This is a genomic window from Pseudanabaena sp. lw0831, from assembly GCF_016584665.1.
Taxonomy (GTDB): Bacteria; Cyanobacteriota; Cyanobacteriia; order Pseudanabaenales; family Pseudanabaenaceae; genus Pseudanabaena.
Genome location: NZ_BBJB01000114.1, coordinates 1 through 57,671, shown reverse-complemented (window position 1 = coordinate 57,671; position 57,671 = coordinate 1). Strand labels below are relative to the sequence as shown.

Here is a 57,671-nt window from a genome sequence, read left to right as displayed (position 1 = left end):
GGATTTACTTTTTTAGCCCCAAGGGGATTGGTATCTGTAAATGGCCCCGCGCTATTGAGTAAGACAATGCCAGCAACTGATTGCGGATAATCGGCGGCTACACATAACGAAGAATAACCACCAAGGGAGTTACCAGCAATTACGGTAGGACGTTGAATTTTTTCGGTAATAAAGTCATGGAGCTGATCGCGCCAAAGACTTCCACTATATTGCCATGCAGGTTTTTGCGATCGCCCAAAGCCTAACAAGTCGATCGCATATACTTCAAAATCTTGGCTAAGTTCAGAAATATTTTTGCGCCAATGATCGGTTGATGCACCAAACCCATGAATTAATAGCAACGGTGGAAGCTGAGTATTATTTCCCGCTTTGACAAAATAAATTTTTTGTTCGCGCCACAGCCAATATTGCCCAGCGATCGATTCAGTACTTGTTAAAACCATGAAAATTTAGAAGCTACAAAAATAAGTAAAGGGAGCGTTTTACGCTCCCTTTACTTATTTTAATCTTGATTTTTAGCTTTAGCCAAATCTACCGCTAATGTATTCCTCAGTGGCAACTTGCTTAGGGCTGCTGAAGATAACTGATGTGCGATCAATTTCAACTAGTTTCCCCATGCGCTTACCGCTATCACTAAGTTCGGTATTAAAAAATGCGGTCATGTCAGCCGATCTTGATGCTTGTTGCATGTTGTGCGTAACGATGACCAACGTAAACTTTTGCTTGAGTTCTTGCATTAGCTCCTCGATCCGCAGAGTTGAAATGGGATCAAGTGCAGAGCATGGCTCATCCATCAAGATTACCTGTGGCTCCACTGCGATCGCTCTAGCAATACATAGGCGCTGTTGTTGACCGCCAGAAAGTGCTAAACCGCTTTCTTTAAGTTTATCTTTGACTTCATCCCAAATTGCTGCCGATCTTAATGACTTCTCAACTAAGTCATCCATGTCATTCTTAGATCCCTTAAATCCATTAATCCTAGGACCAAATGCGATATTTTCGTAAATTGATTTTGGAAATGGATTAGGACGCTGAAACACCATCCCAATGTGACGACGAACTGCCACAGGATCGATTTTAGGATCGTAAAGATTATGTCCGTTAAAGGTGATTGATCCTTTAACTCTTGCACCCTCAATCAAATCATTGAGACGATTAAAACATCTCAAAATCGTACTTTTACCGCAGCCAGAAGGCCCAATAAATGCGGTAATTTGATTTTTAAAGATTTCTAAGTTGACACCAGCTACTGCGGGTGAATTGGAACTATAGAAAACGTTAACGTCTTCTACTTTTAAAATTGCCTGATTCTCTGAAGAATTGCTGCTTAAATTCATTGTAAAACCCCAAATTTGTTGAATTTAGTCTGCGAATAGTTTGAACTACTTAGCCCGACTGCGTAAAAAGATAGCAACTAAGTTCATGCCTAAAACTAAGACTAAAAGCACGACGATGCCTGCGGAAGCTAGTGTCTGAAATTCTGGCTTCGGATCTCCAACCCACTCATAAATTTGGTATGGGAGAACGGAAAAGAAGTTATCATTTGACCATAATGTATCGGTAAATACACCACCTATGTTACCACTGAACAAAGCTCCAAAGTTGATAGGCGAAGCTTTGGGGTCAAATAAAACCGTCCCAGCTCCGAGAACAACGATTGGTGCAGTCTCTCCTATACCTCTAGAGGTAGAGATAATTACCGCAGTCAAAATCCCTGGTAAAGCGCTAGGTAAAACGTGATGGCGAATTGTTTGCCACTTGGTTGCGCCAACTCCATAGGAGGCTTGACGGACTGATTGCGGAACGGCACGGATTGCTTCTCTAGAAATAACAATAACTGGCGGCAAAATTAGTAAGGTAATCGTCAGGATTCCTGTAACCAATACAGCGCGACCGCCATAAATGCCACGAACAAAAAGCCCTAAGCCCAATAAACCGTAAATAATCGAGGGAATACCAGCCAAGTTATAAATATTTAGCTCAATTAACTCAGATAACCAGTTTTTCTTGGCATATTCTTCCAAATAAATTGCCGAGCAAACTCCAAGGGGAATCACCAAAAGCAATACATAGGTTAGCATTGCGATCGATCCAAGAATGGCAGCTTTGTATCCAGACTCTAAGGGACGGCGTGATGGATACAGCTGTAATAAATCCCAGTTTAGGCGACTAGAACCGTCGCTAACTACCTGAAAGATCAAGAATGCGAGAACAATCAGCCCAAGAGATGTTGCAAAAATACAAAATGCGGAAAATATTTTGCCCCAAAACTGTCTAGATTCGAGCTTTGGCTCAAATTTTGATTCGCTAGGTTGTCCGTCAATATTTTCTAATATATCGATTCCGTTACTCATAGGTTTCTTGGAAACGTTTGCTAATTTGCTTACTGATAATGTTAAGAAGAAGAGTGATCAGAAATAGCGTCATCCCAACCGCAAAGAGGGCTTGGTACTCTACACTGCCAACTCGTGAATCACCCTTGGCAACTTGAGCAATATAGGCTGTCATTGTGCCAACTGTTTCTCTTGGATCGAGAGTCAAAACAGGTCTTTGACCAGCAGCGATCGCGACAATCATCGTCTCACCCACAGCGCGGGATATGCCCAAAATTATGGCAGCACAAATACCAGATAAAGCCGCTGGAAAAACAATACCAGTGGCAACTTCTTTTTTGGTTGAGCCAAGCCCATAGGCAGCTTCTCTCAGGGAGCTTGGTACAGCGATCATCGCATCAGTACTGATTGATGCGATCGTTGGGATAACCATCACGCCCATGATCAATCCTGCGCTTAGAGCATTAAATCCTTGAAGTCCAGGAATAAGCTTGCTTAAAATTGGGGTAACAACCGTTAGTGCAAAGTATCCATACACAACAGTAGGTACGCCAGCTAATAACTCAATAACTGGACGTAAAAATTTACTTAATTTTGGTGATGCGTATTCTGACAGATAAACAGCAGTTGCTAGTCCTAGAGGAGTTGCTACCAACATAGCAATTAGCGCCACCATGATTGTGCCGTTAACTGTTGGCCAAACACAAAAGCCCTTTTCAGCAAACTGTGGTGTCCAGCTACAGCTGTAGCTACCATTTTCTAAAGTCTTACCAAATAGAAATTCGCCAATGCTTGCCTTGCCGAAAAAGCTAACTGTTTCTGAGGCAAGGACATAAACGATCGCAACTGTAGTCAGTACAGAAACGAAAGCACAAAAAAGCAACGCGTAACCGATCGCACTTTCACGGATATTGCGATCGCGGCGTTGATAAAGGTCAAGATCTTCGGGAGTTACGGGACTTGTCATAAAGTTTTCTCATCAAGTACATCAAAAGTCAAAGCCCCCCATAGATGATAGGAGGGCTTAGCTCAAAACTAACTTGAAATTATTTCAAGTCTTTTGCAAGCAATTCAGCTACGGAAACGCCAGCAGGGGCATCCATGAAGGTTGAGCCTGTCTTACCAGCACTCAAACGCTCAAGGATCTTAGGCACAGCGTCGCTAGGCAGCGGAACATAACCAACTTCTTTGACGACTTTAAGATCTTTAAAGTAGTAATCAGCAAAAGCCTTGACTTCAGGACGTGCTAGAGCTTTCTTGCTCACATAGATAAACAGAGGACGAGACAAGGGAGAATATTTGCCAGAGTTAATATTCTCAGCAGTAGGCGCAACGCAACCCTTTCCACCATCAACTTCGATAGCAGTCAACTTCTTAGCATTTTCTTCATAGTAAGAAACTCCGAAGAAGCCCATTGCACCCTTGCCACCTTGAACACCCTTAACAGTGATGTTGTCGTCTTCACTGGGTTGATAATCCTTACGGATCACCTTAGATTTTTTATTGACGGCTTCGGTAAAGTAGTCAAATGTACCAGAGTCAGCACCTGCACCAAAGAGGGCAATTGTTTCTTTGGGGAAATCAGGGCGAACTTGATCCCAAGTTGTGATTTTGCCTTCTGAATCAGGACTCCACATGGTGTTGAGTTCAGCAACAGTAAGGCACTTTGCCCAAGTGTTTTCTTTGTTAACAACTACAGTCAGACCATCAACAGCAACAGGTAGTTCAACAAACTCTACGTTGTTCTTCTTGCAATCTTCAGCTTCTGCCTTTTTGATAGGACGAGAGGCATTAGCAATATCAATATCACCAGAACAGAATTTCTTAAATCCACCGCCAGTACCACTTGTACCTACAGGAACTTTTACACCAGGGTTTGATTTTGCAAAGTCTTCAGCAATAGCTTTGCTGATTGGGGCAACGGTACTAGAACCATCAATGGTGATGTTACCAGACAAGTTAGAAGGTGCTTTTTCTGGTTCCTTAACGGGATCTTTCATCGCCGTTGTTGGTGTCGCTGCTGGGCTAGTTGCACCAGGTGTGGGGGTGGTGCTACCGCTACAGGATGCTAGCGCTGTGGCAAGTGTAACACCAGCTACAAACTTGACTACACTGCGATTGATACTCTTTTTAGACATCATAGAAATCTTACTGCGATTATATCTGTTACGGTTTACTAGGCATTTAAACTAGACAAGATCGATACTAAACTGCATCCGTCAACCAAAGGTTAAGGGATGTTAAAGATGCAGTTAAGTTTAGTTTGGCAAAAAGTTTTTACGTCAAGATTAATTAACAAAACAGACAAGAGAGGTGGGCTAAGCCCACCTCTCTTGTCTGTTTTGTTGTCAAGCTATAACCAAATATAGCAATGCAAGTTTTGCTTAGGACATAAAACCCAAATACAAATAAATGCGACGCAAAGCTCCGCCTTACCAGTGAATAATTAGTGTTGCGAAGCCACGCAACACTAATTATTCACTGGAAACGCGATGTGCAACTAAGAGTCTGAAAGCCTTGATTCATCGTAATGCACTAATAAGGAGTTTGAATTTTCTGTATCTCAAACAACCTCATGGCAATGGCTCAAAAATAGTTGCACATCACGTTGGTAAGGGAGTAAATAAGTTCTCATGGGTGATGCATTATTCTTTAAAACTGTGGCTAAATGTTAAGTGACGGTTTTCCGTCTAGCGTCAAAGATCAACACGATAAAAAATTTTTTGTAGAATGTTAAGTATTATTGGTCGCGGAAATAGCTATGAGAGACTCAAATAAAAAATCTCGTTACAAGCAACCTTTGATTTATGCTTCGATGTTGTTGTTAGGTGTCATCTTGGGAGCTTGGGCAGTTGTGTCTGGAGTACGATCGCCAAATACAACATTAATTACACCTGTGACTCAAGTTGCATCGATCTCACCAGCGATCGCACAGGATAGCGACAGAGTTAAATCGATCTCAGTCCCTCGTAATTACGTTGTGGAGGCAGTTAACCGCACAGGTCCAGCCGTTGTGAGAATCAATGCCTCGCGTACTGTCGCGGCGGGTAATCAACAAATTCCTCAAGAATTTTTAGACGATCCCATGTTTCGCCAATTTTTTGGCGATCAATTACGTCGTATGCCCAAAGAACGGGTTGAACGCGGCACTGGTTCAGGCTTTATCATCAACAAAGAAGGCGATATTATCACTAATGCCCACGTCGTTAGTGGCGCAGACAAAGTGACTGTGATTCTCAAAGATGGTCGCCAAATCGAAGGCAAGGTCTTGGGTAGCGATGAACTTACAGATATTGCTGTTGTACAAGTTAAGCCTGATAATTTGCCTACCGTAAGCATCGGCAGCTCTCAAAATTTACAACCAGGTGACTGGGCGATCGCGATCGGTAATCCTCTTGGCTTAGACAATACCGTTACCGCAGGAATCATCAGTGCGATCGGGCGTAATAGTGGTCAAATTGGAGTCGATAAGCGGGTTAGTTTCATTCAAACTGATGCCGCGATTAATCCTGGTAACTCAGGTGGCCCCTTGCTTAATCAAAATGGTGAAGTCATTGGTGTAAACACTGCAATCATTCAAGGCGCACAGGGTTTAGGGTTTGCAATTCCGATCGAGACGGCTCAGCGCATTGCTAAACAGATAATTGCGAATGGAAAAGTCAGCCGTGCCTATCTTGGCATTCAGATGGTGACAGTTGATGCAAATGTCAAGAAACAAGTCAATCAAGACACTGAGTTTGGCATTAAAATCTCTGAAGATAAAGGTGTACTAATTACCAGAGTTGTGGATGATTCCCCTGCGGCAAAGGCAGGTGCTAAGCGCGGTGATGTCATCACCAAGTTTAACGACAAAGAAATCTTGACTGCCGATCAAGTCACGCAACTAGTGGAAGATCGGGCTGTTGGTGACAAGATCAATATGGAAGTTAAACGCAATGGACAGACGGTAGCGTTAAGTGTGGAAACTGCTCAGTTCCCACAAAAATTCCCTAATTAGGATGCTCCAATTTCTATAAACCCAAAATAAGATAGGCGGCGCTAAGCGCCGCCTATCTTATTTTGACTTGATGCAGCTATATATTCAGGTAACCCCAATGGGCAATTTTATTGGTTGGCTTGGAGCTTTGCTACTGATCTTTTTGGCAGGATTTGGACTAACGCAATGGTTGGATTTACCCTTTGGCAATTTTATTGATTGGGTAATTGGAGCCAGCATTTTTGTGTGGCTGATCATTATCGTCACTGTGCCTTGGAACGTTTACTTTCAGTCCAAGGCTGTACTCAATCAAGCGGAAATTTCTAAGGATAAAGGCATCGCTGTCGATGAGAACCAATTACCCTATGTGCGATCGCTTGCCCAAAAATCCCTAGGATTAGCGATCGCATTACATGTAATTTCGGCGATCGCCCTATATGTTTTAGCATCGAGCGGCGTTGGCACGATCGGTTATGTGGGTGCGATCGCGGCGCTGATGTTGACCATATTACGTCCTGCAATTAGTGCCTATGAATATATAGCTCAACGATTAAGGTTAATCTCACAACAAATTGATTATCCTCGCGAAGACGTAATGGAGTTACGGCAACGCTTTATTAATTTGGAAGAGTCAGTTCGACAAATTAACGAGCAACTAAGTACTGAAAATCCTTATTCGTGGGTGACAAAATATGAGCAGTTTGCCGATGAGACGCGCAAAGATCTATCCCGACTAGGTGCAAATGTTGAAGATTTACGAGCTACCAATGATCGCGATCACGATCGCTTAGCGCGTGAATCTCGACAAGCGATCGCGCAATTGAGTGCAGACAGCCAATTTTTAGAACAAGTTCGAGAAATTATTCGTTTTTTTAAGAGCGCATAAATTAGGCAAATCAAACCCAAAACAGTTGCGGCGGGGAAAGCCAGCCGCAACTGTTTTGGGTTTGATTGTGAAGCAATCAGATGTGACGCTTTGCTTCATATCTGATTGCTTCAGCCAAATATCTTATATTGCTTCTTGCAAGTTTGATGTGGGTAGGTTAGTTTTAATCAATGTCAAAAGTTTCAAGTATTTGAATATTCTGACCAAGTACCTCTGCATAATTAAAAAACTAGAACCAAAACCTGTACCGCCCGCTGCGCGGGCGGTACAGGTTTTGGGATTTTATGTTTAATTGTGCCTAGCTACTTATTGCGCTCTTCGTAATTAGCAATCGCCCCTCTTAACTATGAATCCAAGATCCATTACTCCACAAGATGCGACCGTAGTTGAAGGCAGTCAATTCGAGCATTATCTGATTTTGAAAGATCCTGAAGGACAGCAACGGATCTTGCTATCTAGTAAGAGCTATGTACTTGGGCGATCTCCAGAAAACGAGATCGTTTTGCGATCGCAGTCAGTGTCACGTGAACACGCAACTTTAATAGGAATTTCTGTACCTGCTCCTCTACTACAATTATTTCGTCTTAGTGATGGCACTCCTGAAAAAGGGAAAAGCACAAATGGGTTGTTGATTAACGGAGAAATGCGCGATTCATGGATTTTAATGCATGGAGATGAAATTGTTTTTAGTAGCAATACTCTTGCTATTTATCGAATTGAACCTGAGCCACCCTATGCTCAAGGCAAAGTTTCTATTTTTCTTGAATGTTTACAAGAGATAGCCCAAAAAGATCGCAAGTCTGGTAAATATACTGAAGCTGAAAGCTCTCTTGAGCAAATTTTAATTGTAAATCAAAATTTATATGGAGAATCACATCCTCTTGTTGCTAATTGCTTAATAGATTTAGCAGCTATCAGTTATTTGCAAAACCAATTTGATAAAACCGAAAAACTATTTCTACAAGCGATCGCCATTCGTAAGCAGACTCTGGGGGAAGATCATCCTGATGCCGTCTCAGCAATGCTCGACTTATCAGCAATTTATAATTCTCAGGCTTTATATACAAAAGCAGAATCATTGTTTTCACAAGCTTTAGAAATCAAAAGAAAGGTGTTAGGTGTAGAGCATCCAGAAATTGCGGCTAGTTTAGTAGATTTAGCTGCCATGTACTATTCTCAAAAGCGCTATCAAGAGGTCAAAAATCTTTATGAACAGGCGATCAAAATTTATAAGCGATCGCTCGAAGATAAGCATCCCCATATTTTGGCAGTTCAGAAAAAGCTAGCAAGTATCAAGAAGAAATTACGCCCAAAATGGCTATCTTTAAACGTGCTAATTCCTGCTTCTTTGATATTACTTTCAGGCGTTATAGCCTATACTTTCTTTGCTCCAAAGACAGATATTGCCTGCGTTAAGGTTTTACCCGATGGCAGTACTAAATCAATATCTGGTGATGAATGTCGCCAAATTAGTAAATAGTAAAAAGGGATGCTCAGCATCCCTTTTTACTATTTATTGGCTATGACTATGACGAGGCTAAGCCAAATTAAAAAACAAATGCGCGTTAGTTTGAGAGCTTGTGAAATTTTAGGTGCTGCGATCGCTTCAATCGCATCTCCCAATAAAGGTTTCTGTTTGATAAGACCACGATAGCGATTTTCGCCGCCTACCTGTACTTGCAAAATTGCCGCATAGACACATTCACTCCATCCTGAATTGGGGCTAGGGTCTTGCTTGGCATCGCGATCGCAAATCTGCCAAACATAAATGGGTTTCCCCGACATTAAAGCTAGAGTTATCACCGTTAAGCGACAGGGCAACCAAGTCAGCACATCATCGGTCTTGGCGCTAAACCAGCCAAGATCGGTATAGGGTGATTCGCGATAGCCGACCATTGAGTCGAGGGTGCTAGCTGCTTTGTAGGCGATCGCTAGGGCAACACCTCCATAATCAAACAATAGTGAACCAATCAAGGCATAAAACAATGGCGAGGTAACAGCATCGATCGCATTTTCGGTCACGGTTTCCAAAACAGCCCGTAAAATTTCTAATTCTGTCAAATTTTCCGTGTCCCTCCCCACATAGCGACTTAGTTCTTGGCGAGCATTTTCGATATTGCCAGTTTGTAACACAGTTAGCACGGATTCAGCAGCATTGCGGAGACTTCGTCCCGCAAAACAGGCGGCTAATAAAATACTGGAAACAGCGATCGCGAAAATAGGATGGACTTTTGCTGAAGCGATCGCGATTAACCAAGCGCCGATTCCACTTCCTAAAATCATGCTAGTTCCTAAAATCAGCCCTAACATTTTCATGATTAGTGGTGAAAAGCGAGGAATACGAGGGCTAGAAACAGGATCTTTGATCAGTACCAAATTAGTAAACTGTGAGATCATCCATCCCATGACCTGCACTGGATGCAGCCAATTGACAGGATCGCCAATTAGGCGATCGAGACCTGCTGCGAAGATTAAAATCAGAAAGTTAGGAGATAGCTCTAGCACAAGAATTCGATGATAAGTTAGGATAGGTTGCCCGAAGTGTCGCCTATCCTAACTTATTGTATTGACATCATGAAAGCCATATCTGTTTTAGGAACTTCATCCAATGCTGGCAAAAGCTGGATGGTTACTGCATTAGGGGCTTGGCTGAGACGCAATGGAGTAAAAGTTGCTCCATTTAAAGCGCAAAATATGTCGAATAATTCCTATGTGACCTTTGAAGGCGGAGAAATAGGTCGAGCGCAAGCAGTACAAGCAATCGCCTGTGGGATGCGTCCCATAGTAGAGATGAATCCAATTCTTTTAAAGCCATCAGGAAATGGAACTTCGCAATTGGTCTTATTAGGAGAAGCCCGTCAACATATCGCGGCAATTGATTATTATCGACATATTGAGACTCTCTGGGAGACTGTGCGTGACTCTCTCGAATATTGGCGCGATCGCTGTGATGTTTTGCTGTTAGAAGGTGCTGGCAGCCCTGTAGAACTAAATCTCATGCATCGCGATCTCGTAAATTTACGCCCGATCGTCCACCTGCAAGGACGTTGGATTCTGGTTGGGGATATTGAGAAGGGAGGGGTGTTTGCTCAGATAATAGGTACGCATCAGCTTCTACCTGAAACTGCAAGGGATTTGGGATTAGGCTTTATTGTCAACAAATTTCGTGGTGATTTACGATTGTTTAGTGATGCGGAAAAACACTTTCGCGAGCATATGCCACATCTTCCTTATTTAGGAGTTCTTCCCTATGCCGCAGATCTACAACCTGAGAGTGAAGACAGTTTATGTAGCGAAGCAGAAGCGAAAGGTCAGGGCGCAAAGATCGCATGGATTAGATTTCCATATTTATCTAATTCTCAAGATAGTCAGCCTTGGCAATTAGATTTAGGCATAGAGACCGTTTGGGCGAAAACCATTGCGGATTTAGACAATGCAAAGATCATTATTCTCCCTGGCAGCAAAAATACTCTCAGTGATCTGCAATGGTTAAGAACTTCAGGATTAGGAAATGCAATTCTGGCTGCACATCATCGCGGCGTTCCGATCGTTGGTATCTGTGGTGGCTACCAGATGTTGGGAAAATATCTATGCGATCGCGAAGGTGTTGCTGGTTCCTCAGGGGAAGTGGCAGGCTTGGGACTATTACCAATTAGCACCGAATTTATGGCAACCAAACAGGTGCGTCAGGTACATGCGATCTGGCAAAGTTCGCAATCTATCGATAAATGGATGACCTATGAAATTCATATGGGAGTTACCAAATTAACTGAGGCAAGTGCATCTTCGCAAATCCAACCTTTACTGCAAGTGCAATGCGATCGCGAGTTTCGTGATGAAGGAATGCAATACGATCGGGTATGGGGCAGTTATTTACACGGTCTATTTGAATCGGCTGCTGTGCGCCAAGCTTTAACCAGATTGGCAAATATTCCTGAACATCAGTCAGCCACTATCTCTTGGCAAGATCATCAACAAAAGCTTTATAACGATATGGCAGACTTGCTAGAAACACATCTAGACCTTACTGCAATTCATCGTTATCTCGATATCTAGAATGTATAGCTTTTACCAATTTAGTGGAAACAGAGAGAGGCGGTACTTTGCGCCGTAACTCTCTGTTATTTTTTTGACTCAGCAGATCAGAAGATTTTTGTTAAAAGTCTTGCTTTACAACACTTTTAACAAAAATCTTGGTTGCCCTGTCAGCGCAAAGCACTGTAAGTGTCTTGAAGCATGATATTTTAGCTTGAGATGCTTAGATACTCAGTCCTTAAAAAACATGCTGCTTGAAGTCGAAAACTTGACTGTTCGTTATGGCGATGCAGAGCCTGCGGTCGATCGCGTTACTTTCCATTTACAAGCAGGTGAAGCGCTAGGTTTAATCGGCGAAAGCGGCTGTGGCAAATCAACGATTGGGCGATCGCTAATTAAGCTACTACCCAAATATGCGAATATTGAAGGGACAATCTGTGTCGATGGCGAAGCGATCGCAGAGAAAAAAGATGGCTCATGGCGCGGCGAAAAGGTTGGATTAATATTTCAAGATCCGATGACAAGGCTCGATCCATTGATGAGCATCGAGGCACATGGTTTAGAAGTATTAGCATCTCATTATCTTAAGCTCTCAGCCCAATCCGCTCAACAACGGCTAAAAGATGCGCTTAAAGCCGTTCGTATCGATCCATCACGAGCTAAGCAATATCCCCATGAATTTAGTGGTGGGATGCGTCAGAGGGTAGCGATCGCGCTTTCGCTACTACTTAATCCTGTTTTATTGATTGCGGATGAGCCAACTACTAGTCTGGATGTCACTGTTGCCACCGATATTCTCAAGGAACTAACCGAACTTCGCAAAACCCGTTCTATGGGCTTACTGCTAGTCACCCACGATCTTGGTATGGTTGCCGAATATTGCGATCGCATTGCCGTCATGTATAACGGTGCGATCGTGGAGACTGGAGCCGTCGAACAAATTTTCCGTTCCCCGCAACATCCCTATACCCAAAGCTTACTGGCTTCTGTTCTCCATTTTCATCCTGAGGTATTATCTTCTAGACAAGATATTTCTGAAGTTCAAGATCGGGAAGTTCTAGGGGATATCCCCGAACATGTCTCAGAGAATCCTGTAGAAGAGAACCTAGATCGGGAAGAAGTTAAGGTAATTGAGAAAACTCTGGTTCCTCCAAAATCAGCACCCAGAGTAATTCTCTATGTTAATCATCTCAAAAAACATTATGTCACTGGCGGAAATCTGCTGACGCGATTGGTTGATCCTTCGATTGGGTTAGTCAGGGCAGTTGATGGCGTTGACTTAGAAATCATCTCAGGAGAAACTTTTGGTATTATTGGCGAAAGTGGTTCTGGCAAAAGCACAACGGGACGTGCAATTCTGCAATTGATTAAACCCGATCGCGGTTCAGTGCGGTTTAATAGCGTAGAACTAACTAGACTCAAAGGTGAACAACTTCGCCAAATGCGATCGCAGATGCAGATGATTTTCCAAGATCCCCGTGCTTGCTTTAGTCCCTATATGACCGTATTTCGCAGCGTCGCCGATCCTTTACTGATTCACAAACTCGCCCCCGATCTGGAATCAGCCCGCGAAAAAGTATATGCAATTCTCGAAAAAGTGGGACTAAATTCGCAATTAGCCGAACGTTATCCTTCGGATTTGTCGGGTGGTCAATTGCAACGAGTGGCGATCGCCCGTGCTTTGATTACTAACCCTAAATTAGTTATCTGTGATGAGCCAGTCAGTATGCTTGATGCATCGATTCAGAGCCAAGTTTTGCAGTTAATGCGCGATCTCAAACAAGAATTTAAGCTAACTTATATCTTCATTACCCACGATCTCGCTGTTGCCCAGTTTTTCTGCGATCGCATTGCTGTGATGCGTAGCGGTAAAATTGTAGAGCAGGACAGTACCGCAGAAGTGTTGACCAATCCTCGACATGAATATACTAAGGCTTTAATTGCTTCAATTCCACGCATTCCTTACATCAATAGCTAAAAATTAGAATTCCCAAAAACTGTGTCGCACGCTGCGCGTGAGCCACAGTTTTTGAATTTCTGATTTTTATTGGATATTATTTATTAAAAAAGCGACAATGCCCGATTCTTCAAGAAAATTCTCCCTTGATTCACACTTTCTTAATCCCGATCGCTCTAATCTCGAAGACATCCGTAAGTTGGGATATGCCTTCGTCGATCTGATCGTGGATTCAGTTTTGGACACTCAAAATCAGCCATTTGTAAAAGATGAATCTGCTTTTGATATTCTTATTCCCGATCAAGGGCAAGAGCTTTCAGAATTGTTGTCAGAAGTGCAATCGCAGATTTTGCCACGTACTGTTAACTTCCAGAATCCTCGCTATATGGGTCATATGGACAGCGTTCCTACTGCGATTACAATCTGGGCAGATGCTCTAGTTTCAGCAATTAACAACAACATGCTGAGTTATGAACTTGCTCCCGTGTTTACGGAAATGGAAGCACAATTGATGCAATGGTTTGGCAATCTTTTTGGAATGGGAACTGATTGTTTTGGCACACTTACTGCTGGTGGTAGCCTTGCCAATATTTCGGGACTATTATTAGCGCGAAACTGGAAACTACCACAGAGCAAATCTTTGGGTAATTCTAATAACTTAGTGGCTTTTGTCTCTGATGCCGCGCATACTTCCTTTGAGAAGGCAATGAATGTGATCGGCATTGGCAAAGAGAACTTAGTGCGAGTGCCAACTAACTATCGCGGCGAAATTATTTTAGAAGAATTAGAAGCTGCTATTCAAAAATCTATTCAAGAAGGAAAACAACCTTTTTTTGTGGCAGCGATCGCAGGCACAACGGTAACAGGGGCAATTGATCCGATTCAGTCAGTGGGAGAAATTGCTAAACGTTATGATTGTTGGTTTCATATTGATGCAGCCTATGGTGGAGCAGGTATTTTCACCCCAAAACTGCAACCCCTATTTCAAGGTTGCGAACTCGCTGACTCCATGACGTTTAATCCGCAAAAGTGGCTATGGGTGGCGCGAACCTGTGCGATGTTGATTGTTAAAAATAAGCAACATCTGGTTGATGGCTTTGATGGAGAGCTTCCTTATATGGATGATCGAACGCTGAACTTTGGGAATCTCAATTTGCAGGGCACAAGACGGACTGATAGTCTCAAATTATGGATGGCACTGAAAGCATTGGGAATTTCGGGTTGTCGTTATCTAGTTGAGCGATCGCTCGATCTATCCGATCATCTGCGTCAATGGGTTGATGATTCGACCGAATTAGAACTGGTATGCGAACCAACTTTAAATATTATTTGCCTCAAATCTAACGATCCGAACCTTAGTAGTGCTGCCCTGCGCCAACAATGGATTAATGAAGGTAAATTATGGCTCTCCTTACCACTTTGGAAAGGCGATCGCATTCTCAAAGCCGTAGTTTTACATCCATATGCAGGGGAATGAAAGAAGTCGGAAGAGGGGGGATTTAAAGTCGGAAGATCGAAGAAGGAATTGAAAGAAGGCGGAAGAATGAAGATCGAAGAATGAAAATTAAGAGTTTAATTGTATATGATTGCAGAAACATAAAATTTCTTTATTTTTTCGCCTTTCCTTCCCTCTTCGATCTTCATTCTTCGACCTTTCTCTCCCGTTTCCGTCCCCTTGCGGGGTGTTAGGCGTGAAAGCTGAGAAAAAACCAACTAATCGAATCAAAGATAATAAAGGTTTCCGTCCCCTTGCGGGGTGTTAGGCGTGAAAGCGGCTTCGGCTTCGGCTGCTTGCAGCTGCGGACTGTTTTCGTCCCCTTGCGGGGTGTTAGGCGTGAAAGGCTTCACATTTTTGAGCCTTGCCAAGTGAAGCTTTCAATAGGGTCGATCTCCATAGGTCTTTTACATAGTCAATAAGCTTGCTAAATTCGTAATAAGACTACAACTATAAAAGCCGAAACCCTTATGGAGAGAGCGACCTCCAGAGGTCAACGTAATAATGCGGTTTTCAAGGTTCTTGCCACCTATGGAGGTGACTTGTAAAACTACAACTGCCAAACCAGATTTTTGCATAGCCCAAGAATATTAAATTATGTAAAAACTGGGCAGAGGCAACTTTTAAAAGTGTGACGATACTTTTGAAAATTGGTATTAAACTACAACTACCTTGATTTCAAGATAAAATTTATGGCTCTGCAGATCCTCACTGACAATTCTAATCCTGACACCTTGTGCTTAAGTTTGGACGGACAGCTTGATACATTGACTGCTTCTGATTTGGAGAAATCTCTTCAGTCCAACCTGAATCAAGATATCCAGACGATCATTTTCGATCTCCAGAACTTGAGCTTTGTCTCCAGTGCAGGATTAAGAGTCTTTGCCAAGGCAAGAAAAACGATGAAATCAAAGGAAGGCAAGGTGTTTTTTACTAATCTTACGCCTCAAGTGAAAAAAGTATTTGATATTGTTAAAGCCGTGCCGCTTTCTGAAGTATTTGTGAATACCGAGGAGTTAGATGCTTACTTGACTGTCATGCAAGCTAATGTAGAAAGCGACTAATGGTTTTAAAACTGATGTTGCGTGGTGCAGAGACTTGGGCTTGGAGACCAAACCCTCTTTAAATATCCTATTGAAAGATCGGAATGATCCTTGTTCAACTGATACATGCGTTAAAACACAAAACGGCTACGCAGTTTTGTGTTTTAGGATTATGCCAAATGCTGAAGCAATGCTTGGCGCATGATCTCAATCGGAACGGGTTGATCTAACCAAAACTCCAGCCCGATCGCGCCCTGATTAATTAACATCTCCAAACCATCGATCGCTTTCAGCCCTCTGGCTGCGGCGATTTGCAAAAACTTAGTGGGGCGTGGCGTATAAATCAGGTCATAGGCGATCGCATGATCGGGCAATAAATTCATTTCCGCTTCAGAAATAGGTGTATTTGGATCGCTTGCCATCCCGATCGGCGTAGCATTAATTACAATTCCTGCAACTTCAAGCAAATGTGGTATTGATGTCCAAGGATGTACCCGCAGATTGTAATCATGCAGTTGGATAGTCATTGCCCCGTGAAATTTTTTCATCTTTTTGGGATCTCGTCCCACAACATGAATTACAGAACAGCCCAACTCTAAGCAAGCTGCAACTACTGCCTTTGCCGCACCACCACTGCCAAGGATCAAGGCGGGCATATTTTCCCAATCACAGTTAAGTTGCTTGAGTGGATTTAAAAAGCCTGCCACATCGGTATTTGTTCCAACCCAGCGATCTCCAACCCGCTTAACAGTATTGACAGCACCAACAGCTTTAGCGATCGGCAAGACTTCATCAAGCAAAGGCATCACATCAACTTTATGGGGGATAGTTAGGTTAAAGCCTTGGACTGATTGAATTGCTTTTAAACCTGCGATCGCTGTAGGTAACTGCTCCACAGGGATCGGCAATGATACATACACATAGTCCATTCCCATTGCTGCGATCGCGGCGTTATGCATCACAGGTGAAAGACTATGACTAACAGGAAAACCCATCACCCCTATAATTTTAGTTGTCCCTAAGATGCGACCGCTCATAGTTGCTTACCTCACGTAATTAAAAAACTATGACATAAATGTTTCTCTTAAAAGCTAAGCATTATTGCAATCTTTGAAAAAACAACCCAAAACATGAGAGGCGGCTCAAAGCACCGCCTCTTTATGTTTGATTTTAATCTACTGGCTTACCAACAGAGTAATTGAGCGCATAACTCCAACTTAATAAGCGTAGCCACAAACGAGGATTCTTCGGTTCTAGCCAAGTCTGACAACTTCGCATGAGCTGAGGCAGCCATCCACCTAATAAAGCATTGGCTAGGGAACTGCGGGTAAAGGCTCCATAACTAGACAGCCATTTCAATAAATCTTTCGTACCAGCCATTTGCAAAATCCAGAGAATCAGTTTCGGATTTTTAAACGCGGCAATGAGCGCGAGACGGTTAAACATCAACCAATTGAGGCGATCTTTAATAAAGCGATCGCTAACTGGTTGTGGCTCATCAGCTAGTAACCCAAAGAAAGTATTCAGCATCGAGTTAACCCGCTCAGGCGGCAAATGCATTCCCGTCGGAACCATCATCCCCTTAGAGAATAACCATGTGACGGCAATATTACTCTGATAGGCATTGATTTGATTGAGATCGTCCGCATTGAGTAAATCATGCTTTAGCGCAGTATCTAATAAAGTTGCCAAACGAGGCAAGTTGCGGACAAGAGAACCAAAACCAGTAAATACAAGTGGCGATTGCAATGAGGCCGCATCACCGATCGCTAAAATCCGATCGAAGGCACATTTTTTAGAATCCTCATTGAGGCTGTAATGTCCTGTGATATAACCGAAAGTTGCCTTCTTCCACACCAATTTTTCCATATCACAACGTCGATATTCAGGCAGAATTGTGAAGAAATCCTCATACATCTCTAGCAATGATCCTGCATTCTCAGGATGCACTTGATGATAATGGAATAGATAAATCGTGAGTTCATCCTTTTCCGCAGGAAAGAGTTCCCAAATTAACTGTCGTCCCCGTGAGATATCGCCATGACTAAAGAGAACATCGCCATATTGGGAATCCCATACATGCTTATCAATACCTTCGAGAACTGCACCCACAGTGGGACAGACGCTATCAAAGGCTTGTCCAGCATTAAGCTGTTGAGCGATCGCTGAAGCCGATCCCATCGCGTCAATTACTAACCGAGAATTAAGAATTACTTCTGCACTCGTTTCTAGATTTTTCGCAAAAATAGTTGCGCCACTATCGCTGATAACTACTTTTTGGAACTCAGTGCGATCGCAAATCACTGCTCCATACTGATGTAATTTCTTGCTACAGATCTCTAATAAACTATTAGTATCGATCGCAATATTCAGCACTGTTGGCGTATGTAAAACTTTAGCTTTGAGATGCGGTGGATTGTTACTATCAAAAAATTTATTAAATCCATCGACATACTCAGCCGTGATCATGCTTTCAAATTCTTCTTTAGTGAATAGCCCAAAGTTAATCAGATTTTGAAATTCGGTACGGGAAATATTCCATTCACGATTCATGCGTCCAAAGGGAATCCGTTCCACTAGACAAACTCGATATCCCAATTTCGCCAGCATTGCGGCATGGATTGCCCCCAATGCCCCTCCCAAATAAACAATATCGTATTGCAAATCTTGCTTTGGAGAATTTGCTTCTGTAAAGATCACGTTCTTCGGGGTTTCAGGTGATTTCACACTTTCACGCCAGCGTTTCTCCCACCAATAGACGCGATTGAGGTCATATTCTCCATTGGGAATACGCTGAAAGAATTTGACCGTCAGCGGATATTCTGCGGCTAATGCTTCAAAAATCGATTGATTAGCTGCGATCGCTGGCGGCTGTTTAAATTCGTAAGGAAATGCTTGCCGAGCAGCCTTAGTCAAATGATCGAGAAAATCTTTTTCGCCATCCATCACCTCATCCGACCAGCGAAACACTTTTAAGTAAGTGGTACGTTGCAATGTCCAGAGAAATACTGATAATTGCGCGATCGCACCTGAGCGATTTTGGCGATCGAGAATAAAGCCATGCTTAGCAACAGATTTTTTACCGAAAGGCGGCTGGTACTCAGACTGGAGCCATGTTTTGACGGCTTCAACTTGAGGTGTAGGGATTTCGATGTAAAGTAACTGCTGCATGGCTAAATCAATATCTTTAGGTGTTCTAATTTTGGCATATTGGCGATCGCTTTACTAAATAAGACTAGCGCTCCTACATTGCAAGGGTTCTAACCGTTCTGTAACTAATCATTGAGGCTTTGCAAGATACTCTCAACCAATTTGTAAACACGAGTACCTAATTGTGAAGTCCAGTATTCATTTAGTTTTAAGTCAAGACTTCGCGATCTCTCAATCGCATCTTTGACATTGGGTTTGTATGCAAAGACATCCAAATTACTCTTATTGTAACTTCCTAAAATATTTCTAAGTCTTATTTCAAAATGTCTGCAAGTCCTATCTTCAGGGAATAAATCTCCAAAGTGTAAGCATAGCCAAATTTCAAAGCATGGATTACTAATAGCTAATTGATATCCTTTTTGCCTAGCTTGAGGGCAGACGGAAATTAATTGATCCTTTTTTACCCAGCGATCTACATCAAGCACCAGCCATAACTCATCATCTTCACTAAAGCCATATAAATCCTTGAATTTATCCAGACGCTCTAGGACATATTCGGGGGCAGATTTATCATCATCTCCAGTAGCTAATATTTCCACCTTCACCTTGCGATTACCGAACATTTCAAAATATTGTTTTTCAGTATCTTTACCTTCAGTCGCTATGACAAATAGTTTTGCACTTCTGCGATCATGTTTACGATCTAAAAGCTTAGTGCGGTTTATCTTTCTCATTTCTCTTATTGATTTGCCTTGCTAGATAGAGAATCTTCACATTCAAACCACCCCAAGTCTTTTGGGTTTCCAAAAAAAGGAATAGCTCCAAAACGAGCATTCAAGTAACCTTTTTCAATCTTAAGATCGGGCCTAATCTTAAATTCGGCTAACGAGTAGCAATCAGATATACCATTTTTATTTTTTTCAACAAACCATATCTCATCACGTCTCAATAGGTCTAAATCCAACAAATTGGTATCATGCGTTGTAAAAATAAGTTGATTTCCCTTAGATCTACAATTTATTGCAGATTCTACAAAGCGTCTTGACAAAAGAGGGTGCAATCGTCTATCCAATTCATCAATAAATACAACTTTTTCTGCATCCTTTCCTAAAATATAAAGAGATGGAATCAAATTAATTAGGCGTTGTGTACCTTCTGATTCTTCATCCATAGAAAAATCAATCAAATCGCCATTTTCATGACGATGACTAGTTTTCAGTTGAGTTAAATTAACTTGACCGTTCTTGTCTTTAAACAACAGAAAACGCCCACCTTGAGAATTCCCAACTGTTGTGACTGAATTTTCTTCTAGCTCTTCAAGAATACTATCCCTAAAGCCTTTGGGCATGGTGGGAAAATGATTATCGAAATCTAATTCAACCATATCCGTTGATATTGCTTCAATACCTGTTCCTGCAAAAGTAAGAAACTTGCTCAGAAAATCTGTAAAGGAATCATCTACCGCCACTCCAACCTCTAAATTTCTAAAATTTGATTCAGCAGATACAACCATGAGTACGTTTTTAAACCAGTTAAAAACTGGCATCAAAATCTCAATCCTGCGATCAATCGCTTCTGTTAAAAAAAGTTGATTTGGTCTTGTCCCTGTGGCGATAAATTTTAAATTAAGATGTCGGTTTGAATCTTTACCTTTAGTTGGACTTCTTCCCTTAAGTATTGTACCGAACTCAACGATTGTTTCTTTTTTTGAAGAAGTAGACGTAACTCTTTCAAAATACATTACCTCTTTTTTTTTGCCTTTGGGAATACCGTGAAGCCATTCTTCAATAATTTGTTCTTTATTTAATCTAAATCCATAGGAGTATTGAGAACCTTGATGAGTAAAGATAAACTCGAATTTACTAGCTTCTTTATCATAATTACCCAACTTAAATGTAGATAAGGAAATAGATTGATTTGTTCGAGTGCCTTTGACAACTAAAGTTTTCACAAAACTCATAGCTTTAATGAGATTTGACTTACCTGCGGCATTAGCTCCATAAATAGCTGCAACTGGCAATACAGAACGACCTTCTCCTGCTTCATTTGGAGCAAGGTGATCACTATGCTGATTATCGTTATTAACTGCCACCATACTAAAAGTCACTTCATCTCTGAAGGACAAAAAGTTTTGTATGGTGAATTGAATTAGCATTTTTTAATCAGTCAATTTAAAATTTGAGTTGAGTATAATTTATATTCTCACTCAGAATAACAATTCCAGAGAAAAAATCTCCTAAATTGTTATTTTGAGTGGCATTTCAATAAAGCGACTACTATTTAGGGTTTGACAATCAAAATTCCGTAAGCATCAGGATTGAGGTACTTGCGAACAGCGGCTTGGATGTCCTCTTTGGTGATGGATTTCATGAGATCGGGATAGTTTAAAGCTGGCTCTAGCGAACCAACAATGCGATCGTAATAGCCATAAATTCCTGCGCGTTCTTTCGGTGATTCATTGCCAAAGATAAAACGATTGCTGACTTGAGTACGAATTTTGGCTAGTTCCTCATCAGTGACAGGCGTTTCATGCAATTTGAGGATATGTTCACGAATTGCTTGCTCGACGATCGCCACATCTTCTACGTTCAACTTGGCAAATACTTGGAATGTACCTTGCCAACGCATCGCCGAATTACTCACTGAAATGCGATCGACAATGCGTCGATTTTCTCGCAAATCCTGCACCATCCGCGAAGTACGCCCACTGCCGAGAACATTCGCCAAAATACTCAAGGGATAGGTTTCCGATAAGTCCCGCAAACTGGAGACGCGCCAACTCATGCTCAGTCGCGCTTGCTTAAGACTAGGATCGGTCACTTCCCGCCGCACAATAGACTCAAAAGGCTTTTCTGGTGTAAAGGATTTTGGTGTAGGCTTATCGGCGATCGCCTTCTCTTCATTTTGCGGCTCAAAATAATCCGCAATCACACCGATCATCTCGCTGACAGGTAAATTGCCAACCACAGCGATCGTCATATTTTGTGGCGCATACCATTGGCGATGAAACGATCGCATTTGCTCAGAAGTGACGTTTTCAATCACATCTACGGGACCAAGAACCGCACGACGATAGGGTAACCGATCATAGACCAACTCGGAAATATGCCGATAAATACGGCGATCGGGATTATCTTCACTGCGACGAATTTCTTCTAACACCACATGCCGTTCACGCTGAAACTCTTCATCGGGAATACTTGCCTTCAGCACGATATCTAATTGCAAAGGCGCAAGCTTGGCAAAGTCCTTGGGAGCAACATTGATATAAAAATGTGTATAGTCCTGACTAGTTGCCGCATTGGTATTACCACCATGAGACTCGATCGCCTGTTCAAATTCTCCTAAACCAAGGCGCTCGCTACCTTTAAAAACCATGTGTTCTAGGAAATGCGCCATACCGTTAATGTCATCGCTCTCAACAGCAGAGCCAACATCAACCCAAATACTAAGGTTGACCGCATCAACGGGAACCTGTTCGGCAATAATCTTGATCCCATTGGGGAGAATATGTTGAGTGGGCGCAGTGGATACAGACGCTTTTGTAGCTAGATCATTGAGAGCATGATCGGTCACAGCTACATCTAACCGACGCGGAACGACGATCGCTGGCATGGCAAATTTAAAGTTTTTACTAAATTTTAAAATAAAAAGCGCTTTTATATTCAATCCGAGGTGATGCAATGCACCACCTCGCAAAACTTACAATCTTTCTAGTGTCTGCAATTTGTAATAAGCTTCTCGCAGTTGCAAGCTAGAAGTATCTTCTAGCATAGCAGCAAAATCATAGGACTCTTGGTAAGCAGCGCGTGATTTTGGCAGATTTCCAAAAGATAAGTACAAATCACCCAAATATCGTTGCACGATCGCGGCTGTTTCGCGATCGCCCATTACCAAAGCCAAGCTAGATCGATTTTGCAATAATTCCTCGATCCGATAAAAGTTAGGGACTTCGAGATAAGCGGCAATCAGGCGATCACTTGCTACTGCCATCAGTGGATAATTGCGATATTGGCGAGCGATCGTCAGAGCCATGCCATAGTCTGTGATCGCCGCTTTGTAATTATCCAACGCCATTAAGCTGTCACCGCTATTAACGTAGACATAGCCTTCACCGATCGCTTCACGGATGGGATATTGTTTGATCGATGCGTAATAAAGCTTGATTGCCGCCATATGATCGCCATAGCGCCCTGCAATTAGCCCTTTGTTATTCAAGGCGATCGCCGTATTCAGTCCTTGATCATTTTGAATAGCCAGATCAAGGGTTTCTTTGTTGAGTTGCGCGGCTGATTCCAGTTTGTTTTGGGCAATCTCAAAACTTACTAAGTTATTTGAGCTTTCTAACTTAGCGCCATTATCCTTCAGGGTATTAGCATAACGGATTCTTTGACGAGTCGTGTCTTGAGCCGCATTAGCCGCCCCCATCATTTCATAGGCATCACTCACCCGCGCCAAAGTGTAGGAAATCGCAGATTGATCATTGACGCGGCGGTAATAACCGATCGCATAGAGCCAAGTCTTAATTGCTTCGCGATGTTTGCCATCCTTGAGTTGACCATAGCCAAGATCGAGCAAGCGATCGGCTTCATCTCGAACTGAACGATTTGCGGGGTTGACGGTTGCTTGTTGGGCCTGAGTTGGCATCGGCACGACGATCGCTCCCACAACTGCCGCTAAGATTGTTGCTCCTAGACTTGCAACGGACATTTTCTGACGCTTTCTATACATATCCCTACATCCTCACCAAAAAGGTGCACACATTGTAGCGACATAAAAGCAATTTTCTCTAGAAGTTTTCCGACATTTTCTGACATTTGTACAATTAAGGGAACTCCAAGGAAAAAATGATCCATATAAAACCCAAAAACATGGCGGTGGGCGTAGCCCACCGCCATGTTTTTGGGTTCAATTATTTTAGTGTAATTCCTTAAAGCCGCAAAGTGCGTTGCTTCGCACTTTGCGGCTTTAATTGTACTAGGGAGTCTTTGATAGGGGTTTGATATAATTTAGACTACGCATTTTGAGGAAATCTATGATTACACTCACTCAACCAAAATCTGGCTCAGAACTAGAACAAAAACTAGATCTAAGTTTTGATAAATTTTTGGAGCAATGTCCTGAAGATGGTCGCTATGAACTTGTGGATGGCAAAATGGTAAAAATTTTAGCAACCAGAATTCACTACGATGTTGCGGGATTAATCATGGATGCAATCAAGGATGAGGTCAAGCGACTTCAGTTAAACTATGTAGTCAATGATGTTGCTGCGGTGTTAACCATAAATAAAAAAGGTAAAGAACAGGGCAGACATCCAGATGTAAGTGTAATTAATCGAGATGTTTGGCGGAGCGATCGCCAAAATCATCGAGGTATTCGCGAACCAATTCAGATTGCTGTTGAGGTGGTGTCTACCAATTGGGAAGATGATTACATTGATAAACTCGCAGAATACGAACGTTTAGGGATTCCTGAGTATTGGATTGTTGATTATTTAGCGATCGGTTCTCGCGACTATCTAGGCGATCCTAAGATCCCATCTGTTTTCATATTTACCTTAGATACAGAAGGTAAGTACCAAATGACAAGGTTTCAAAACGGCGTTCGCCTAGTTTCGCCAACCTTTCCAGAATTAAATCTTACTGTTGAGAAAATTATGGCTGCTTAGTTAACGCTCAAAACTAAGCCCTTAAGATACGCGCCTTCTGGATGAAAAATACTCGTAGGATGATCCGCAGGATGCGTTAGATGATGTAAAACTTGAATCGTTCGACCTGACTCGATCGCCGCCGCCGTCACCGCCCCTGTAAAATTCTCTACATTCACCACCTGCGAACAGGAGAATGTAAACAATAAACCACCGCTTTTTAATTTAGAAAATGCCTGTAAATTCAATCGTTTATAGGCTTGCATCGCGGCATGTCGCGCCGACAAGCTTTTAGCAAAAGCAGGAGGATCAAGCACGATCGCATCGTAATCCTGATCGCATTGCTTCAGAAAATCAAATACATCGCCTGCGAAAGACGTATGGGTCGCCTGACGCTCAGCATCAAAATTCGCAGCAATATTCCGATCTGTCCATTCCATCGCCTTCACAGAGCTATCGATCGAATGCACTTCTCGCGCACCCGCCGCCATTGCATACACCGAAAATCCGCCCGAATAGCAAAAAGTATTTAAAACTTTTTTACCTGTGGCATACTTGCCAAACAAGCGTCGATTTTCACGTTGATCCAAGAAAAATCCAGTTTTTTGACCTCTTTCCCAATCAACAATAAAACGATGTCCATATTCCAGAACCTCGGCACTATCAGCAGATTTCTCGCCGATCAATAAACCATCTTGAGACTGCGTTTGTGATTTGCGTGAAAGCGTCGCCGAGCTTTTGTCGTAAACGGCAAGTAAGCGATCGCCATAAATTTCTTTCAATATCTCCGCAATATCCTGACGATAGCGATAGGTTCCCAATGAATGACATTGCAAAACCGCCGTGCCACCATAAACATCAATAATTAACCCTGCTAAACCATCCCCTTCAGAATTAATCAATCGATAGCAATTTGTCTCTGGATTATCGATTAATCCTAGTTGCTTTCTTAAAGTAAATGCTTGCTGTAGGCGATCGCGAAGCAACTGCTGCATCGACTCAACAGGCTGAAACGATAACACCTTAATCGCAATGCTACCCATTCCCCACAAGCCGATCGCTAAAAACTTGCCATCTTCGCTATAGGCTTCTACTAGGTCACCATCACTGACTTCCCCTTGCATTTTCGCGATCGCGCCCGAAAAAATCCAAGGATGGAAACGCTGAACCGCATCGACTTTTTTACGATGAATAATCGCACGGGGCAACGATGACATGGCTAATAACTTCTAAGTAGGATAGGGTGCTAAACATAACATAGAAAGGAGTAGGACGGGCAATGCCCACTCTAATTCGCATCAAACCCAATATTGTTGTCAGCGCCTACGGCGCTGACAACAATATTGGGTTTGATGCGAATTGATGCTCTGCTAATGACATTTATGTTATTCTCAAGAAGCTATCGTTATTGATAATGCTATGACTTCTGCGGAGCCTACCTATTCACCTGAGGCCCTCAAGGCTGAACTAAATTCAAAGGGTTGTCGCATGACACCGCAGCGCGAGGTGATCTTAAGTACATTTCAAACCCTGCCTGAAGGTGAACATCTCAGTGCAGAAGATCTTTACGAACGGTTAAAAGCGCAAGGTGAAAATATTAGTCTTTCGACAATTTATCGCACTGTGAAAATGATGGCAAGAATGGGGATTTTACGTGAGTTAGAACTCACGGAAGATCACAAACATTATGAAATTAATCAACCCAAGCCTCACCATCACCACCATTTAGTCTGCGTCAAAACTAACCGTGTTATTGAATTCAAAAACGATCAGATTCTCACGATTAGTAAAAAAGTTGCTGACAAGTATGGCTTCTCAGTCCTAGATTGCCAACTCACAATTATTGGGGTCAGTCCTGAAGGACAGCGATCAATCTTTTAAATATTGAAAGAAGCGCAAAGTGCTTCTATACAAGACCAGTTAAATAAAAAAGAGCGCTTTGCGCTCTTTTTTATTTAACTGGTCTTAGCAAAATCTTCTTGGGCATAAATTCTGAATCTGTCTAAATCAGCCTGCAAAGTGGACTCAACAACTTGCCCCAAAAACAAATTATCCATAATTTGCCCGATCGCAGGAATCGCATAGGCAATGCTTAACTTCACAATCGTCATATTATTAGGGCGACCATAAAACCTCACAGCCCCACGATTTGGCAAGCCACCAATCGATTCCCACTGAATAATTTGATTGGGAATTTGTTTGAGAATACGTGACTTCCAAGTAAAAGTTAAGCCGTTTGTGCCGAGTTTCCATGCTGATATTTCAGGATCGGCAGTGACTACCACAGAGTCAATCCACTTCATCCAACGGGGCATAGCCTGTAAATCTGACCACAACGACCATGCATATTCCACGGGAATAGCTACTTCAGTTTGGACGGTATGTTCGAGCCAATCACTCATTGGATAATCGTTAAATTGTTACAAAGTTTTGCCAGACCTAACTATCATAACAAAATGCTCCCTCCAAACCAAAGTCAAAAGCATTGCTTTGCAATGCTTTTGACTTTGGTTTGGAAATACAAGACTTTCGGAGTAGGCAAAAAGACTAGACTAAGTGACAACAATCGTAATAAAATGTTAAGAATGTATAGCTAGTTTGACCACTGGAAGAGTTTTACTGTGGGTTTATTACGCCATTTTACGAAAGACATCGGCATTGATCTCGGTACTGCCAACACACTTATTTATGTGTCTGGTGAAGGTATTGTGCTTCAAGAGCCATCAGTTGTAGCGATCGATCAACGAGATAAGACCGCCTATGCGGTCGGAAATGAAGCTAACAAAATGATCGGTCGCACCCCTGGTGACATCATTGCGGTGCGTCCCCTTAAAGACGGAGTGATTGCTGACTTTGACTCGGCTGAGTTGATGCTACGTTCATTCATTCAGAAAGTTAAAAAAGGCGTTTTTAATCCTCGCATCGCGATCGGCATTCCCAGTGGCGTAACAGGCGTGGAATGGCGTGCCGTTATGGATGCAGCTCGTCGCGCTGGAGCAAGTGAAGTTTACCCAATTGATGAGCCGATCGCTGCGGCGATCGGGGCTGGATTACCTGTAACTGAAGCCACAGGTAACATGATCATTGACATCGGTGGTGGTACTACCGAAGTTGCGGTGATGAGTTTACAGGGGATAGTATTGAGTGAGTCGGTGCGTGTTGCAGGTGACGAGCTCAGCGAAGCAATCATGAAATACATGAAGACTGTACATAACCTCGTTGTTGGGGAACGGACTTCAGAAGAAATCAAAATCAAAATTGGTTCAGCTTATCCGATTAAAGAAGAGACTTCGATGGAGGTCAGAGGCTTACACCTACTATCGGGCTTACCTCGCACGGTCACCGTGAAATCTTCAGAAATTCGTGAGAGCATGAGTGAACCACTCTCAGTGATCATTGAAGCTGTAAAGCGTACCCTAGAGCGCACACCGCCCGAACTAGCTGCCGATATTATCGATCGTGGCATCATGTTGGCTGGTGGTGGAGCAATGCTGAATGGTATCGACACCTTGATTAGTCACGAAACAGGAATTATCACTCACATCGCCCCAGCCCCCTTGGACTGTGTGGTAATCGGTGCTGGTCGCGTCCTAGAAGATTATAAGAATCTGGGTCGAGTCCTCACCAGCCGCTTGAAAAGTTTATAGGTAAATTTTTCATGGATTCAATCCGTAGTTGGTGGGAGCGCTATCGCTTTCAGACTGTAGTTGTTACGGCTGGGATTGGTTTGGCTTGGTTAATCCGTCAAACTCAGGGCGTAGCAATTATGGAAACTTATCAGTTTCTGAGCCGCCCTTTCCAATCAAATGTATCTAAGCAAGAAATATTGCAAGATGCTCAAGTACGTGAACTCCGCTATCGCCTAACTGAGCTAGAGTCACAAAATCAGCGCATGAAAGAACTTTTGAAGGTAAAAGTATCTTCTAATGGTTCTGGCGTTTGGGCGGCTGTAATTGGTCGTGGTGCTGACTCTTGGTGGAATCAAATTTTAATAGGCAAGGGGAGTAATGATGGCATTAAGTCTGGGGCATATGTGATTGCACCAGGCGGATTAGTGGGACGGGTGACCCATGTATCACCAAATAGTAGTCAAATTTTGCTAATCAGTGATCCTAATAGTCAAGTTGGTGTTGTTATTAGTCGCAGCCGCATTAGTGGAATGCTCAAAGGGCAAAGCCAAAATATAGCGACTCTAGAATTTTTTGAGCGCGATCCAGATGTAAAAGTAGGAGATATTGTTAGTACTTCGCAATTTAGTACCCTATTTCCTGAAAATCTACCTGTTGGTAGGATTAAATCTATAAATCTCGATAAGCAACCTGCACCTGAGGCAGTTGTTGAGTTTTCAACCCCTCTGGGATTACTCGATTACGTTGAGGTATATCCTTTTTAAGAGAGGCGATAACCCATTCAAAAAAATAATGCTTGAGCGCAAGGTTCCTTTATCAAAAAAGTTTTTAAACTGGGCGGTAACCATTGGGTCACTGCTAATTTGCATTTTATCGATGTATACCAGATTCCCAGGCATGACTTTGATGGGAATTGCCCCTAACTGGTTGCTAATTTGGCTAGTGGCTTGGAGTGTCAATCGTCCTGTATTGTTGTCGGTGATGGTGGGTATCGCGCTGGGATTTATACAGGACGGCATGACTTTTTCAGGCATGATTATTGCGCCAACTCATGCTTTGGGTCTAGCGATCGCTGGTGGGCTTACCTCACTTTTGCAAAAGCAGCGATATGTGCAAGAGGACTTTATTTCGATCGCTTTAATTGTGTTTGGAATGGCAGTAATTGTCGAGACTATACATGCGGTGCAACTGACTGTCATGGGAGCAGGCATGGATAATGTTTGGACTTTACAACAACGGATTGCACTTAGTTCCGCAATTTTGAGTAGCTTGTGGTCACCTGTAATTTACTTTCCTCTCAGCCGTTGGTGGCGATCGCTAGAAAAACAAGAAGATTGATTTTAATTCCTGAGCTTTGCTCAGGAATTAAAAAAATAGTAAAAAAATGGAATATCTATTTTTAGGCTTCGCGATCGCCTTAGTCATCGGCTTTGAGTTTGTGAATGGATTTCACGACACGGCTAATGCTGTAGCGACAGTTATTTATACAAATTCTTTAAAACCTACTTATGCAGTCGTCTGGTCAGGAATTTGCAATTTATTGGGCGTGATCACTTCAAGTGGGGTAGTTGCTTTCTCGATCGTGGCTTTATTACCAGTAGAGTTACTTGTTAGCAAAGAATCAAGCCAAAGTTTGATTATGGTTTTGGCTTTATTAACTTCGGCAATCATTTGGAATTTAGGAACTTGGTATTTGGGATTACCCATATCGAGTACACACTCCTTAATTGGCTCAATTTTGGGAATAGGTTTAGCTAATTCTGTCTTATCCACAGAAAATAATTGGTGGGATGGCGTAAATTGGATAAAAATGCAGGAAGTGCTAATTTCTCTATTGATTTCACCATTGATCGGATTTTGTGGAGCCGCAATATTATTTATAATCGCCAAATTTCTGATTAAGCAAGAAAATCTCTATACTGCGCCAACAGAAGAAGCTCCATCTTTGGGGATTAGGGCAATGTTAATTTTGACCTGTACGGGTGTCAGCTTTGCCCATGGCTCTAATGATGGACAGAAAGGAATGGGCTTAATGATGCTGGTTTTAGTGATTTTATTGCCAAGTATTTTCTCTTTAAATATGCATACTAGTCCTCAAGCGATCGCGCAATTAGTTGCTACATCACAAGCGGCTATTCCAGTTTTAGAATCACAGATCCGTGGAAATTCGATTCACAATCAATTGTTTGCGAATAGTCAAAGTGAGCTTACTAATTTCTTAAAACCGCAAGGGCAATTAGATGAAAATATTTGGCGATCGCTCGCTTCTGAAAGTCAGTTAATAGGCAAGATTTTATCAATAAGTAGTGATTTTATGGATATAGCCGAGAGCGATCGCAATCAAATTAGAACTGATATTTACCTTGTGGCTAATACTATTACTAAATTAGAAAATCAACAAAAATTAGCTAATCTTGATCAGCAATCTTTACTAATTGACTATCGAAATCAATTAGATAAAACTACCAAATTCATTCCCTTTTGGGTGAAGATTACAATTGCGCTTGCGCTTGGCTCAGGAACAATGATTGGATGGAAGCGCGTTGTCATTACTGTTGGTGAAAAAATTGGTAAAGAGCCTCTTAACTATGCTCAAGGTGCGATCGCGGAGTTAATCACCATGACCACAATCGTTACAGCCGATTATTTCGGATTGCCCGTTAGTACCACCCATATACTTTCATCGGGTATTGCTGGATCGATGGTAGCCAATCGGTCTGGTGTACAGAGCGATACTTTAAAAAACTTGCTACTAGCTTGGTTGTTAACATTACCAGTTTGTATTCTGCTTGGATTTGGGACATATACTATTAGTCTATTTGCAGTTCATCAGTTTTCAAATACCTTGGCTTAATAAAAATTAAAACCCAAAAATGATGATTCGCCCGCTTCGCGGGCGAATCATCATTTTTGGGTTTTAATTGATCAAAACTGCTAAATTTAATTAATAATTAAGGTAAGACTGTAGTTAAAACTACTTTTATCTGCTGTTTTTCAGATCTTTATAAAGCTAAGCCCCCGTAAATCATATGCCTAAAAAGTCCACAGTTATTTCCCCTTCAATCTTGTCTGCTGACTTTAGCCGTTTAGGTGACGACATTCGTGCAGTTGATGCGGCGGGTGCAGATTGGATTCACGTTGATGTTATGGATGGACACTTTGTTCCAAACATCACGATTGGACCCTTGATCGTTTCCGCGATTCGTCCTGTGACGACCAAAATTTTAGATGTGCATTTGATGATTACTGAGCCAGAAAGATATGTGGCTGACTTTGCAAAGGCTGGTGCAGATATCATCACCGTTCATGCAGAGCATACCGCTTGCCCTCACTTACATCGCAATCTTTGCCAAATCAAGGAACTCGGTAAACTTGCTGGCGTTTCCCTCAATCCTTCGACTCCCTTAAGCTTTATTGAGTATGTTCTCGATCTTTGCGATTTGGTTTTGATCATGAGTGTGAACCCTGGCTTTGGTGGTCAAAGCTTTATTCCTAACGTAATTCCTAAAATCGCCAAGTTGCGTCAAATGTGTGACGATCGCGGACTCGATCCTTGGATCGAAGTTGATGGTGGTCTGAAGGCGAATAACACTTGGCAAGTTTTGGAAGCTGGTGCTAATGCGATCGTGGCTGGTTCGGCAGTATTTAATGCTCCTGACTATGCTGAAGCAATCAAAGGTATTCGCAACAGCAAGCGTCCTGAGCTTGTCACTGCCTAACTAATAAAAAAGAGAGGCGGCGCAAAGAGCCGCCTTAAACCGCAAAAGATATAATGCCCGCGCAGCGGGCATTATATCTTTTGCGGTTTTATGTTTAATTGTGCATAGCTACTTACCTATAATTGAAAGCACAAGGGAAAGATTTTGTGATCAAGAGAAATGACAGAAACTAAAGCATTGAAATACGCTTATTATTCAGGATGCGTTGCCAAAGGTGCTTGCAAAGAGCTACATGCATCAACAACCGCGATCGCACAAGCCTTAGGAATTGAACTCGTTGAATTGCATAAGGCAACCTGCTGTGGTTCTGGCACATTCAAGGAAACCGACGAACTGATGGAGGATGTAATCAATGCCCGTAATATTTCTCTTGCCGAAGAATTAAATCTCACCGTGATGACGCAATGTAGCACCTGTCAGGGTGTACTCGGTCGCGTCAACGATAAACTCAAAAGCTCAGACACCACTCGCAAAGACGAAGTAAATGCGCTCCTGAATACACAAGGACATGATTTCCAAGGTTCTACCGAGGTTTTGCATTTACTCTGGGTTCTAATCCGCGACTATGGTTTAGAAAAGCTCGCAACTAAAGTAACTCGATCATTAGCTAATCTTAAATGTGCTGCCTTCTATGGCTGTTACCTGTTGCGATCGCAAACAGTTACTCGCTTCGATGATCCCTTCAAGCCCGAATCTCTAGAAAATATCTTTCGTACTGTTGGTGCAACTCCTGTCTATTACGAAGGTCGCGTGCAATGCTGCGGCTGGCCGATTTCCAGCTATGCGCCCAAAGAATCTTTCTCGATGGCAGGACGACATTTGACCGCCGCGATCGCCGCAGGAGCAGATTGTATTGTCACGCCATGCCCTCTTTGTCATCTCAATCTCGATTCGCGCCAACCTGAAGTTGAAAGCGTAATTGGGCAAAAACTTGGCATCCCGATTTTGCACTTACCACAATTGATAGGATTAGCGATCGGCATCGAACCCAAAGTACTTGGCTTAGATCACCACATTGTTTCCACGAGTTCAGTCTTACAAAAAATTTCCATATAAAAAAGAGTTCTCACAAAATGAGAACTCTTTTTTATTTTATGGGCAAAGAGAGAATCGAACTCTCATGACCGAAGTCGTCAGATTTTGAGTCTGATGCGTCTACCAATTCCGCCACTCGCCCTTTTTTCAAGACTTATATTCTACAACAAGAATGGTGCATCTTGTCAAATATTTTTTGATGTTTTTGTGGTGATCGCCCGACCTCTATCCTTTTGGTAATTGCGATCGCGATCGCTATGATGCTTAGATTGAGACACTCTGTGAAGTACATCTCATTTAATTATCTCGATATATTTATCAATGGCAAAGTTAGAGCGTTTAATCATGTTGGCGGAAGATGAGTTAGTGCAATACAGCACCAATGCTCGCAAAATCGAAAAACTTCGCCAAAAAATCGGTCTATCTCTCAACAAAGCCGAACAAAAACAAGCAAAATCTGAGTTAGTCGCAGCAATGCCAACCGACGACATTAGCAAAATAGTAGAAAAAAATCGTCAGACTGTCTCTTTACCTTTTTGGGGTATCGCTGGACTGGGGTTACTTTTAGGGATATCGATGGAGCAACCCTTAGATTTTATTGCCACAATTGTTGGTACAGGGGCTGCGATCGCCTTGCAAAAATGGGGCTGGAAACTCCAAGCCAAGCGTCTAGTTCTACAAACCCTAGAAGACATTGAAGAGCGAGCTAAAGTGTAATAAAACAGCAATTCTCATTATGCAACCGATTTTGATAATGAGAAATGCTGGTAATAAAAAGAATTACGGCATGAAGTGCCGCAATTCTTTTATATTTAAAGACTGTGCTAACAACGCAGTCTTTAAATATATCCATAGTCAATGCTACAAGTCGCTCTCATCTATCCTGAAATCCCACCTAATACTGGCAACATCGCTCGTACCTGTGCGGCAACGAACACACATTTGCATCTGGTAGAGCCTTTAGGCTTTGAAATTAGCGATCGCCAACTTAAACGCGCAGGTATAGACTATTGGGAATATGTGAACGTAACTGTACATCCCAATATTGAATCTTTGCGCGAAGTCTCAAAAGGAGGACGATGGATTTGCTTTAGTGCGCGTGGTTCACAAAGCTTCCGAGAATTTCAATACCAAGATGGTGACTGGCTCCTATTTGGCAGTGAATCAAGCGGATTGCCCGAAGAGATCATTGCCAACAATCCATCTGTCCAGATTCCTATGGAACACCCTAAAGTTCGTAGTCTTAATCTATCGGTGAGTGCGGCTCTTGGCTTATTTGAAGCCAGGCGGCAATTAGGAATATAAATATAAAAGAAGAGAGGCTTTTTGCGACTCTCTCTTCTTTTAAGTAACTAGCGCGTCGTAAGTTGCTTTGAATCCTGCTTGCAGTAAAGCTTTAACGGCAGTTTCTTCATCTTGCACCCAGAACTGATTGCCTAAGCGAACTAACTTCGGCATATACTCAATCGCCGCAATTACAGGGATTTTATTAGAAGTATCAGGTTCATTTCTACCATAATTGGATTTGCCATAGCTAGAGTTGCCATTATTGGTATTGCTGCTATAACTGGGGTTAGGATTTAAAGCTTTTTTGAGTTGTTCCAAAACCTGCCGATCTCTTGCTTGCTCGCGAGTGAGTTCGACCCGTACCATTCGCACTGACTCAATCGGCTGCATATCATCAATAATTAATTGCGTTTGCTCGTCGCGGCGATCAATTTTTCCCCATACCATTAGGCGTTTGTCCTTTTCCATTAGATGCTTAACCTTATCAAAGGTTTTTGGGAAAACAACGGCTTCAGTACTGCCTGTTAAATCTTCGAGCTGCAAAATTGCCATGCGATCGCCTTTTTTCGTGACGACTTCTTTAATTTCCAGAATTAGCGCGATCGCGGTTACTACCTTTGTCTCTAAAGATTCGGGGATATCACAGAGATTAATCGGAGCCATTAATTTTGCTGAACGACTGACCACACTAAGCGGATGATCGGAAATATAAAAACCTAACAGTTCTTTTTCTAGGCGAAGTTTGTCTTGAGAAGAGTAGTCTTGAACGCGGGATGTAGTTGGGGCAGTATCAAAAGTTTTTGTATTACTACTTTCACCAAAGAAATCGAAGATATTACCTTGCCCTGATGCATGCTCCTTAGCGCGTCGCGAAGCCCATTCCATCGTGATCTCAAGATCATTCATTAACTGATGGCGATTTGGCTCTAGTAAATCTAATGCGCCAGTTTGAATTAATGCTTCTAATGCTTTTTTGTTTAGCGATCGCGAATCAAGACGACTACATAAATCCGCCAATGATATAAAAGCCCCCTCTTGACGTGCCTGTAGAATTGCAGAGATCGGTCCTGCACCAAGATTCTTAATCGCGGCTAAGCCAAATAGAATTTGATGTCCACGGGGCGTAAAGTCTTCACCTGAGCTATTTACATCAGGTGGAACAACAGGGATACCCATACTGCGGCAGTTTGCAATATATCGCTGTACCTTATCTTGGTCACCACTGACCGAAGTCAAAAGAGCCGCCATATATTCAACGGGATAATTCGCTTTAAGATATGCTGTTTGATAAGTTACATATCCATAGGCGACGCTATGGGACTTATTAAAGCAATTTGAAGCTATATAGCCTTTATCTAATAAAAAATTATGATCGCGCTCTAAGCCAATGTCGAAGACAGCTTGGACACCTAACGATTTGCGGCTAAGGATTTTCATTTCTATTTCCCAAAACAAAAAACCAATAGACAAAAAACGGCGCGAAGCGCCGTTTTTTGTCTATTGGTTTTTATGGTTCAAAACCTTCTAGTTCAGGCACTTCGGCTACTAAATGTACACCTTGAATATATAAAGAACGACCATATTTGCCGACATTCTCTAGGCGTAACTTACCACCTTGCTTCTTGGCTTGCACTGCCATATCAATTGCTGCACCTACGCCTCTACTGACGATTTTGGTCACTCCTTCAAAATCCAACACGATCGCTGATAATTTGCGGTCAATAAATGGTTGCACGGCTTGTCTGAAATATGGAACCGTGGTTACACTCAAAGCACCATTCAGTTTGAGAATAACTTGATCGCCATCAATCTGTTCGACGATCTTGAGTTCATCTTGTAAAAATGAGGAATGAGTCATGATTGGAGAATGGGTTTGGGGATAGACAGGAACTTACTCATACGGACTGTTGTACCTTGATTGGTAGATTCGATCTCGACCTTATCAACCAGTGCTTTGATCATATGTATACCAAAACCTCCATTTTTGACACCAATCTCGGATATCAAATCAAAATCAGGCGGCGGTACACTATCGATATCAAAACCTGATCCACGATCATGGACTTCTACAATTAGGCTGTTATGTGCCGCGAAAACTACAACTTCTACGTCAAGATCAGATGTACTGTAAAGAACCGCATTAACTAAAGCTTCCGTAAGAGCTTGTACGATATCTTGCACAGCATCAGGATCAAACCCCATTTTTGTAGCGAGTACTTCGACTGCTGCGATGGGAATGTCCTCGATTCCCTCAACGGGTGGAATTGAGATTCGCAGCTTTAAAGGCTTCTCACTCATGGGGAGTCATTCTGTAGCTTTGCTTAGCTTTGCCAGATGTAATATACCACACGTTTTTAACCTATGTTTGCAAAACCAATTAATTTTTGATAAAGCTTTTCAAAAAAATATCACAATTTCCAAATTTTTGATGTCAATTTCAACGGACAAATCTAGATGCTATTTAAGCTTGATTGAAATTAATTATTTGCCATTTCTATCTAGTCCTAATCATGATTACCCCAACTTCTGATTGCTTCTGCGATCGCAGCCATAGAGGCGGAACCAATAATTAGCAAAACACTGAGAGCATTTAATTCGGGGGTAACGCCGCCACTTCGCAGTGACGAGAAAATGGCGATCGGTAACGTGGTTGAGCCAACGCCTGCGGTAAAGTACGCAATTACAAAGTCATCCATACTGAGAATGAATGCGAGAAGACAGCCTGACAAAATCCCGGGTAAAAGCTGTGGCAACAATACGCGCAAAAAAGCTTGAACAGGCGTAGCACCCAGATCAAGCGCAGCTTCTTCGAGTTGGGGATCGATCGTGGCAAGACGACTAGAAACAACTACGGCTACATAAGCTAAGCAAAAAACGATATGGGCAATCACAATCGTGACAAGGCTAAGAGGCAGTTTAATTGCCGCAAAAAATACGAGGGTTGCCACAGCGATCGCAATGTCAGGGACGATCAAAGGTAAATAGGTAGCGCCACGATATAAGCTCTTGCCAGGAAAATAATATCGAGCTAATCCGACTGCTGTGAGCGTGCCTAATATAGCGGAGACTGATACCGCCGTTAGGGCAACACTGAGACTGTTTTTTAGAGCTGCTAGTAGGATTGGGTTCTGGAGAAACTTGGCATACCACTCCCAAGTGAACCCAGTCCATTTTGATGGGGATGGTGATCTGTTGAAGCTAAAAAGTGTCAGAACGGCGATCGGTAAGTACATGTAAAAGAATGCAAGCACCGTATACCAAGTTTGCCAGCGCTTAACAGTTGGCACATTGATTTGATTAGCCATCACTTACCACCCTGCGATCGCCATATTTAATTAGCAAAGCAATCACAATTGTTACTGCCAAAATGAGCACCATACTTAGCGCCGAGCCAAAACCTCGGTTGCTACTTGCGCCCAAAAATTGCAACTCAATAATTGATGCGATCGTACGGCTACCAGGGCCACCTAATAGTTGTGGGTTGATGTAATCGCTAAAACTACTGATCGATACTAGTGAGGCTCCCGCGATAATCCCTGAGGAAACTTGCGGAACCGTAACCTGCCAAAAAGTTTGTTTAGCATTAGCGCCAAGATCGGCTGCTGCCTCAAGTAGACGCAGATCAAGGCGTTCTAGCGAAGTATATAGAACTAAAACCATATAGGGCAAATAAGTGTAAATCATGCCGATGATCACGCCCTCAGCTTTATTCAATACATTGATCCCTGATAGTCCAATGAAATTAAGAAAAGTGTTTAGAACCCCAGTCGGTCGCAAAATTGTAATCCATGCATAGGATCTCAATAGTGATGAAGTCCATAGAGGCAAGACAAATAGAAGCAGCAAAATATTGCGCCAACGCTTGGGAGCAATCACGGCTAGCCAGTAGGCTACAGGAAAGCCCAAGATCAAACAAAATCCTGTAGTGATAACTGCATAAAGCAGCGATCGCCACACGACAACTAGATAGATAAAGTTACCACCAACGTACTCAAATACTCTCTGGTAGTTGTCTAGCCCAAACTCAGTTTTCCCAAGGGGGACAAGGCTCTGAATTAAAATAAAAACTGTTGGAACAATCAAAAATGAGATCAGCCAAAAGCCACTTGGGAACAGCAAAGCTAAAGGCTCTAGCCACTTGGGTCGCCGAACTGATTTTGCGGTGGGGTTAGGGGGAATATCTGAAGTGCTATTCACAGGCATATTTAGAAGTAAAGAACTCGTGAGTCAACGCCTTGCGATCGCAAATAGCGAGATACAGCTTCAGCTGAATCGCGACTTTGATAAGCACCTGCATGAATATAAGTACCACGTCCAGAGTTTGTCAAAAAGGCATTAGGAACATATTGACGCACTCGTGACAGCAAAAACTGATTGCTTGCAGCTGCTGGTATGGCAGCAACATAGCGAAAATTAGAATTCTGCGTGGCTTGTGGTAACTGTGGCTCGTTAGTTGCAGTATTGGTATATGAGCTAGAGCTGTAAGCAGTATTGGTTGACTGAGGCGGCAATGCGAAGCTAGTGGCTGTCGAGTTGTCGAAGGTTGTTGGGGCTAATGTTGTTGATGTTGTAGGTATAAACCCTGTCTGCGGTTGCACATAACCTGTTGTTTGTGTGTAGCCTGTCGCTTGTACTGGTTGGACATAAGTAGTAGTTGCTGGCTGCACATAACCTGTTGCTTGCTGTGTATAGCCAGTTTGGACTATTTGAGTTTGAGGTACAACTGTCTGGGTAACAACTTGCCGTGTTTCTGGTACGAGTACCTGTTGCCAACGTGGTACGAGTACCTGCTGAGTTTGTACCTGAGGAACGACAGTATTTGTGGTGATCTGCTGATATTGGTTCTGGTTATAGGAGATCGCTTGTTGAGGCGCTGAGCTAAAAACCTGAGGCTGAGAATCTACCTGAAAGCTAACTGGTTGAGGAGTTTGGCTTGATTGAATGACAACCTGTTGCGGGTTAGGTAAAGCGACCACTGAAGAATTTACTGAAGAGGTGGTCGCTTCTGAGAAAGGAACTTGGACATTAGTTTCCTTGCCGCCCGAAGCTCGAAAATATTTTTGGGCTGACAGTCCAGACTGTTGCAGAGAGATCGCTAAACTATCAGCGCTAGTCTCAGAGTTAAATGTACCTGCTTGAATTACAGGTTGATCGTTGATCTTTGTTGCAAAAGCAGTTGGAGAGACATTGCGAACCCTTTGTAACGTTGCTGCATCATTACCTGCAACAAAAATCACAAAGCGTGCCGAGGCAGATTGAGCAATCATCAAAGATGAGATCGCTACAGATCCGAGAATAATAAACCTTTTGACCCAATTCACAGCAGTACATCCTCACACTTGAATGTAATAACGGTTAAGTTTAACTCAACTAGATAAAGTGATGATTTTTCTAGTCAAAATTATTTGGTTTATTTAAGCACCTAATTCATCAAAATATGACACTCTTAAATAGATTAAGATGGGCGGCGCTTAGCGCCGCCCATCTTAATCTATTTACAGAGCCTAATACCCAAAATAATATGGAAAAAATTAAAGCTGGTTTAAATATTGCGATTTTTATCTTTTTAGCAGGTTTTATCGGCTTAGAAGTATGGACTTTAATATCACATTTCTTACCGTAAAAAAGAGACGACGCGACGCGTCGTCTCTTTTTTATGACTTTTGGGGAATACTGCGAATTTCCGAATAAAATTTGGACGATTGGACATGGCGATCGCTAACTATATTTCCTCGTAACAAAGTTGCTACTCGAAATCTTAAGTTAGGATTTCCATACCAAATCCGCTCTTCAATCACATTTTGTGCAGTAATCGTCTGAATTGTCAGAGCTTCGTCTGCACCAAGTTCATAAATACCTTTACCTTGTTTGGTCAAAATCAAACCTTTCTGTGGTGAATTCAGATTATTAGGCACAGGTACGATTAGAGCGTGACCCTTGGGCTTATTACTGCTTAGAGATTCTTCCTCCCACGACATCTTGATCGGATGGATCGCGGTATGAGGATGAATATCATGCTTTTGGCAAATTGCAACCAAATCTGGATCGTCCAGATTTAAAGCGGTAATCTCAATCACAGCACGAGCATCACTACCATTTCCCTTACTAAATTGGTGATCGCTGCGTTGCGATCGCCAGCGACCGACAAAGAGTTCGAGAAATTGATGAATATCCATTAGTGAAAAATAAACAACCTAAAAAATGGCAAGACTTACAGCAATTCCCGATCAAACGAACCACAAGAATTTTTTTTAAAGTGTTGCTTCGTAACACTTTAAAAAAATTCTTGGTTCGGGTTTGAGCGCAAAGCGCTGTAAGAGGGACGAACAAACGTTAGTTAGCTGTGACACAAATTTTATAGTAATTTGTAGTCAAAACAAAGGGGGCGCATTGCGCCCCCTTTGTTTTCTGAGTTTTAAAGAGCAACGTTTTTTGTACCTTGCTCTTTGAGTTGCGATTTAGCGACGAGGAACTAGACGTTCGTAATCGAGGTTTTGCGCAGATACTGGGGTTGAGTTAACAGGAGCTGCACTAATGCCGCGAGCCATATTCAAGAACAAAGCTGGATCGCCAGTTTTTGGTGTTCTGTCGGTAGCTGCATAGCTGCGGACAGTATTTTGCCAAATGAGTTGAGGGAAGCCCAACTTTGCGCGATGGTAAGCATCATAGCGAGGAGACTTGAGGTTGAAAGGCACTTCGCCAATTCTTTGGCTAGGTAGGACACGACGACGTTGGTAAGGAAGGATGTCATCGCCGAATGCTTCAAGATATTCATCGCTGTTGAGCAGCGCATCAATGAAACCTTCAATGCCTTTAGTCGCAACTACGATCGACCAAGCAATTTTTTCTTTTTCGCTATAAACATCACGACCCAGGACGCGCTGCACAGTTTGTTCTACAAAGCGATAGTTGCTGTTTTTGTCATAAAAACTGCTTCTATAGGTGTTAGAGAGTACTAGTCCACGCACAAATTGTCTGACTGATATATTGCCAGAACGCAATTGCGATTCTAGAGCAACTTCGCGATCAGAGGTAAAAGCATGGAAGAAAATTTGACGATAGGCAGCTTCAATCAGTTCGCCTAGATCACCACTAGAGAGTAAGTTTGCAGTGTTATAAATGCGAGGTGTGTTGTCACTACCTACTGTAAAGCCAGCAACGCGAGAATTTTGCGATGCTGGAGCGTAATTTAATAAAGGAAGAGCCACGTTTAAATCTCCAAAATATTATCGAAAAGTTATAAAAATACCTATTCCCAAACATACAATGAGTTCGGGGCTAAATAAGCTAAATATAATTACGAGAGGCTAACCTCTTGTCAATGATAGGATAGGCGAAATTAGCTAGTTCTACTTGCTTAATATAAGTTTACCTTTGCGACAGATATTTGGCTCTTCGTACGATCTAAGTCCTTGTGCAAAATAAATTACCCAAACCCTTAAAGTTCCGCCCCGCGGGGCGGAACTTTAAGGGTTTGGGTATGTAATTAATTATGTGCATCTTCTTATCTTTGAGTTCTAAAATTAAGTTATCTCAATGGTTTTTGAATATCGTAAGTTTGCCGATCGCTTCTGGACATGGAGCGATTATGAGATTGGCTATTGCGCTGAAGGATTAGATAAAAATCTAGATAAGCCTGCAATTGTTCTGATCCATGGCTTTGGGGCTTCGGTGGGGCATTGGCGCAAGAATGTCCCTGTTCTTGCCCAAGAGTTTAGAGTTTATGCGATCGATTTAATTGGTTTCGGTTCTTCGGCGCAACCTAAACCCAGTGAACTTGCTTATACGTTTGAGACTTGGGGGCAACAGGTTGCTGATTTTGTGCGCGAGGTGGTAGGCGATCGCGCCATATTAGTTGGCAATTCGATCGGTGCTGTGGTAGCAATGCAGGCGGCGATATATGCGCCTGAGTTGATCACAAAAACAGTATTAATTAATTGTTCATTGCGATTATTACAAGAGCAAAATCAATTGAATATGCCTTGGTTGAAGCGTGTTGGCGTAAAGACTGTCCAAAATATTTTGGGTAATCGCGCGATCGCAAAACTATTTTTTGATCAAGTACGAAATCCGCGATCGGTCAAGCAAATTCTTTCGCAAGCTTATTTTCATAAAGAAGCTGTGACCGATGAATTAGTTGACATATTAATTAAGCCCGCCCAAAATCCGAATGCAGTAGATGTATTTATGGCTTTTGTTCGCTACTCTCAGGGACCAAGACCAGAGGATCTCTTAGCGATTTTGCCATGTGATGCGATCGTGTTGTGGGGCGATCACGATCCTTGGGAGCCAATCGAATTGGGACGCAAGTCTTTTACAAAGTTTACCTGTGTCAAGGAATTTATTGATATTCCGAACGCGGGACATTGCCCACAGGATGAAGTGCCAGAAGTAGTTAATGATATTTTGCTAAAATTGCGATAAGTTCGAGTGTGAAACTTAAGAACCAATTTTTTGTAGCGCGGCTTTACCGCACCACAATCACAAAAGCAGAGTTTCCGCACTTCGTCCGGAAACTCTGCTTTTATTTCGCTTGTTGACGATACCAAGCGATCGTCTTATTTAAACCTTCGCGAAAATCCACCTGTGCTGTGAAACCAAAGGCTTGCTTAGCCCTTTCTACATCAAGGCAACGGCGCGGCTGCCCATTAGGCTTGTCAGTTTCCCAGACAATTTCGCCATCATATCCCATTAATTCACAAATTAAATGGATCAAATCTTTGATGGAAATTTCCAAGCCAGTACCAATATTTATTGGCTCAGACTCGTTATAAGCCTCGGATGCCATAACTATTCCCCTCGCAGCATCTTCGGAATATAAAAACTCTCTGGTCGGAGTACCATCTCCCCATACAGAAATAGTGCGATCGCCGCTTTGCTGAGCTTCATAAACTTTACGGATTAGCGCAGGAATTACATGGGAGCTACGAGGATCGAAGTTATCTTCTGGCCCATAGAGATTAACAGGCAGTAGGTAAATGCCATTAAAACCATATTGCTGACGATAAGACTGTAGCTGCACTAGTAAAGCTTTTTTAGCAACACCATAGGGAGCATTAGTAACCTCAGGATAACCATTCCACAGATCGGTTTCTTTAAATGGTACAGGCGTAAAGTTAGGATACGCACAAATTGTGCCAACACAGACAAATTTTTGAACATTTGCCTGATAGGCGGCATGAATTAATTGCACACCCATCATCAGGTTGTCATAAAAAAGTTCGGCTGGTTTTTCGCGATTAAGTCCAATACCACCAACATGAGCGGCAAGATGGATAATCAAATCCTGCCCCTGTACAACTTTTTCACAGATATCAAGCGATCGCAAATCATGCTCTTTTGATCTAGGGACGGTGATTAAATCTGGGCTAGCTCCTGCGGCGATTAGTTGCGCAATTACTTGCTTACCTAAAAAGCCTGCCCCCCCAGTCACAAGAATCTTTTGATCTTTGAATTGTAATTTTGAACGATTTTCCAACATAAAACTCCTCAATAAAAGTCCAAGCAATCTAAAATCCAAACTGGCAACTTAAAAGCCATGCTTTGCATGGCTTTTAAGTTACCAAGTCGAAGCCTGTCCAGTATTTCGCAATGTGGCAATATCTTGAGAATGTGTGCCTTTAGGATTAGGTAAGCCCAATGCTTCTAAATCTGCATCCACCATTAGCTCCACCAAAGCCTTGAAGGTAACTTTCGGCTCCCAACCCAGCTTTTGTTTAGCCTTAGAACAGTCGCCCAATAACAAATCAACTTCAGCAGGACGGAAATAACGCGGATCGATCTCTACATAGTCGTCCCATTTGAGATTAACGTAAGCAAAAGCTGCTTCCAGAAATTCTCTTACTGAATGGGTTTCACCTGTGGAAATCACATAATCATCAGGCTTTTCCTGCTGCAACATTAACCACATAGCCTCAACATAGTCTTTGGCATAGCCCCAGTCTCTTTTGGAATCCAGATTTCCTAAGTACAGTTTTTTCTGCTGATTAGCAACAATGCGGGCGATCGCTCTGGTGATTTTCCTTGTGACAAAGGTTTCGCCTCGGCGCGGTGACTCATGGTTAAATAAAATGCCATTACAAGCAAATAGTCCATAGGACTCACGGTAATTAATCGTTTGCCAATGGGCATAGACTTTGGCACAAGCATAGGGACTTCGCGGATAAAAGGGCGTATCTTCATTTTGGGGTACTGCTTGAACCAATCCATACATCTCCGATGAGCCTGCTTGATAGAAACGAATTTCGCGATCGTTGCGTTGATGGTAATCTCGCAATGCTTCTAACAGTCGCAATGTTCCCATGCCCACTGCGTCAACTGTATATTCTGGTGAGTCAAAACTAACGCGCACATGAGACTGAGCGCCAAGATTAAACACTTCATGAGGTCGAACTGCTTCTAAAATACGTCCTAAAGTAGTGCCATCGGTCAAATCGCCGTAGTGCAGAAATAACTTGGTCTCTGGCAGGTGCGGATCTTGATACATATGATCTAGGCGATCGGTATTGATGGTCGAAGTGCGTCGAATGATGCCATGCACTTCATACCCTTTTGCTAGTAGTAGTTCCGATAGATAAGATCCATCTTGACCTGTGATACCTGTGATTAAGGCGCGTTTAGATTTACTCATGAAGTATGGTTTATAAGGACTTGATAAGATTTTATAGCAATGACTAGCGCAACCCAGAAAAGAGAAGAGGCTGAGTAGGGCTATTTTCTCTTTTATGAGCATTTACTCCTTTCCCAGTGAAGAATTAGTGGTGCGAGGCGAAGCCTCGCACCACTAATTCTTCACTTTACAACGTCTATTCTTTCGGTGGGAAGGGAGTATCATCAATCAACATTTGTTCAAATTCTTGAGCAGGTAATGGGGGACTAAATAAATAGCCTTGAAACTGATCGCAGCCATGCTCTTTTAAAAATTGCATCTGCTCAGCAGTCTCAACACCTTCAGCAATAACTTTCAATGACAAACTATGGGCAAGATCGATGATAGCTAGGGAGATCGTCGCATCATGGCGATCGGTCGTAATGTCTTGGATAAAACAGCGATCGATCTTAAGTATATTGACTGGGAAATGCTTAAGGTAGCTTAAAGACGAATAGCCTGTACCAAAATCATCGATCGCTACTTTTACGCCTATTTCCTGCAATTGTGATAGCACCTGAATCGTATATTCGGCATTTTGCATAATGATACCTTCAGTAAGTTCGAGTTCTAAATGGTCTGGCTCTGTATTAGTTTCTTGTAAAATCTTTCTAACAAATTCAATCAGATTAGTGTCTGGACGAAAATGCTGACCAGATAGATTGACGGCAATAAATCCATAATTTATGCCAGACTCTCGCCACGATCGCATTTGGTCACAGACCGAATATAGAATTACCTCACTCAAACGCAGGATTAGTCCTGTTTGTTCAGCAACGGGGATAAATTTGCTCGGCATAATCAGCCCTAAGTCAGGATGTTGCCATCTGGCAAGCGCTTCAGCCCCGACTATTTTACCTGATTTAAGATTGACTAAAGGCTGATAAAAAACCCGAATCTCATTGCGATCGATGGCGCGGTGGAGGCTGTTTGCTAACGCCATATATTCTGAAGATTGGACATTCAGATCGGGGCTATAGAGCTTATAGCTATTCCTATTATGGGTTTTGGCATAATACATTGCTAATTCAGCATTTTTGATTAATCCTTCCACCTCTTGATGATCTTCAGGAAAAATGGTGATGCCAATACTACTAGTAATGAAAACCTCATGCCCATATAGATGATAAGGACGACTTAACAAATCTAAAATTTTCTGGGTTTCAAGTTTGATGCTGAGCGTATCTGTGATACCAGAAATGAACAATGCAAATTCATCACCTTGGATGCGAGCCACCATATCGCATGGTGCTGTGTAGCGCTTTAGTCGCTCGGCGATCGCGATAAACAATTGATCGCCAATATCATTACCAAGAGTGTTGTTAATGATATTGAAATTGTCCATATCCAGAAATAACAAAGCTAGAGATTTGTTATTAATCTTGGCGTGTAATACAGCTTGGGTTAATGATTCATGAAAAAGGATTCGATTTGGTAATTGCGTCAACTCATCATGATGAGATAAATATTCAAATCTTTCACCTACAGCTTTAATCTCATCATAGTAATGATCTTTAACTGAGTTGTACTTTTGCAGCCGCGAGGCGATCGCACCCAATAATTCCGCAGAGGTAAATGGCTTAGTCAGATAGTCATCTGCACCTAGTTGCATGGCTTGACGCATATCCGCTTTTTCCGTCATTGCCGTCAAAAATATAAACGGGATCATTGATGTTTTGGGTTCTTGACGTAGTGCAATTAGAGTTCCGAAGCCATCCAGTTCTGGCATGGCTATGTCGCAAATAATCAAATTCGGTAAATAGGTTTTAGCTATTTGGACACCAACGACTCCATTCTCAGCGCCCAGTACATCAAACCCTTCGTATGAAAGCGTCTCCATGATCTCTTCGCGTAGCGCTTCTACATCTTCGATGACTAGAATCGTTGTCATAATTTAGTTTGTTCCGTTATAAAGTGAATAATTAGTGGTGCGCGGCTACGCCGCGCACCACTAATTATTCACTGGTAAGGGCGTAAGGAAGTTTCACCTTTACAGTTGTGCCTTTATTTTCAACACTAGTAAGTTGAATTGTGCCACCAAGGATGTCCACTGAATTCTTGATAATTGCCATCCCCAATCCAGTCCCTACGATCATACCAACATTTTGAGCGCGATAAAAATGATCAAAAATCTTTTCTTGATCAATTAAAGGAATGCCAATTCCCTGATCTTTAAACTCTAATAAAATTTGTGGGATGCGATCGCTAGTTAGCGAAATCGCAAAATAAACCTCACTAGTATTTGGAGAATATTTAATGGCATTTGATAATAAATTAGAAATAATTTGCCTAAAGAATTTAGTATCTATTGATATCTTTGCAGGGGCATTAATATTTTTGAATATAACTTGATGCTTGCCATTGCCTATTAACTTAGTTTGTTCGATAATTTCTAGACAGAAATCTTCGAGATTAATTTTTTCTGGCTGTAAATCAAATCTACCAGATTCAGTTTTGCCAATGATTAATACTTCTTCCAACAAATTAGTCATTCCTTTAACTTCACGTTGGATTTTATCAATTCTCTCTAGTTTTTTCTCGTCTGACATTTTATGTCCATAGTTTCGCAGCAGATCGCTTGCTGTCTGGATTGTTGCTAGTGGCGTACGAAATTCATGGGAAGCTCTGGAAATAAATTGTGATTTTAGCTCGTTGAGTTCTTTCTCTCTGAGCAAGGCTCTTTCTAGTTGGCTGAGGCTTTGCTCTAGTTGCTGGGTGCGATCGGCAACTTGACGCTCTAGATTTTTATTAAGCTCTTGAACTCGTTCAAATAATTTTACTTGTTGAATAGCGATCGCCACATGATTAGCCAATTGTTTCAGCAGATCGATCTCAAATTCTTCCCACTGTCGCGGTTCAATACATTGATGGGCAATTAATAATCCCCATAACGTATCTCCAAAAGAAATAGCGACTACAATATTAGCCTTTACTTGAAAACATTGTAAAAGATCTTTATGGCAAGGGCTTAAATCTGCAAGTTCAACATCATTGATACTAGATATGGCTCTGTCTTGATATTTTTGTACATAATCCTGATTAAAACATGCATCATCAATTGTTTTCCCAAGAATTGACAACACAGGATTATTAACAGCTTCTACAACAAATGTACCACTCCAATCTTGTTGAAACTGATAAATAACCACTCGATCAATACGTAATAGTTCTTGAGCCTCTTTAACAGTAATTGCTAGTATTTGATTGAGATTGAGTTCACATTGAATTTTAAGTAAAATTGCATTTAACAAACGTTCTCTTTCATTTTGATAACGCAGTTGGGTCTCGACTTTTTTACGCTCGGTAATGTCATAATAACTACTTAAATACATCCGTTTACCTTTGTATGCTATTAGTCTTGTAGAAACTAAGACATCTTTAAATGTGCCATCACGATGACAAAGGCGGGTCTCGACAGTCATCGCTTGACCAGTTTCATGTAGCTGTTGCAATCTTTGCAAAGCCTTGTCATGTTCAGATCGATCTGGATATAGAAAGTTTGCAAAATCTTGACTAGCATTGGCTTCCGCTAACGTATACCCTGTAAGACTTTCCATTCCAGCATTGAAAATCGAAAAATAGCCAGAATCATCACTAAAAGTAATTCCTTCTTTGATCGATGTCAAAACAGTACGCAAGCGCTCTTCACTTTTGAGCAATCGTTGATTTGATTTTACTTGGTCGGTAATGTCGGTTTGAATACCAATATAGTTAGTAAGTTCGCCATGATCATTAAAGACTGGTGCAACGTACAAATCATTCCAAAATGGCGTGCCATCTTTGCGATAGTTGAGCAGCACTGCATGACATTCTCGTTTTTCTTGAATTGCTTTGCGTAACTCCCAAAGCCCAATCTGATTGCGATCGCCGCCTTGCAAAAATCGACAGTCACGACCAAGCACTTCCGCAGCACTGTAACCTGTAATCCGCTCGAAACTAGGATTAACATAAATCATCGGATTATTTGGCTGAGTAGCATCGGTAATCACAATCCCATTAGAACTTGCAGCGATCGCTCGTTCACGCAATTGGAGAGACTCTTCCACCCGCTTACGTTCTGAGATATCTCGCAATGAAGCAACCACATAAACTCTACGATCTTCGTCGATTGTTTCAGATACGCGCATTTCTGCCGAGGTGGTACTACCTCGGCGATTGAGAATATCAATATCTGTGCTTTCCCCCACTACCACGGGAAGCCCAAAGGTTTCACCGACAATCTCTTCGGATTTGCACCCAAATAGGTTTTCGGCTGATTGATTCACATAACGCACCACACCTTCATGATCAACCACCACAAAAGCATCAGAAACTTCACTAACTAAATGACTGAATTTTTTTTGATTAAAATCTTTAAATTGGGATTTTGATAGCGATCGGTTAGTGACATCTTGGCAAGTACCAACTATCTGTTGTGAATGATCGTTACTATCAGTCTTTAGGGATAGCGAAATCGATAGTATCCGATTTGTTGCCAAATCAAGTGTTTCTTCAAACTCAACAAGTTGTTGAGTTTGCAAGCATTGACTGACATGCTTATTCAATAACTGAGCAAATTCTAAGGGTAAACATTCTTTTGGCTGTAAGCCAACTAGATCAACTGTTTGATCGCTGCTACGTTCCCCAAAAACAAGATGTACAAACGCAAGATTTGCGATCGCAAATCGCAGCATAAATTCTTGATCATTTTCAATTAGATCTGCTACTTGCGTATTTGCTTCAACCGTCAAAACAAAAATTCCGCATTGAATATGATCTAGGATATTTTGCATAATCGCCAAATCCTTTATCAAATGTCGAAGCTATTATTGAGCCATAAAGCTCAATAATAATTTAGATCGCTATGTATTCACATTAATTATTTATGAATTTAACACTCTCAGTTCCTTCTATCGGTTGTGCTAGTTGTATTGAAACTATTGCCAAAGCAATCCAATCTGTCGATGCATCGGCAGCAGTTACTGGCGACGTAACAACTAAGTCTTTGGATATCGAAAGCCAATTACCTGAAGCCAAAATTCGCGAACTAATAGCGATCGCAGGACACAAAGTATCTTAAGAATAGATGCTGTGATTTTCGCGGCATCTATATCTTAAATATCGCAATACTCGCCTTTAGGTGCATTAAAATCACCTGACTTTCCACCACTCTTGTGGATCAGCCTTGTATTCGAGATGATCATCGTCTTTTCGAGGGACTTTGCCATGTCGTAAAGGGTTAAAGCCGCGATCGTGGCAGCGGTCATGGCTTCCATTTCCACGCCAGTTTCAGATTTGGTTTTGACCTCCGCCTCAATTTGATAGCCAGGGATATTTTCGTCTAGCAAAATCTTGACATCGACACTAGTGAGATTAAGCGGATGACACATGGGGATCAAGTTAGCTGTTTGTTTCGCTGCCATAATCCCTGCTAGTCTTGCTGTCCCTAATACATCTCCCTTTGGCACATTTCCCGCTTGGATGGCATCCAATGTTGTTGTTTTCATAGATATCTCGCAAACAGCGATCGCCCGTCTCACCGTTTGCGGTTTATGAGTCACATCCACCATCTGAGCATTACCACTTTGATCAAGATGAGCGAGTGACTGAAGAATATCCGTATCCATAAAAAACTTTGCCGAAATTAGCTCAATAATATAAAAACAAAACAAGGTTACGAAATTAATGCAAACCCAAATTTGTAAGGTTGCGCCCCTGCGGGGCGCAACCTTACAAATTTGGGTAATTTATTTTGTACAAGTACCTACAAAAGTTTACCCGAATTATGACTGAGACTGTAAATATTGAGATTTATGCCGATAATCTTGGTGTTACTCAAGCGATCGCGACTCAACTTGCTGAGCTTGTCACCGCAGGCACAATTATTCTGCTCGAAGGCAATCTTGGTAGTGGCAAAACCACATTTATGCAAGCCTTTGGCAGCGCACTCGGCATTAGCACCACAATTACTAGTCCAACATTTACGCTAATTGATGAATACACTGAAGGTCGCTTGCCACTTTATCACATCGATCTTTATCGCCTAGAGCCATCTCAAGTCCCCAGCTTACATTTAGAAGAATATTGGCGCGGTAGAGATTTTCCTCTCGGCGTAGTGGCGATCGAGTGGGCAAGTAAACTGCTTAACATCCCGCCAAACCATCTCAAGATTAATCTCTCAGTACCAATGCGATCGTCTTATAAACAATCCCCAAATTTTGAACTAGCTCCAGACAAAGACGAAGAACTTCTAGTTGATTTACCTGAAGAACGCTTAATTCAACTAATAGCTCAAGGTTCATCTCATGTTGAGATGCTTAGACAGTACAAGAACTAGTAATTTTCAGCGCCGTATGCGCTGAAAATTACTAGTTTTTATCTTGAGATCCTGATTCATCAGGAATCTCACCATTGCTCTTTACTTCATCTTGAAACCCACGTAACGCCTGTCCCACACTTCGACCAATTTCAGGGATTCGCTTTGCCCCAAAAATTGCCACACCCACAAGCGAAATCACAATTACCTCTGGCCAGCCAATTCCAAACATTTATCTTAGATCTCCTCAAACGTATCTGAATATGATTGGCACAATTAAATATAAAACCCCAAGATGTGTACCGCCCGCTGCGCGGGCGGTACACATCTTGGCTCTGTTTTTTTAATTATGCCGTGGTACTTATTGTCTCAGCAAGTATAAGCTAACTGAACTTTCCGAGTGTATTCAAAAGCAGTAAGCTATAAAGAATTTACAAGTAAATCTAACAAGTACTAAAAAATAATGGACTCAACCATTACTTGGACACTTGGCAGCACCGAACCTGATGCTGAAGCCAATCTTGCCTGTATCTCCCAATGGTGGACATCCCTAGCGGGGCAAGAAATCATCTGGCAACAACGCCCCTTAACCGAGAATAGCGATCGCAATGAGATCGACTGGAACAAACAGGCTCTCGACGAAACTTTTGCGATTCAAACACCAAGCCTACGTGGCATAACTCTCTATTGGTATAAGCCCAATAGCCCAGACGAACGCAATATCTCAGTCGGATATCTCCAACTCAATCTATTTAACCAACAGCTAGACATTCTTCCATCGTCAGGGCGAAGCTATCAAATCCGCATTACCCTTCCTAAGATCATCTACCAAAAGATTCAAGTTACCGATCCGCAGTTTGGTAGCGTGATCCAACCCAATGGTGATGCTGTATTACTATTTCGTGACGAAACCCAACGCTTAGAAATTCAAATTGACTTAAGCGCTGTAAATGTCGATCTACTTAAGCAAAAGCTAAGTAAGCTATAAACATTAATAAAGTAAGGAATATTTTCACGGAATCTAGCCTATGATTTGTGCATATTTGGCAAATAAACTTGGCTAAGGGTAAATCTATGACACATCAAGAACTCCCCCCTCCGATTAGTCCTCGTCAGATGGATATGCTTCGTGCAGTAGCAGCAATGGCTTGGGCTGATGGCAAGCTTGAGCCTGATGAAATTCGGCTGATGCTTGATGAATTTGCAATGTTATTCGCCAAAACTGAAAAAGAGCGTAGCGATCTAAAAACTCGTCTTAAAGATTACCTAGGGCAAAATATTCCTCTTGAAGAAGTTGTCCCAAACATCAAAAGTGTTGAAGATCGCAAAATGACTCTCAGACTTGGCTATCAAGTGATCCAAGCTAGTCGACGCAGTCCAGATGAACCAATGATCAATCTTGATGAAGCCGCAGCTTATCAAAGGCTAGTCAGAATTTTAGATTTGCCTCCAGACGTTGTAGCTGATATTGAAGCCTCGATCGTTCCTAACGAAGACTCTTATCCCAACGGAATTATTAAATCTTTGGCATCAAGGCTACATAAATTACTTGGAAATGCAAATTAAGCCAGCTAAACATTGCAATTCTCATTATAAAAATTGGTTTTGATGAAAGTCCGCCGATGGCGGACTTTCATCAAAACCAATTTTGGGGTTTCTTAAATTGTAAATCGCTGTAGGTTTGGGTTCTAAAATAACTAAGTCATTGTGCTGATGGTAATACCTATCGCCACAAACTCGGATAGAGTGATTACTTACAACAAAATCTTTAAGAAATACGAGCAGCCACTATGCGGGATGGAACTGATCTTCAGCAAAAAATTATGTCTGCCCCATTTTTTGTGGGGTTACCTGATGAAGCCGTAATTAGGGCAACAGCCCATATGGTCACGCGCAGCCATCCAGCCGATCAAGTGATTTTGTTAGAAAATGATTGGGGCAACTCAGTTTACTTCATCTTGGAAGGCTGGGCAAAAATTCGCACCTATAACCTCGATGGCAAAGAAATCACCCTAAATATCCTAGGCTTTGGCGAGATGTTTGGAGAAATGGCTCCACTTGATCAAGTACCCAGATCGACCGACGTAATTACACTTACGCCGACAACTATAGGTAGTCTCCCAGCTTCAGATTTTGTCCATCTGCTTGAAACAGAGCCAATCGCAGGTATCCATTTGGCAAGACTAATGGCAAAGCGCTTACGTCAAGTTAATCGACGTTTACGCTTACGGGAGGCTGATAGTACTTCTCGTGTTGCCGATGTCCTGCTTTTTCTAGCCGAAGGACAAGGGACAAAAGTCAGTGGTGGTCTAGAAATTCCTAATTTACCCCATCGTGAGCTTAGTAGTCTAAGTGGGTTAGCAAGAGAGACAGTCACTCGTGTATTGGGCAAATTAGAACGTAAAAATTTAATTCAGCGTATTCCCGATCGCGATGTGCTGTGCATACTCAACCCTGAAGGCTTAGAATCTTTGATGGTTTAAATCAAAAGGTGTTGCTTTGCGTCACCTTTTGATCTGTTATTATTAGGCTCGTTATTTGGTAGGTAAGAAGTATAAATGCTGAATCCAGTTGATTTCAGCGGTAGACCGTTTCATTTTGTGGGTATTGGCGGGATCGGGATGTCTGCGATCGCCTATATTTTAGCTAAGCAAGGATTTACGGTATCTGGCTCGGATCTTAGTAGAAATCCCATCACTCAAAAACTACAGACTCTGGGTGTAAATATTTTTCAAGGGCATCATGCAGACAACATCAATCTAGAAAATGCACCTCAGGTTGTATGTTCTACAGCTATCAATCAACAAAACCCTGAGTTTCAGGTAGCTCTGGCAAACGGCTTACCAATTTTGCATCGTTCGGATTTATTAGCAGCATTGATCGAACAATTTCAGGCGATCTCGGTTGCTGGTACTCACGGCAAAACAACAACTAGTAGCTTAGTCGGCTTTTTATTGCTCAAAGCAGGACTCGACCCCAGTATTATCATTGGCGGTGAAGTAAGCGCTTGGCAGGGAAATGCGCGTTTGGGGCAAGGCAAATATCTAGTTGCTGAAGCCGATGAGTCCGATGGCACTTTAGTGAAATTCTTATCGCATATTGGCATTATTACCAATATTGAGCTAGACCACCCTGATCACTATCACAACCTTGAACAGGTAGTTGAAATCTTCCAGACTTTTGCAAAACGTTGTGAAATTGTAGTTGGCTGCATTGATTGTCCAACAGTGAAGGAGTTTATTCACTCTGATATTACCTATAGTTTGAACGAACCGACCGCAGACTATATGGTGTCGGAAGTGAATTACACTCCTTCAGATACACAAGCGTTAGTCATCGAACGTGGCAAAACTTTAGGTCGAATTTCAGTAGGCTTGCTAGGTAAACATAATCTCAGCAATGTTCTTGCTGCGATCGCAGTAGCACGTTATGTTGGTGTTGAGTGGCAAGCGATCGCCGATGCTTTACCTGATTTTGTTGGTGCTAGCCGCCGCTTTGAGATTAAAGGCGTGCAGAACGGGATTACTTTTGTTGATGACTATGCCCATCATCCTAGCGAAATTATCGCGACCCTTGCTTCGGCAAGACAACAAAATACGACTAGTCGTGTAGTCGCGATTTTTCAGCCACACCGCTACAGTCGCACCCATAGATTCTTATCAGAATTTAGTCATTCCTTTACCGATGCCGACATGGTGATTGTCACCGATATCTACGCAGCCAGTGAACTCAATGATGGCAAGATTACAGGCTTGCAAGTTTCTGAAGCGATCGCCTCGGTACAAGATCAAGTGCATTATTTGCCAACCCTCAAAGATGTCCAATCATTCTTAGTGAAAAATTTGCAGTCTGGGGATCTAGCTGTATTTCTCGGTGCGGGCAATCTCAATCAGGCGATCGCACCAACCATCCAAGAATTAACCACTTAACAATTTTTTTGTGGCAATGCTTCGCCTTGCCACAAAAAAATTTCTTCTTGATTGAATTAATTAATCCAATGTCACTCGATCTTCAAATCCAAAACCCAATTCGCTCAAATGTGTCTCTTGCAGGGCTAACTTCGATGCGAGTTGGTGGTTTGGCTGAGTACTTCATTTCGCCTCGCTCATCCACAGAGCTAGGCGAAAGTCTTGCATGGGCAAGAGATCGCTATTTACCAATCACAATCATTGGTGCAGGTAGCAATCTCTTAATCAGTGATCAAGGCTTAGCAGGTTTAGTTATTTGCACAAGACATCTACGTAGCATTGAGTTTGACGAACAATCTGGACAAGTCACCGCCGCCGCAGGCGAACCTGTGGCTCGTTTAGCAATGCAAATCGCTAGCCATGGTTGGTCTGGCTTTGAATGGGCGGTTGGTATTCCAGGGACTGTAGGTGGATTGGTTGTAATGAATGCTGGAGCACAGGGTGGCTGTGCGGCTGATTGTGTTGCTTCAGTGCAGACTGTAACCCTAGCTGGCCAAACTCATCTAATCTATCCTCAAGACCTGAATTTCAGCTATCGAACCTCGTCTCTTCAAGAATCATCAAACCTAGTTACAGGTGCAACTTTTAAGTTTCAGACTGGGGGCAATCCAGAAGCGATCGCTGCGGATACTGAGGCAAAACTTAAAGTAAGACATACTACACAGCCCTATCACTTGCCCAACTGCGGCAGTGTTTTTCGTAATCCTTTGCCTCAATTTGCTGCAAAACTAATTCAAGACGCAGGCTTGAAGGGCTATCAAATCGGCAATGCTCAAGTCTCAGAGCTACATGCCAACTTCATCGTCAATCTGGGTCATGCAAAAGCTAGTGATATTTGCAGTCTCATCCAACACATTAAAACTGTAATCAGCGATCGCTATGGTGTGGTACTGGAAACCGAAGTTAAGATGATCGGGCATTTCTAACCACTTAGGGCTTGTCAGCGCTCGCATTTATCTATAGATAGATTTAAGATTTAAGTATTTACATTACTCAATACTTCCACTAATCTATTTACATAAGCGAAAGCTTACATATAAATTTTTTCATCTTAATTCATTCCCAAAAGGATTATTTGCAATTATGACAACAGCAGTACAAAGACGCGAAAGCGCTTCACTGTGGGATCAGTTCTGCAACTGGATCACTAGCACCGAAAACCGCCTCTATGTGGGTTGGTTCGGCGTAATCATGATCCCTTGCTTACTATCAGCCACAATTTGTTTCGTAATCGCCTTCGTAGGCGCTCCTCCAGTTGACATTGACGGAATCCGCGAACCAGTTGCAGGCAGCTTGTTCTTCGGTAACAACATGATCTCTGGCGCAGTTGTTCCTTCCTCGAACGCGATTGGCTTGCACTTTTACCCCATTTGGGAAGCAGACAGCCTTGACGAATGGCTATATAACGGTGGCCCTTACCAATTGGTAGTATTCCACTTCCTCATCGGCATATTCTGCTACATGGGACGTGAATGGGAACTTTCCTACCGCCTCGGTATGCGTCCTTGGATCGCAGTTGCTTATTCTGCACCCGTTGCAGCAGCAACCGCAGTATTCTTGATCTACCCAATCGGACAAGGTTCATTCTCTGACGGTATGCCTTTGGGTATCTCTGGTACTTTCAACTTCATGATCGTATTCCAAGCAGAACACAATATCTTGATGCATCCTTTCCACATGTTGGGAGTAGCAGGTGTGTTCGGTGGTTCATTGTTCAGTGCCATGCACGGTTCACTCGTAACTTCCAGCTTGATTCGTGAAACAACCGAAAACGAAAGCCAAAATGCTGGTTACAAATTCGGACAAGAAGAAGAAACCTACAACATCGTTGCAGCCCACGGCTACTTCGGTCGCTTGATCTTCCAATACGCATCTTTCAACAACAGCCGTTCCTTGCACTTCTTCTTGGCTCTATGGCCAGTAGTCGGCATTTGGTTTACATCTTTGGGTGTAAGCACCATGGCATTTAACTTGAACGGTTTCAACTTCAACCAATCGATTTCTGATAGCCAAGGTCGTGTCGTACCATCTTGGGCTGACGTAATCAACCGCGCAAACTTGGGTATGGAAGTAATGCACGAGCGCAATGCTCACAACTTCCCTCTCGATTTGGCTGCTGTTGATGTAGCTCCTGTAGCTATGGCTGCTCCTGCTATCAACGGTTAATTCCTATCGATGGTCTAAACCAATAAAAAAGCTCCCCGAAAGGGGAGCTTTTTTATTCATTGTATATGTGCACCATTTATTTTCAATACGTTTATAGAACCCATTTGAGATCTCGCACTTATACTGCAAGCCTTTTGGCGTTAAGGTTCATTGGTTTTAGTGCCCGACCACCCATGATCCTATTAAATCGTTAAATTACCGAATTAACGTTTGTCTGAAAGCTATATGTTTCGTCCACAAAGATCTCACCTATATAGTTTTACAGCAGTGTTCGATCAAACCTTCCACAAGAAGGGTCGCAGGGCTAAGTCCTGCAATGGGTTTTATATTCTTATTTGTGGCGGCGTTGAAAGCAAATTGCTGTAGGAAAAAAGACAAAACCTAAAAGAGAGTTGCGGCGCT

55 protein-coding genes, 1 tRNA gene and 1 CRISPR repeat array (1 of these 57 running past the window's edge) are annotated in these 57,671 nt (G+C 42.3%); of the genes, 27 read left to right on the top strand and 29 right to left on the bottom strand.

Translation table 11 applies throughout. The annotated features are described in order from the left end of the window. The 5 genes from APA_RS23430 to APA_RS23410 all read right to left on the bottom strand — a co-directional run. Positions 1 to 443, bottom strand: the 5' end (the start) of a protein-coding gene (locus APA_RS23430; RefSeq protein ID WP_201324633.1) for an alpha/beta fold hydrolase. The gene continues 445 nt to the left of window position 1, outside the view; only the first 443 of its 888 coding nucleotides appear in the window; its start codon is at positions 441 to 443; the stop codon falls past the left edge of the window. A 78-nt stretch (positions 444 to 521) separates the two neighbouring features. After that, positions 522 to 1,337, bottom strand: coding sequence for a phosphate ABC transporter ATP-binding protein PstB (gene pstB / locus APA_RS23425; RefSeq protein WP_201324632.1), 816 nt, complete (start codon positions 1,335 to 1,337; stop codon positions 522 to 524). Between the two features lie 45 nt (positions 1,338 to 1,382). Beyond that, positions 1,383 to 2,354 carry a phosphate ABC transporter permease PstA gene (pstA, locus tag APA_RS23420; RefSeq protein WP_201324631.1) on the bottom strand — a complete coding sequence of 324 codons (972 nt, stop codon included), beginning with the start codon at positions 2,352 to 2,354 and terminating at the stop codon, positions 1,383 to 1,385. Then, positions 2,347 to 3,300, bottom strand: a complete 954-nt coding sequence (pstC, locus tag APA_RS23415) for a phosphate ABC transporter permease subunit PstC (RefSeq protein WP_201324630.1) — start codon at positions 3,298 to 3,300, stop codon at positions 2,347 to 2,349. The genes pstA and pstC overlap by 8 nt, the downstream gene beginning before the upstream one ends. A gap of 79 nt (positions 3,301 to 3,379) precedes the next feature. After that, a complete protein-coding gene (locus tag APA_RS23410) occupies positions 3,380 to 4,474 on the bottom strand; it encodes a PstS family phosphate ABC transporter substrate-binding protein (RefSeq protein ID WP_201324629.1) in 1,095 nt (364 codons plus the stop codon). Positions 4,475 to 5,094: 620 nt separating this feature from the next. Between APA_RS23410 and APA_RS23405 the strand changes: the two genes are divergently transcribed. The 3 genes from APA_RS23405 (at position 5,095) to APA_RS23395 (ending at position 8,675) form a co-directional block, all read left to right on the top strand. Next, entirely contained in the window at positions 5,095 to 6,330 is a 1,236-nt protein-coding gene (locus APA_RS23405; RefSeq protein ID WP_201324628.1) for an HhoA/HhoB/HtrA family serine endopeptidase, read from the top strand. Positions 6,331 to 6,427: 97 nt separating this feature from the next. After that, entirely contained in the window at positions 6,428 to 7,195 is a 768-nt protein-coding gene (locus APA_RS23400; protein WP_201324627.1) for a hypothetical protein, read from the top strand. Between the two features lie 346 nt (positions 7,196 to 7,541). Then, a complete protein-coding gene (locus tag APA_RS23395; RefSeq protein ID WP_201324626.1) occupies positions 7,542 to 8,675 on the top strand; it encodes a tetratricopeptide repeat protein in 1,134 nt (377 codons plus the stop codon). Positions 8,676 to 8,704: 29 nt separating this feature from the next. Here APA_RS23395 and cbiB read toward each other — a convergent pair whose 3' ends face one another. Then, positions 8,705 to 9,700: an adenosylcobinamide-phosphate synthase CbiB gene (cbiB, locus tag APA_RS23390; RefSeq protein ID WP_236580005.1), complete on the bottom strand. Its 996-nt coding sequence runs from the start codon at positions 9,698 to 9,700 to the stop codon at positions 8,705 to 8,707. 69 nt (positions 9,701 to 9,769) lie between these two features. Between cbiB and APA_RS23385 the strand changes: the two genes are divergently transcribed. From APA_RS23385 to APA_RS23370, 4 genes are all read left to right on the top strand, one after another. Then, the gene (locus APA_RS23385) at positions 9,770 to 11,251 is read left to right on the top strand and encodes a cobyric acid synthase (protein ID WP_201324625.1); all 1,482 of its coding nucleotides are present in this window, start codon (positions 9,770 to 9,772) and stop codon (positions 11,249 to 11,251) included. 226 nt (positions 11,252 to 11,477) lie between these two features. Beyond that, positions 11,478 to 13,208, top strand: a complete 1,731-nt coding sequence (locus APA_RS23380; RefSeq protein ID WP_201324624.1) for an ABC transporter ATP-binding protein — start codon at positions 11,478 to 11,480, stop codon at positions 13,206 to 13,208. 97 nt (positions 13,209 to 13,305) lie between these two features. Beyond that, positions 13,306 to 14,664 (top strand): aminotransferase class V-fold PLP-dependent enzyme, encoded by a 1,359-nt coding sequence (locus APA_RS23375; protein WP_201324623.1) that lies wholly within the window; start codon positions 13,306 to 13,308, stop codon positions 14,662 to 14,664. Positions 14,665 to 14,850: 186 nt separating this feature from the next. Next, a CRISPR array of direct repeats spans positions 14,851 to 15,028; the repeat unit is 30 nt; unit sequence CGTCCCCTTGCGGGGTGTTAGGCGTGAAAG. 346 nt (positions 15,029 to 15,374) lie between these two features. Beyond that, positions 15,375 to 15,746 carry an STAS domain-containing protein gene (locus APA_RS23370; RefSeq protein ID WP_201324622.1) on the top strand — a complete coding sequence of 124 codons (372 nt, stop codon included), beginning with the start codon at positions 15,375 to 15,377 and terminating at the stop codon, positions 15,744 to 15,746. A 149-nt stretch (positions 15,747 to 15,895) separates the two neighbouring features. On the opposite strand, the gene APA_RS23365 is transcribed toward APA_RS23370, so the two are convergent. From APA_RS23365 to APA_RS23340, 6 genes are all read right to left on the bottom strand, one after another. Then, positions 15,896 to 16,762, bottom strand: coding sequence for a shikimate dehydrogenase (locus APA_RS23365; RefSeq protein WP_201324621.1), 867 nt, complete (start codon positions 16,760 to 16,762; stop codon positions 15,896 to 15,898). A gap of 133 nt (positions 16,763 to 16,895) precedes the next feature. Beyond that, a complete protein-coding gene (locus tag APA_RS23360) occupies positions 16,896 to 18,896 on the bottom strand; it encodes a flavin-dependent dehydrogenase (protein WP_201324620.1) in 2,001 nt (666 codons plus the stop codon). Positions 18,897 to 19,000: 104 nt separating this feature from the next. Further along, entirely contained in the window at positions 19,001 to 19,609 is a 609-nt protein-coding gene (locus APA_RS23355; RefSeq protein ID WP_201324619.1) for an RloB family protein, read from the bottom strand. 5 nt (positions 19,610 to 19,614) lie between these two features. Beyond that, entirely contained in the window at positions 19,615 to 21,030 is a 1,416-nt protein-coding gene (locus APA_RS23350) for an ATP/GTP-binding protein (RefSeq protein ID WP_201324618.1), read from the bottom strand. Positions 21,031 to 21,155: 125 nt separating this feature from the next. Continuing rightward, positions 21,156 to 22,490, bottom strand: a complete 1,335-nt coding sequence (locus APA_RS23345; protein WP_201324617.1) for a pitrilysin family protein — start codon at positions 22,488 to 22,490, stop codon at positions 21,156 to 21,158. An 87-nt stretch (positions 22,491 to 22,577) separates the two neighbouring features. Next, complete coding sequence (locus tag APA_RS23340; RefSeq protein WP_201324616.1) at positions 22,578 to 23,585, bottom strand: hypothetical protein; 1,008 nt, start codon at positions 23,583 to 23,585, stop codon at positions 22,578 to 22,580. Positions 23,586 to 23,910: 325 nt separating this feature from the next. Between APA_RS23340 and APA_RS23335 the strand changes: the two genes are divergently transcribed. After that, a complete protein-coding gene (locus APA_RS23335; RefSeq protein WP_201324615.1) occupies positions 23,911 to 24,543 on the top strand; it encodes a Uma2 family endonuclease in 633 nt (210 codons plus the stop codon). On the opposite strand, the gene APA_RS23330 is transcribed toward APA_RS23335, so the two are convergent. Continuing rightward, positions 24,540 to 25,739 (bottom strand): class I SAM-dependent rRNA methyltransferase, encoded by a 1,200-nt coding sequence (locus tag APA_RS23330; protein WP_201324614.1) that lies wholly within the window; start codon positions 25,737 to 25,739, stop codon positions 24,540 to 24,542. The genes APA_RS23335 and APA_RS23330 overlap by 4 nt on opposite strands. Positions 25,740 to 25,941: 202 nt before the next feature. Here APA_RS23330 and APA_RS23325 point away from each other — a divergent pair, with 202 nt between their 5' ends. Then, positions 25,942 to 26,403, top strand: coding sequence for a Fur family transcriptional regulator (locus APA_RS23325; RefSeq protein ID WP_103669249.1), 462 nt, complete (start codon positions 25,942 to 25,944; stop codon positions 26,401 to 26,403). 74 nt (positions 26,404 to 26,477) lie between these two features. On the opposite strand, the gene APA_RS23320 is transcribed toward APA_RS23325, so the two are convergent. Next, positions 26,478 to 26,924: an SRPBCC family protein gene (locus APA_RS23320; protein ID WP_201324613.1), complete on the bottom strand. Its 447-nt coding sequence runs from the start codon at positions 26,922 to 26,924 to the stop codon at positions 26,478 to 26,480. Positions 26,925 to 27,143: 219 nt separating this feature from the next. Here APA_RS23320 and APA_RS23315 point away from each other — a divergent pair, with 219 nt between their 5' ends. The 6 genes from APA_RS23315 (at position 27,144) to APA_RS23290 (ending at position 32,926) form a co-directional block, all read left to right on the top strand. Further along, positions 27,144 to 28,169 (top strand): rod shape-determining protein, encoded by a 1,026-nt coding sequence (locus APA_RS23315; protein ID WP_094534891.1) that lies wholly within the window; start codon positions 27,144 to 27,146, stop codon positions 28,167 to 28,169. Positions 28,170 to 28,180: 11 nt separating this feature from the next. Beyond that, the gene (gene mreC, locus APA_RS23310) at positions 28,181 to 28,915 is read left to right on the top strand and encodes a rod shape-determining protein MreC (protein WP_201324612.1); all 735 of its coding nucleotides are present in this window, start codon (positions 28,181 to 28,183) and stop codon (positions 28,913 to 28,915) included. A 28-nt stretch (positions 28,916 to 28,943) separates the two neighbouring features. Further along, a complete protein-coding gene (mreD, locus tag APA_RS23305; RefSeq protein ID WP_201324611.1) occupies positions 28,944 to 29,489 on the top strand; it encodes a rod shape-determining protein MreD in 546 nt (181 codons plus the stop codon). Between the two features lie 46 nt (positions 29,490 to 29,535). Beyond that, a complete protein-coding gene (locus tag APA_RS23300) occupies positions 29,536 to 31,005 on the top strand; it encodes an inorganic phosphate transporter (RefSeq protein WP_201324610.1) in 1,470 nt (489 codons plus the stop codon). A 175-nt stretch (positions 31,006 to 31,180) separates the two neighbouring features. Then, a complete protein-coding gene (rpe, locus tag APA_RS23295; protein ID WP_201324609.1) occupies positions 31,181 to 31,870 on the top strand; it encodes a ribulose-phosphate 3-epimerase in 690 nt (229 codons plus the stop codon). A gap of 159 nt (positions 31,871 to 32,029) precedes the next feature. Next, entirely contained in the window at positions 32,030 to 32,926 is an 897-nt protein-coding gene (locus APA_RS23290) for a CoB--CoM heterodisulfide reductase iron-sulfur subunit B family protein (RefSeq protein ID WP_201324608.1), read from the top strand. 39 nt (positions 32,927 to 32,965) lie between these two features. Here the strand turns inward: APA_RS23290 and APA_RS23285 are convergent. Beyond that, positions 32,966 to 33,047, bottom strand: a tRNA-Leu gene (locus tag APA_RS23285). 179 nt (positions 33,048 to 33,226) lie between these two features. Here APA_RS23285 and APA_RS23280 point away from each other — a divergent pair. After that, positions 33,227 to 33,622, top strand: coding sequence for a hypothetical protein (locus APA_RS23280; protein ID WP_103669244.1), 396 nt, complete (start codon positions 33,227 to 33,229; stop codon positions 33,620 to 33,622). A 141-nt stretch (positions 33,623 to 33,763) separates the two neighbouring features. Further along, entirely contained in the window at positions 33,764 to 34,210 is a 447-nt protein-coding gene (locus APA_RS23275; protein WP_201324607.1) for a tRNA (cytidine(34)-2'-O)-methyltransferase, read from the top strand. Positions 34,211 to 34,249: 39 nt separating this feature from the next. Here the strand turns inward: APA_RS23275 and APA_RS23270 are convergent, their stop codons facing one another. From APA_RS23270 to APA_RS23245, 6 genes are all read right to left on the bottom strand, one after another. After that, positions 34,250 to 35,629 (bottom strand): OB-fold nucleic acid binding domain-containing protein, encoded by a 1,380-nt coding sequence (locus tag APA_RS23270; protein ID WP_201324606.1) that lies wholly within the window; start codon positions 35,627 to 35,629, stop codon positions 34,250 to 34,252. A 70-nt stretch (positions 35,630 to 35,699) separates the two neighbouring features. Continuing rightward, entirely contained in the window at positions 35,700 to 36,050 is a 351-nt protein-coding gene (locus tag APA_RS23265) for an STAS domain-containing protein (protein WP_094536281.1), read from the bottom strand. Next, on the bottom strand, positions 36,047 to 36,490 hold the full coding sequence (locus tag APA_RS23260) for an ATP-binding protein (RefSeq protein WP_201324605.1): 444 nt from the start codon (positions 36,488 to 36,490) through the stop codon (positions 36,047 to 36,049). The genes APA_RS23265 and APA_RS23260 overlap by 4 nt, the downstream gene beginning before the upstream one ends. A 206-nt stretch (positions 36,491 to 36,696) precedes the next feature. Continuing rightward, positions 36,697 to 37,497 (bottom strand): ABC transporter permease, encoded by an 801-nt coding sequence (locus APA_RS23255; protein ID WP_201324604.1) that lies wholly within the window; start codon positions 37,495 to 37,497, stop codon positions 36,697 to 36,699. Then, positions 37,490 to 38,395 carry an ABC transporter permease gene (locus APA_RS23250; protein ID WP_201324603.1) on the bottom strand — a complete coding sequence of 302 codons (906 nt, stop codon included), beginning with the start codon at positions 38,393 to 38,395 and terminating at the stop codon, positions 37,490 to 37,492. The genes APA_RS23255 and APA_RS23250 overlap by 8 nt, the downstream gene beginning before the upstream one ends. 2 nt (positions 38,396 to 38,397) lie before the next feature. Further along, entirely contained in the window at positions 38,398 to 39,513 is a 1,116-nt protein-coding gene (locus tag APA_RS23245; protein ID WP_201324602.1) for a hypothetical protein, read from the bottom strand. 116 nt (positions 39,514 to 39,629) lie between these two features. Between APA_RS23245 and APA_RS23240 the strand changes: the two genes are divergently transcribed. Then, the gene (locus APA_RS23240) at positions 39,630 to 39,815 is read left to right on the top strand and encodes a hypothetical protein (protein WP_201324601.1); all 186 of its coding nucleotides are present in this window, start codon (positions 39,630 to 39,632) and stop codon (positions 39,813 to 39,815) included. 31 nt (positions 39,816 to 39,846) lie between these two features. On the opposite strand, the gene APA_RS23235 is transcribed toward APA_RS23240, so the two are convergent. Both APA_RS23235 and APA_RS23230 read right to left on the bottom strand, forming a co-directional pair. After that, a complete protein-coding gene (locus tag APA_RS23235; RefSeq protein WP_201324600.1) occupies positions 39,847 to 40,368 on the bottom strand; it encodes a phycobiliprotein lyase in 522 nt (173 codons plus the stop codon). Between the two features lie 282 nt (positions 40,369 to 40,650). Continuing rightward, positions 40,651 to 41,400, bottom strand: a complete 750-nt coding sequence (locus APA_RS23230; RefSeq protein ID WP_201324599.1) for a phycobilisome rod-core linker polypeptide — start codon at positions 41,398 to 41,400, stop codon at positions 40,651 to 40,653. 328 nt (positions 41,401 to 41,728) lie between these two features. Here APA_RS23230 and APA_RS23225 point away from each other — a divergent pair, with 328 nt between their 5' ends. After that, on the top strand, positions 41,729 to 42,616 hold the full coding sequence (locus APA_RS23225) for an alpha/beta fold hydrolase (protein WP_201324598.1): 888 nt from the start codon (positions 41,729 to 41,731) through the stop codon (positions 42,614 to 42,616). Positions 42,617 to 42,716: 100 nt separating this feature from the next. Here APA_RS23225 and APA_RS23220 read toward each other — a convergent pair whose 3' ends face one another. From APA_RS23220 to APA_RS23205, 4 genes are all read right to left on the bottom strand, one after another. Then, the gene (locus APA_RS23220) at positions 42,717 to 43,673 is read right to left on the bottom strand and encodes a GDP-L-fucose synthase (RefSeq protein ID WP_201324597.1); all 957 of its coding nucleotides are present in this window, start codon (positions 43,671 to 43,673) and stop codon (positions 42,717 to 42,719) included. A gap of 78 nt (positions 43,674 to 43,751) precedes the next feature. Beyond that, a complete protein-coding gene (gmd, locus tag APA_RS23215; RefSeq protein WP_201324596.1) occupies positions 43,752 to 44,822 on the bottom strand; it encodes a GDP-mannose 4,6-dehydratase in 1,071 nt (356 codons plus the stop codon). Between the two features lie 175 nt (positions 44,823 to 44,997). Further along, entirely contained in the window at positions 44,998 to 46,731 is a 1,734-nt protein-coding gene (locus tag APA_RS23210; RefSeq protein ID WP_201324595.1) for an EAL domain-containing protein, read from the bottom strand. A 64-nt stretch (positions 46,732 to 46,795) separates the two neighbouring features. Further along, complete coding sequence (locus APA_RS23205) at positions 46,796 to 49,612, bottom strand: PAS domain S-box protein (protein ID WP_201324594.1); 2,817 nt, start codon at positions 49,610 to 49,612, stop codon at positions 46,796 to 46,798. Between the two features lie 92 nt (positions 49,613 to 49,704). Here APA_RS23205 and APA_RS23200 point away from each other — a divergent pair, with 92 nt between their 5' ends. Then, on the top strand, positions 49,705 to 49,899 hold the full coding sequence (locus tag APA_RS23200; RefSeq protein WP_201324593.1) for a heavy-metal-associated domain-containing protein: 195 nt from the start codon (positions 49,705 to 49,707) through the stop codon (positions 49,897 to 49,899). Between the two features lie 34 nt (positions 49,900 to 49,933). Here APA_RS23200 and moaC read toward each other — a convergent pair whose 3' ends face one another. Beyond that, complete coding sequence (moaC, locus tag APA_RS23195) at positions 49,934 to 50,446, bottom strand: cyclic pyranopterin monophosphate synthase MoaC (protein WP_201324592.1); 513 nt, start codon at positions 50,444 to 50,446, stop codon at positions 49,934 to 49,936. A 158-nt stretch (positions 50,447 to 50,604) separates the two neighbouring features. On the opposite strand from moaC, the gene tsaE reads away from it, so the two are divergent. Then, positions 50,605 to 51,156, top strand: a complete 552-nt coding sequence (tsaE, locus tag APA_RS23190) for a tRNA (adenosine(37)-N6)-threonylcarbamoyltransferase complex ATPase subunit type 1 TsaE (protein ID WP_201324591.1) — start codon at positions 50,605 to 50,607, stop codon at positions 51,154 to 51,156. 31 nt (positions 51,157 to 51,187) lie between these two features. Here tsaE and tatA read toward each other — a convergent pair whose 3' ends face one another. Then, complete coding sequence (gene tatA / locus APA_RS23185) at positions 51,188 to 51,367, bottom strand: twin-arginine translocase TatA/TatE family subunit (RefSeq protein WP_201324590.1); 180 nt, start codon at positions 51,365 to 51,367, stop codon at positions 51,188 to 51,190. A 231-nt stretch (positions 51,368 to 51,598) separates the two neighbouring features. On the opposite strand from tatA, the gene APA_RS23180 reads away from it, so the two are divergent. From APA_RS23180 to psbA, 6 genes are all read left to right on the top strand, one after another. Then, a complete protein-coding gene (locus tag APA_RS23180; protein WP_201324589.1) occupies positions 51,599 to 52,123 on the top strand; it encodes a hypothetical protein in 525 nt (174 codons plus the stop codon). 86 nt (positions 52,124 to 52,209) lie between these two features. Then, positions 52,210 to 52,701: a TerB family tellurite resistance protein gene (locus tag APA_RS23175; protein ID WP_201324588.1), complete on the top strand. Its 492-nt coding sequence runs from the start codon at positions 52,210 to 52,212 to the stop codon at positions 52,699 to 52,701. A 257-nt stretch (positions 52,702 to 52,958) separates the two neighbouring features. Further along, positions 52,959 to 53,618 carry a Crp/Fnr family transcriptional regulator gene (locus APA_RS23170; protein ID WP_236580002.1) on the top strand — a complete coding sequence of 220 codons (660 nt, stop codon included), beginning with the start codon at positions 52,959 to 52,961 and terminating at the stop codon, positions 53,616 to 53,618. Positions 53,619 to 53,693: 75 nt separating this feature from the next. After that, on the top strand, positions 53,694 to 55,064 hold the full coding sequence (gene murC / locus APA_RS23165) for a UDP-N-acetylmuramate--L-alanine ligase (RefSeq protein ID WP_201324587.1): 1,371 nt from the start codon (positions 53,694 to 53,696) through the stop codon (positions 55,062 to 55,064). A 68-nt stretch (positions 55,065 to 55,132) separates the two neighbouring features. Continuing rightward, positions 55,133 to 56,029 carry a UDP-N-acetylmuramate dehydrogenase gene (gene murB, locus APA_RS23160; RefSeq protein ID WP_201324586.1) on the top strand — a complete coding sequence of 299 codons (897 nt, stop codon included), beginning with the start codon at positions 55,133 to 55,135 and terminating at the stop codon, positions 56,027 to 56,029. 157 nt (positions 56,030 to 56,186) lie between these two features. Beyond that, positions 56,187 to 57,269, top strand: coding sequence for a photosystem II q(b) protein (gene psbA / locus APA_RS23155; RefSeq protein ID WP_201323543.1), 1,083 nt, complete (start codon positions 56,187 to 56,189; stop codon positions 57,267 to 57,269). The last annotated feature ends 402 nt before the right edge of the window (positions 57,270 to 57,671 follow it).

Coding starts and splice junctions, on each gene's coding strand:
- APA_RS23360 (WP_201324620.1), bottom strand. CDS start 18,896: ATGCAGCAGTTACTTTACATCGAAATCCCTACACCTCAAGTTGAAGCC.
- APA_RS23220 (WP_201324597.1), bottom strand. CDS start 43,673: ATGTTGGAAAATCGTTCAAAATTACAATTCAAAGATCAAAAGATTCTT.
- APA_RS23345 (WP_201324617.1), bottom strand. CDS start 22,490: ATGCCAGCGATCGTCGTTCCGCGTCGGTTAGATGTAGCTGTGACCGAT.
- mreC (WP_201324612.1), top strand. CDS start 28,181: ATGGATTCAATCCGTAGTTGGTGGGAGCGCTATCGCTTTCAGACTGTA.
- APA_RS23340 (WP_201324616.1), bottom strand. CDS start 23,585: ATGTCCGTTGCAAGTCTAGGAGCAACAATCTTAGCGGCAGTTGTGGGA.
- APA_RS23260 (WP_201324605.1), bottom strand. CDS start 36,490: ATGAGTGAGAAGCCTTTAAAGCTGCGAATCTCAATTCCACCCGTTGAG.
- APA_RS23265 (WP_094536281.1), bottom strand. CDS start 36,050: ATGACTCATTCCTCATTTTTACAAGATGAACTCAAGATCGTCGAACAG.
- rpe (WP_201324609.1), top strand. CDS start 31,181: ATGCCTAAAAAGTCCACAGTTATTTCCCCTTCAATCTTGTCTGCTGAC.
- APA_RS23250 (WP_201324603.1), bottom strand. CDS start 38,395: ATGCCTGTGAATAGCACTTCAGATATTCCCCCTAACCCCACCGCAAAA.
- APA_RS23410 (WP_201324629.1), bottom strand. CDS start 4,474: ATGATGTCTAAAAAGAGTATCAATCGCAGTGTAGTCAAGTTTGTAGCT.
- APA_RS23255 (WP_201324604.1), bottom strand. CDS start 37,497: ATGGCTAATCAAATCAATGTGCCAACTGTTAAGCGCTGGCAAACTTGG.
- pstC (WP_201324630.1), bottom strand. CDS start 3,300: ATGACAAGTCCCGTAACTCCCGAAGATCTTGACCTTTATCAACGCCGC.
- APA_RS23380 (WP_201324624.1), top strand. CDS start 11,478: ATGCTGCTTGAAGTCGAAAACTTGACTGTTCGTTATGGCGATGCAGAG.
- APA_RS23365 (WP_201324621.1), bottom strand. CDS start 16,762: ATGAGCGGTCGCATCTTAGGGACAACTAAAATTATAGGGGTGATGGGT.
- APA_RS23210 (WP_201324595.1), bottom strand. CDS start 46,731: ATGACAACGATTCTAGTCATCGAAGATGTAGAAGCGCTACGCGAAGAG.
- tsaE (WP_201324591.1), top strand. CDS start 50,605: ATGACTGAGACTGTAAATATTGAGATTTATGCCGATAATCTTGGTGTT.
- APA_RS23290 (WP_201324608.1), top strand. CDS start 32,030: ATGACAGAAACTAAAGCATTGAAATACGCTTATTATTCAGGATGCGTT.
- APA_RS23170 (WP_236580002.1), top strand. CDS start 52,959: ATGTCTGCCCCATTTTTTGTGGGGTTACCTGATGAAGCCGTAATTAGG.
- APA_RS23300 (WP_201324610.1), top strand. CDS start 29,536: ATGGAATATCTATTTTTAGGCTTCGCGATCGCCTTAGTCATCGGCTTT.
- APA_RS23325 (WP_103669249.1), top strand. CDS start 25,942: ATGACTTCTGCGGAGCCTACCTATTCACCTGAGGCCCTCAAGGCTGAA.
- mreD (WP_201324611.1), top strand. CDS start 28,944: ATGCTTGAGCGCAAGGTTCCTTTATCAAAAAAGTTTTTAAACTGGGCG.
- APA_RS23205 (WP_201324594.1), bottom strand. CDS start 49,612: ATGCAAAATATCCTAGATCATATTCAATGCGGAATTTTTGTTTTGACG.
- APA_RS23335 (WP_201324615.1), top strand. CDS start 23,911: ATGATTACACTCACTCAACCAAAATCTGGCTCAGAACTAGAACAAAAA.
- APA_RS23225 (WP_201324598.1), top strand. CDS start 41,729: ATGGTTTTTGAATATCGTAAGTTTGCCGATCGCTTCTGGACATGGAGC.
- murB (WP_201324586.1), top strand. CDS start 55,133: ATGTCACTCGATCTTCAAATCCAAAACCCAATTCGCTCAAATGTGTCT.
- APA_RS23200 (WP_201324593.1), top strand. CDS start 49,705: ATGAATTTAACACTCTCAGTTCCTTCTATCGGTTGTGCTAGTTGTATT.
- APA_RS23395 (WP_201324626.1), top strand. CDS start 7,542: ATGAATCCAAGATCCATTACTCCACAAGATGCGACCGTAGTTGAAGGC.
- pstB (WP_201324632.1), bottom strand. CDS start 1,337: ATGAATTTAAGCAGCAATTCTTCAGAGAATCAGGCAATTTTAAAAGTA.
- APA_RS23385 (WP_201324625.1), top strand. CDS start 9,770: ATGAAAGCCATATCTGTTTTAGGAACTTCATCCAATGCTGGCAAAAGC.
- APA_RS23240 (WP_201324601.1), top strand. CDS start 39,630: ATGACACTCTTAAATAGATTAAGATGGGCGGCGCTTAGCGCCGCCCAT.
- tatA (WP_201324590.1), bottom strand. CDS start 51,367: ATGTTTGGAATTGGCTGGCCAGAGGTAATTGTGATTTCGCTTGTGGGT.
- APA_RS23330 (WP_201324614.1), bottom strand. CDS start 25,739: ATGTCATCGTTGCCCCGTGCGATTATTCATCGTAAAAAAGTCGATGCG.
- APA_RS23355 (WP_201324619.1), bottom strand. CDS start 19,609: ATGAGAAAGATAAACCGCACTAAGCTTTTAGATCGTAAACATGATCGC.
- pstA (WP_201324631.1), bottom strand. CDS start 2,354: ATGAGTAACGGAATCGATATATTAGAAAATATTGACGGACAACCTAGC.
- APA_RS23350 (WP_201324618.1), bottom strand. CDS start 21,030: ATGCTAATTCAATTCACCATACAAAACTTTTTGTCCTTCAGAGATGAA.
- murC (WP_201324587.1), top strand. CDS start 53,694: ATGCTGAATCCAGTTGATTTCAGCGGTAGACCGTTTCATTTTGTGGGT.
- APA_RS23375 (WP_201324623.1), top strand. CDS start 13,306: ATGCCCGATTCTTCAAGAAAATTCTCCCTTGATTCACACTTTCTTAAT.
- APA_RS23320 (WP_201324613.1), bottom strand. CDS start 26,924: ATGAGTGATTGGCTCGAACATACCGTCCAAACTGAAGTAGCTATTCCC.
- APA_RS23270 (WP_201324606.1), bottom strand. CDS start 35,629: ATGAAAATCCTTAGCCGCAAATCGTTAGGTGTCCAAGCTGTCTTCGAC.
- APA_RS23405 (WP_201324628.1), top strand. CDS start 5,095: ATGAGAGACTCAAATAAAAAATCTCGTTACAAGCAACCTTTGATTTAT.
- APA_RS23275 (WP_201324607.1), top strand. CDS start 33,764: ATGCTACAAGTCGCTCTCATCTATCCTGAAATCCCACCTAATACTGGC.
- APA_RS23370 (WP_201324622.1), top strand. CDS start 15,375: ATGGCTCTGCAGATCCTCACTGACAATTCTAATCCTGACACCTTGTGC.
- APA_RS23400 (WP_201324627.1), top strand. CDS start 6,428: ATGGGCAATTTTATTGGTTGGCTTGGAGCTTTGCTACTGATCTTTTTG.
- APA_RS23180 (WP_201324589.1), top strand. CDS start 51,599: ATGGACTCAACCATTACTTGGACACTTGGCAGCACCGAACCTGATGCT.
- psbA (WP_201323543.1), top strand. CDS start 56,187: ATGACAACAGCAGTACAAAGACGCGAAAGCGCTTCACTGTGGGATCAG.
- moaC (WP_201324592.1), bottom strand. CDS start 50,446: ATGGATACGGATATTCTTCAGTCACTCGCTCATCTTGATCAAAGTGGT.
- APA_RS23280 (WP_103669244.1), top strand. CDS start 33,227: ATGGCAAAGTTAGAGCGTTTAATCATGTTGGCGGAAGATGAGTTAGTG.
- APA_RS23175 (WP_201324588.1), top strand. CDS start 52,210: ATGACACATCAAGAACTCCCCCCTCCGATTAGTCCTCGTCAGATGGAT.
- gmd (WP_201324596.1), bottom strand. CDS start 44,822: ATGAGTAAATCTAAACGCGCCTTAATCACAGGTATCACAGGTCAAGAT.
- APA_RS23235 (WP_201324600.1), bottom strand. CDS start 40,368: ATGGATATTCATCAATTTCTCGAACTCTTTGTCGGTCGCTGGCGATCG.